Source organism: Streptomyces sp. NPDC002446, assembly GCF_053595675.1.
Map to the genome: position 1 here is coordinate 56,923 of NZ_JBSFYC010000017.1, position 57,671 is coordinate 114,593.

Annotated in this window: 47 protein-coding genes (1 of these 47 running past the window's edge); 15 read left to right on the forward strand and 32 right to left on the reverse strand. The window is 72.9% G+C overall.

Annotated features, from left to right (window positions below; translation table 11 throughout):
- Positions 1-605 precede the first annotated feature (605 nt).
- The 5 genes from ACWD6P_RS12895 to ACWD6P_RS12915 form a co-directional block, all read right to left on the reverse strand.
- Positions 606-854: a hypothetical protein gene (locus ACWD6P_RS12895; protein ID WP_451444099.1), complete on the reverse strand. Its 249-nt coding sequence runs from the start codon at positions 852-854 to the stop codon at positions 606-608.
- Complete coding sequence (locus ACWD6P_RS12900; protein ID WP_451444151.1) at positions 851-1,498, reverse strand: AAA family ATPase; 648 nt, start codon at positions 1,496-1,498, stop codon at positions 851-853. The genes ACWD6P_RS12895 and ACWD6P_RS12900 overlap by 4 nt, the downstream gene beginning before the upstream one ends.
- A 174-nt stretch (positions 1,499-1,672) precedes the next feature.
- Positions 1,673-2,095, reverse strand: a complete 423-nt coding sequence (locus ACWD6P_RS12905; RefSeq protein ID WP_451444100.1) for a YjbQ family protein — start codon at positions 2,093-2,095, stop codon at positions 1,673-1,675.
- A 10-nt stretch (positions 2,096-2,105) separates the two neighbouring features.
- The gene (locus ACWD6P_RS12910) at positions 2,106-3,578 is read right to left on the reverse strand and encodes a protein kinase domain-containing protein (RefSeq protein WP_451444101.1); all 1,473 of its coding nucleotides are present in this window, start codon (positions 3,576-3,578) and stop codon (positions 2,106-2,108) included.
- Positions 3,568-4,242: a DUF7019 family protein gene (locus tag ACWD6P_RS12915; RefSeq protein ID WP_451444102.1), complete on the reverse strand. Its 675-nt coding sequence runs from the start codon at positions 4,240-4,242 to the stop codon at positions 3,568-3,570. Before ACWD6P_RS12915 ends, ACWD6P_RS12910 begins: the two co-directional genes overlap by 11 nt.
- Positions 4,243-4,448: 206 nt before the next feature.
- Between ACWD6P_RS12915 and ACWD6P_RS12920 the strand changes: the two genes are divergently transcribed.
- On the forward strand, positions 4,449-5,336 hold the full coding sequence (locus ACWD6P_RS12920; protein WP_451444103.1) for a DUF4190 domain-containing protein: 888 nt from the start codon (positions 4,449-4,451) through the stop codon (positions 5,334-5,336).
- A gap of 36 nt (positions 5,337-5,372) precedes the next feature.
- Here the strand turns inward: ACWD6P_RS12920 and ACWD6P_RS12925 are convergent, their stop codons facing one another.
- The 11 genes from ACWD6P_RS12925 to ACWD6P_RS12975 all read right to left on the reverse strand — a co-directional run bounded on the left by ACWD6P_RS12925 (position 5,373) and on the right by ACWD6P_RS12975 (position 18,079).
- Positions 5,373-8,099: a fumarate reductase/succinate dehydrogenase flavoprotein subunit gene (locus ACWD6P_RS12925; protein WP_451444104.1), complete on the reverse strand. Its 2,727-nt coding sequence runs from the start codon at positions 8,097-8,099 to the stop codon at positions 5,373-5,375.
- Between the two features lie 16 nt (positions 8,100-8,115).
- The gene (locus tag ACWD6P_RS12930) at positions 8,116-8,910 is read right to left on the reverse strand and encodes an ABC transporter ATP-binding protein (protein WP_451444105.1); all 795 of its coding nucleotides are present in this window, start codon (positions 8,908-8,910) and stop codon (positions 8,116-8,118) included.
- A gap of 2 nt (positions 8,911-8,912) precedes the next feature.
- Entirely contained in the window at positions 8,913-9,725 is an 813-nt protein-coding gene (locus ACWD6P_RS12935) for an ABC transporter permease (protein ID WP_451444106.1), read from the reverse strand.
- Positions 9,722-11,116, reverse strand: a complete 1,395-nt coding sequence (locus ACWD6P_RS12940) for an ABC transporter substrate-binding protein (RefSeq protein ID WP_451444107.1) — start codon at positions 11,114-11,116, stop codon at positions 9,722-9,724. Before ACWD6P_RS12940 ends, ACWD6P_RS12935 begins: the two co-directional genes overlap by 4 nt.
- 14 nt (positions 11,117-11,130) lie before the next feature.
- Positions 11,131-11,358, reverse strand: a complete 228-nt coding sequence (locus ACWD6P_RS12945) for a 4Fe-4S dicluster domain-containing protein (RefSeq protein WP_451444108.1) — start codon at positions 11,356-11,358, stop codon at positions 11,131-11,133.
- A gap of 34 nt (positions 11,359-11,392) precedes the next feature.
- Positions 11,393-12,184: a GntR family transcriptional regulator gene (locus ACWD6P_RS12950; protein WP_451444109.1), complete on the reverse strand. Its 792-nt coding sequence runs from the start codon at positions 12,182-12,184 to the stop codon at positions 11,393-11,395.
- A gap of 197 nt (positions 12,185-12,381) precedes the next feature.
- The gene (locus ACWD6P_RS12955) at positions 12,382-13,404 is read right to left on the reverse strand and encodes an ABC transporter ATP-binding protein (RefSeq protein ID WP_451444110.1); all 1,023 of its coding nucleotides are present in this window, start codon (positions 13,402-13,404) and stop codon (positions 12,382-12,384) included.
- Positions 13,405-13,408: 4 nt separating this feature from the next.
- Positions 13,409-14,407 (reverse strand): ABC transporter ATP-binding protein, encoded by a 999-nt coding sequence (locus tag ACWD6P_RS12960; RefSeq protein ID WP_451444111.1) that lies wholly within the window; start codon positions 14,405-14,407, stop codon positions 13,409-13,411.
- Entirely contained in the window at positions 14,407-15,393 is a 987-nt protein-coding gene (locus ACWD6P_RS12965; protein WP_451444112.1) for an ABC transporter permease, read from the reverse strand. The genes ACWD6P_RS12960 and ACWD6P_RS12965 overlap by 1 nt, the downstream gene beginning before the upstream one ends.
- Entirely contained in the window at positions 15,390-16,331 is a 942-nt protein-coding gene (locus ACWD6P_RS12970; protein ID WP_451444113.1) for an ABC transporter permease, read from the reverse strand. The genes ACWD6P_RS12965 and ACWD6P_RS12970 overlap by 4 nt, the downstream gene beginning before the upstream one ends.
- Positions 16,331-18,079 carry an ABC transporter substrate-binding protein gene (locus tag ACWD6P_RS12975; protein ID WP_451444114.1) on the reverse strand — a complete coding sequence of 583 codons (1,749 nt, stop codon included), beginning with the start codon at positions 18,077-18,079 and terminating at the stop codon, positions 16,331-16,333. The genes ACWD6P_RS12970 and ACWD6P_RS12975 overlap by 1 nt, the downstream gene beginning before the upstream one ends.
- 128 nt (positions 18,080-18,207) lie before the next feature.
- Here ACWD6P_RS12975 and ACWD6P_RS12980 point away from each other — a divergent pair, with 128 nt between their 5' ends.
- From ACWD6P_RS12980 to ACWD6P_RS13025, 10 genes are all read left to right on the forward strand, one after another.
- On the forward strand, positions 18,208-19,581 hold the full coding sequence (locus ACWD6P_RS12980) for an aminopeptidase P family protein (RefSeq protein WP_451444115.1): 1,374 nt from the start codon (positions 18,208-18,210) through the stop codon (positions 19,579-19,581).
- A gap of 70 nt (positions 19,582-19,651) precedes the next feature.
- Entirely contained in the window at positions 19,652-20,806 is a 1,155-nt protein-coding gene (locus ACWD6P_RS12985; protein WP_451444116.1) for an NAD(P)/FAD-dependent oxidoreductase, read from the forward strand.
- Between the two features lie 37 nt (positions 20,807-20,843).
- Positions 20,844-21,158: a (2Fe-2S)-binding protein gene (locus tag ACWD6P_RS12990; RefSeq protein ID WP_451444117.1), complete on the forward strand. Its 315-nt coding sequence runs from the start codon at positions 20,844-20,846 to the stop codon at positions 21,156-21,158.
- Positions 21,139-22,659 (forward strand): FAD-dependent oxidoreductase, encoded by a 1,521-nt coding sequence (locus tag ACWD6P_RS12995; protein WP_451444118.1) that lies wholly within the window; start codon positions 21,139-21,141, stop codon positions 22,657-22,659. Before ACWD6P_RS12990 ends, ACWD6P_RS12995 begins: the two co-directional genes overlap by 20 nt.
- Positions 22,660-22,740: 81 nt before the next feature.
- The gene (locus ACWD6P_RS13000) at positions 22,741-23,646 is read left to right on the forward strand and encodes a dihydrodipicolinate synthase family protein (RefSeq protein WP_451444119.1); all 906 of its coding nucleotides are present in this window, start codon (positions 22,741-22,743) and stop codon (positions 23,644-23,646) included.
- Positions 23,647-23,663: 17 nt separating this feature from the next.
- Entirely contained in the window at positions 23,664-24,668 is a 1,005-nt protein-coding gene (locus ACWD6P_RS13005; RefSeq protein WP_451444120.1) for a proline racemase family protein, read from the forward strand.
- Complete coding sequence (locus ACWD6P_RS13010; protein WP_451444121.1) at positions 24,665-26,047, forward strand: aldehyde dehydrogenase family protein; 1,383 nt, start codon at positions 24,665-24,667, stop codon at positions 26,045-26,047. Before ACWD6P_RS13005 ends, ACWD6P_RS13010 begins: the two co-directional genes overlap by 4 nt.
- 47 nt (positions 26,048-26,094) lie before the next feature.
- Entirely contained in the window at positions 26,095-26,775 is a 681-nt protein-coding gene (locus ACWD6P_RS13015; RefSeq protein WP_451444122.1) for a GntR family transcriptional regulator, read from the forward strand.
- A gap of 39 nt (positions 26,776-26,814) precedes the next feature.
- Positions 26,815-28,080 (forward strand): alpha/beta fold hydrolase, encoded by a 1,266-nt coding sequence (locus ACWD6P_RS13020; protein ID WP_451444123.1) that lies wholly within the window; start codon positions 26,815-26,817, stop codon positions 28,078-28,080.
- 82 nt (positions 28,081-28,162) lie between these two features.
- Positions 28,163-29,356 carry a M6 family metalloprotease domain-containing protein gene (locus ACWD6P_RS13025; RefSeq protein ID WP_451444124.1) on the forward strand — a complete coding sequence of 398 codons (1,194 nt, stop codon included), beginning with the start codon at positions 28,163-28,165 and terminating at the stop codon, positions 29,354-29,356.
- Between the two features lie 66 nt (positions 29,357-29,422).
- Here ACWD6P_RS13025 and ACWD6P_RS13030 read toward each other — a convergent pair whose 3' ends face one another.
- The 4 genes from ACWD6P_RS13030 to ACWD6P_RS13045 all read right to left on the reverse strand — a co-directional run bounded on the left by ACWD6P_RS13030 (position 29,423) and on the right by ACWD6P_RS13045 (position 34,410).
- Entirely contained in the window at positions 29,423-30,391 is a 969-nt protein-coding gene (locus tag ACWD6P_RS13030) for an SAM-dependent methyltransferase (RefSeq protein WP_451444125.1), read from the reverse strand.
- Between the two features lie 57 nt (positions 30,392-30,448).
- Positions 30,449-31,597, reverse strand: a complete 1,149-nt coding sequence (locus ACWD6P_RS13035) for a baeRF2 domain-containing protein (RefSeq protein ID WP_451444126.1) — start codon at positions 31,595-31,597, stop codon at positions 30,449-30,451.
- 38 nt (positions 31,598-31,635) lie between these two features.
- Positions 31,636-33,372 (reverse strand): DNA polymerase/3'-5' exonuclease PolX, encoded by a 1,737-nt coding sequence (gene polX / locus ACWD6P_RS13040; protein WP_451444127.1) that lies wholly within the window; start codon positions 33,370-33,372, stop codon positions 31,636-31,638.
- 75 nt (positions 33,373-33,447) lie between these two features.
- Positions 33,448-34,410, reverse strand: a complete 963-nt coding sequence (locus ACWD6P_RS13045) for an esterase/lipase family protein (protein WP_451444128.1) — start codon at positions 34,408-34,410, stop codon at positions 33,448-33,450.
- 253 nt (positions 34,411-34,663) lie between these two features.
- Here ACWD6P_RS13045 and ACWD6P_RS13050 point away from each other — a divergent pair, with 253 nt between their 5' ends.
- Positions 34,664-35,881 (forward strand): helix-turn-helix domain-containing protein, encoded by a 1,218-nt coding sequence (locus tag ACWD6P_RS13050; protein WP_451444129.1) that lies wholly within the window; start codon positions 34,664-34,666, stop codon positions 35,879-35,881.
- 30 nt (positions 35,882-35,911) lie between these two features.
- Here ACWD6P_RS13050 and ACWD6P_RS13055 read toward each other — a convergent pair whose 3' ends face one another.
- Both ACWD6P_RS13055 and ACWD6P_RS13060 read right to left on the reverse strand, forming a co-directional pair.
- Positions 35,912-36,967 (reverse strand): chitinase, encoded by a 1,056-nt coding sequence (locus ACWD6P_RS13055; RefSeq protein WP_451444130.1) that lies wholly within the window; start codon positions 36,965-36,967, stop codon positions 35,912-35,914.
- Positions 36,968-37,099: 132 nt separating this feature from the next.
- Positions 37,100-40,849: an nSTAND1 domain-containing NTPase gene (locus ACWD6P_RS13060; protein WP_451444131.1), complete on the reverse strand. Its 3,750-nt coding sequence runs from the start codon at positions 40,847-40,849 to the stop codon at positions 37,100-37,102.
- Between the two features lie 256 nt (positions 40,850-41,105).
- Here ACWD6P_RS13060 and ACWD6P_RS13065 point away from each other — a divergent pair, with 256 nt between their 5' ends.
- Entirely contained in the window at positions 41,106-41,486 is a 381-nt protein-coding gene (locus ACWD6P_RS13065; protein WP_451444132.1) for a peptidase inhibitor family I36 protein, read from the forward strand.
- A 125-nt stretch (positions 41,487-41,611) separates the two neighbouring features.
- Entirely contained in the window at positions 41,612-42,478 is an 867-nt protein-coding gene (locus tag ACWD6P_RS13070; RefSeq protein ID WP_451444133.1) for a hypothetical protein, read from the forward strand.
- Positions 42,479-42,500: 22 nt separating this feature from the next.
- Here ACWD6P_RS13070 and ACWD6P_RS13075 read toward each other — a convergent pair whose 3' ends face one another.
- The 10 genes from ACWD6P_RS13075 to ACWD6P_RS13120 form a co-directional block, all read right to left on the reverse strand.
- Positions 42,501-42,800, reverse strand: coding sequence for a hypothetical protein (locus ACWD6P_RS13075; protein WP_451444134.1), 300 nt, complete (start codon positions 42,798-42,800; stop codon positions 42,501-42,503).
- A gap of 120 nt (positions 42,801-42,920) precedes the next feature.
- A complete protein-coding gene (locus tag ACWD6P_RS13080) occupies positions 42,921-43,877 on the reverse strand; it encodes a LysR family transcriptional regulator (RefSeq protein WP_451444135.1) in 957 nt (318 codons plus the stop codon).
- Positions 43,878-43,982: 105 nt separating this feature from the next.
- Entirely contained in the window at positions 43,983-44,678 is a 696-nt protein-coding gene (locus ACWD6P_RS13085; protein WP_451444136.1) for a type 1 glutamine amidotransferase domain-containing protein, read from the reverse strand.
- A 133-nt stretch (positions 44,679-44,811) separates the two neighbouring features.
- A complete protein-coding gene (locus tag ACWD6P_RS13090) occupies positions 44,812-46,404 on the reverse strand; it encodes an ABC transporter substrate-binding protein (protein WP_451444137.1) in 1,593 nt (530 codons plus the stop codon).
- A gap of 6 nt (positions 46,405-46,410) precedes the next feature.
- Positions 46,411-48,453: an ATP-binding protein gene (locus tag ACWD6P_RS13095; protein ID WP_451444138.1), complete on the reverse strand. Its 2,043-nt coding sequence runs from the start codon at positions 48,451-48,453 to the stop codon at positions 46,411-46,413.
- Positions 48,454-48,690: 237 nt separating this feature from the next.
- Positions 48,691-51,909, reverse strand: coding sequence for an NACHT domain-containing protein (locus ACWD6P_RS13100; RefSeq protein WP_451444139.1), 3,219 nt, complete (start codon positions 51,907-51,909; stop codon positions 48,691-48,693).
- Positions 51,910-52,100: 191 nt separating this feature from the next.
- Positions 52,101-54,872 carry a caspase, EACC1-associated type gene (locus tag ACWD6P_RS13105; protein ID WP_451444140.1) on the reverse strand — a complete coding sequence of 924 codons (2,772 nt, stop codon included), beginning with the start codon at positions 54,870-54,872 and terminating at the stop codon, positions 52,101-52,103.
- Positions 54,869-55,264, reverse strand: a complete 396-nt coding sequence (locus tag ACWD6P_RS13110; protein WP_451444141.1) for an effector-associated constant component EACC1 — start codon at positions 55,262-55,264, stop codon at positions 54,869-54,871. The genes ACWD6P_RS13105 and ACWD6P_RS13110 overlap by 4 nt, the downstream gene beginning before the upstream one ends.
- Positions 55,265-55,447: 183 nt before the next feature.
- Positions 55,448-55,729, reverse strand: a complete 282-nt coding sequence (locus tag ACWD6P_RS13115; RefSeq protein ID WP_451444142.1) for a hypothetical protein — start codon at positions 55,727-55,729, stop codon at positions 55,448-55,450.
- Positions 55,730-55,855: 126 nt separating this feature from the next.
- Complete coding sequence (locus ACWD6P_RS13120; RefSeq protein ID WP_451444143.1) at positions 55,856-57,364, reverse strand: PepSY-associated TM helix domain-containing protein; 1,509 nt, start codon at positions 57,362-57,364, stop codon at positions 55,856-55,858.
- Between the two features lie 180 nt (positions 57,365-57,544).
- On the opposite strand from ACWD6P_RS13120, the gene ACWD6P_RS13125 reads away from it, so the two are divergent.
- Positions 57,545-57,671: the start of a hypothetical protein gene (locus tag ACWD6P_RS13125; RefSeq protein WP_451444144.1), read on the forward strand. Its footprint extends 569 nt past the window's final position; 127 of the gene's 696 nt are visible here — the first part of the coding sequence; the start codon lies at positions 57,545-57,547; its stop codon lies beyond the right edge, outside the window.

The following is a 57,671-nucleotide window of genomic DNA, read 5'->3' on the forward strand; positions in this document are numbered from 1 at the left end:
CATCCAACGCAGTAGTCCATGCGGATGTCCGTTTCCTCCGGTCGCTGCCCCCGGCCCCCAAGTGGCGGCACCCTACTGGCGCGGCGATGTCCGGCCCACCCCGCCCCCTCGCCAGGCCCGAGCTGTACCGATGCGCCCCTGGTGCGGCACTACGCCCTGCCGACCCCCGGCTTGCCCGGTTGGTCGACAGCGAGAACGCGTCCCTTCGTGGCGCGGCCTGGTCGATTGGAGAGGGGACGCCGACCGGCCTCAGGCACACCTGCGCAGTGGCAGTAATGGCGGCAGACCCATGACCCACCGGCTTCGAGGCGGCGCGCTATGTCGGCAGGAACGAGGACGAGCGGCTGATCTACCGGTTGAAGGCCAACCGGGCAGTGGCCTACATCGCAGGTCCTGGCGTCAGCAGCCGCGATGACAGGTGGTGCAGGTGCAGGTGCCGGTCCAGCAGCTCAGCCGGGTCTGGAGGGCGTCAAGGGGCTGGTACGGCGCCCGACCAGGTCGGGGCGGCAGGCCCCGGACCCGATCCCCGCCGGGGCTATTGCCCGACGGCCCCGCGCGGCAATCGGCAGCGCGTCACCAACGCATGCAATGCGGGGCGAACCAACCTAGTCTCCGGGCCGCGACACCCTGCCCACGGTGGCGGCCAGGGTGCGCAGGACGCCCGTGCCGGCGAGCACTACCGAGGAGATCGGTCGTCCCACCCATCGCGCCAGATCGTCTTGGAGGTCGGGATCCACCTCGAGGGTCACCCGGATGTATCTGCTCTGAAGCGTGGTGACCTTGGTGGGCCGGGGGGCGGAGGCGTCCTGCCCGCGCTGCAATGCCGCGCGGTAGTTGTCTTTGCGCTGGCTCATGTCTCATCCTGACGCTTGATCAGTTCCTCCGCGAAGTCCATGTACGCCGAGCCCTTGGCCTGGACCGGGTTCCCGAATGACTGGGCGTACAGGTCGAGCCGCGCGATCTGGGTGGCCAGCACCTCGAAACCCCGCTCGGTGAGTGCCTCGCGAGCGTCGGCATCGGGCCCGGTGCGCGTGGCATCGGGACGGTTGGTGCGATTGAGCAGGACCGCCGAGCGGGCCGGCTCGGCTCGCAGGGACTGCACGTCCGCCATCTCGCCACGGATGGGTGCCATCCGGTCCAGTTCGATGGGGGCGGGGGTCACGGGCACGATCCACTCGCCGGCGTACCTCATGATGCTGCGGGCGATGCGGGGATGGTCCTCCAGCTGGGGCGCATCGAGCACGACGGCCTGCCGGTTGCCGAGGAAGTCGTTCACGCGACGGTGGACGTCCCCCACCGGCAGGGCGATCACCGGAAACGGAAAGCCGCTGGCCAGCTCGCTCCAGCGCAGCGCGGAAGCGGCCGGATCACCGTCGACCAGCAGGGGCGACATACCCCACTCATGAAGCGCGTGGGCCAGCCACACAGCACTCGTCGTCTTTCCGACGCCGGGCTTGAGATTCACAAACGCACAGCTCAAGGGCACGAGAAGTGACATTAACGGGCGCGATCGCCCAATTTCGGTCGGCACGAGGGCGTGGCCTCGTGGTTCACCCGCAAGCAGTGAGAAATGTCGGATACCCGGTTGTGGTCGCGGCCGGCCACCGTGTGCACCACCGGTTGCTCTTTCAAGTCTGAAGGGCGACGCCACGCCCCCTTGGACGTGCGCCCGCTAGCCCAGGAAGCTCAACCGAACCTGGCGGTTGACGTTATCGATATTGGTGTCCACCAGGACGACGGACTGCCACGTGCCCAGTTCCAGTGTTCCGCCGATCACCGGGAGGGTCGCGTGGGGCGGAACGATGGCGGGGAGGACATGGTCCCGGCCGTGCCCCGGGGAGCCGTGTCGATGCCGCCAGCGGTCGTCGGCCGGGAGGAGGTCGTGGAGCGCCGCGAGAAGGTCCTCGTCGCTGCCGGCGCCGGTCTCGATGACGGCCAGGCCCGCCGTTGCGTGGGGGGTGAAGACGTTGAGGAGCCCGTCCCGGCCATGGGCTGCCTTGCGGAGAAACGATGCGCAGGCGTCGGTCAGGTCGTGGACGGTCTCGCTGGAGCCGGTGGTCACGTGGATGGTCTGGGTGGTGAAGCTGTTGGCCATGGGGCCATCTTCACGCCTGGGGCCCCTCCCCGTGGACAGGGGGAGGAGGAGGGGGAGGGGGTGTCGGGTCCGTGCCCTGCTGCTCACCCGGAACGACGGCATGGACGGCATGGATGGCACGGACGGCATGGACGGTATGGACGGCACGGGCGGCACGGATGTCGCTGGTCTGGACCGGATGTCGCTCCCGGAGGGCTTCGGCCAGTTCGTGTGCCGTGTGGGCCGGGGCCGTGCCGTCCGCCGGTTCCGCCAGGACCCTGTCGATCAGGTCGGCGAGCGGGGCCGGCAGGTCGGGGGTGCGGTCGAGGAGGGGGACGGGCGGCTCGCGGAGGACGGTGGCGAGGGGGTCCGTCCCCGGAAGGAAGGTGCGCGGGGGCTCGCCGGTGAGCATCCAGTAGAGGCATGCCGTCGTCGCCCACAGGTCCACCTCTGGGCCCGCGTACTTGAAGTCGATCACCTGGCTGCGGGGCATGAACGCGATGCTGCCGCCCATCGCCCCGGTGCGGGTGTGCCCGGAGAGTCCTGCGGTGTCGAGCGCCTTGGCGAGGCCGAAGTCGGCGATCTTCACGGTGGGTGGGGAGGCATGGGGGGCGATGGGGCCGGACGGGCCGTCAGAGGTGAGCAGGAGGTTCCTGGGGGTGATGTCGCGGTGGACCAGGCCCGTCGCCGTCACGGTGCGGCCGTCGGCGCGCAGGGCCGGGAGCGTTGCGGCGTGGGCGTGGGCGAGGCCGTCGAGGGTCTGCAGGGTGAGGTTCACGGCCCGGTCCGCGGGCAGCCGGCCGCCGCTGCGGGCCACCAGGTCGGCGATGCTGCCGCCGGTGCAGTACTCGCTGGTGAAGAAGGGTGACCGGCCGCCCGTGCGGTGGGTGGCCGTGCCCTGCTCGCGGAAGCGGACGATGTTGCGGTGGTGCAGCGCGCCCAGGCAGCCGAGCTCCCGGAGGAAGCCCTGGTGCGCGCCCTCGTCCAGGTCGTCGTGGGTGAGCAGTGTCTTGAGCGCGACCAGGTCGCCGCTGGCCTCGTGGCGGGCCAGATGGACGACGCCGTGGCCGCCCCGGCCCAGCTCGTGCAGCAGCCGGTGGCCGGGGTAGCGGGCCCGCTCCCGTTCCGGGGCCGCGGGAAGGGCGACCCGAAGGCGGGTGTCGCCTATCCGGATGTCGTCGCCGTCCGCCAGCTCCCGGACGGGTGGATCGCCCACGAGCCGCCGCCCGTTGACGTAGGTGCCGTTGCGGCTGCCGAGGTCGCGCAGCCGCACCTGGGGCGGGGCGATGTCGAGCAGCAGATGCCGGCGGGAGACCCGGCGGTCGGCCGCGTCGATCCTGATGTCGCAGTCGGCGCCGCGGCCCACCAGGCAGGCGGCCGGCTCCGTGAAGACATGAACGTCCGGGGCGTCGGCGTCGGCGCGGGCGTCCGGGGGCGCGTACACGGCGACGGTCACCGGGGCGGGCGCCGGTCCCGCCGAGGCCGACGGGGTCTCAGTCGACAAGGGCGACATACAGCGGACTGCCCAGCAACACCCCGCGGCCGCCGTCGAGTTCGGGGTACGGGCTCGGGCCCGAGATCAGCCGTTTCGCCAGGAACTCCACCGTCTGGGCCGGGCCGCGCAGCGCCGCGCACGCCTGCCGGACGGTGGCCAGCGCGGCCTCCTCCCCGCCTGCCTCCCCGAGGGGCCCGTTCGCGTCGCCGTCGCCCTCGGCGGCGAGCCCGGCCAGGACGGCCGGCAGCACCGACCCCGCCAAGGCCACGCTCTGCTCCGCGGCGCCCGCCCCTCCCGCGCCCACGACATGGACGCCGGAGCCGCCGAGTCCGACCGTCGTCCGCTCGGTGCGGCCGGTGAAGAAGACGCCGGAGTGGCCGCTCCCGGACTCCCCGGACGGCAGGTGCCCCCACTGCATGGCGAGGTGGCCCCGGAAGAACGCGCCGGGCTCGTCGACCGTGCCCACATCGCCGAAGTCGTCCAGATGGCGCACCACATGGTCGAGCCGCTCGAACCTGCGCACCGGCGCCCGCTCGACCGTGCGCCGGGCGCTGAACGGCGGCAGCTGGACACCCCACTCCGTGGAGCTCTTGCGGTCGAACCCGGGGTCGAGCTGCGCGAGGAGCATGTCGACCTTGGTGTCACTGACGTAGAGGTAGTAACGGAACGCCACGTGTCCCCCTTCCCTCGCTCAGCGTACCCGTGGCCCCAGGAGGCGGGTGGGGTACGGGAGTTGTGCCGGTCGCCGCTCAGCGCGGGCAGCAGGGGGTCCGGAGGGTCGGGCCGCCGGGTGCGGTGGCCGCCACCGGAAGTAATGAATATGTAAAGCGCCTGGTATGGTCGGAAAATTCACCGAGTGACCTGGCTGAAGGATTCTGCATGACCACGCCCGTCTCTCCCGGCGGCACCGCGTCCGGGGAATCGCCGACGCCGGACCGCGACCCGTGGGCCCCGCCGTCCACTGAGGGTGCCGCGAACCCGGCGCCGTACCCGCCCCCGGTCTGGGCCCCGCAGCCCAGCAACGGCATGAGCATCACCGGCCTGGTACTCGGTCTCGTCGGCGTCGTCCTCGGCCTGCTCATCTTCCTGTTCTGGCTGTCCTGGCTGCCGGCCCTGCTGGCCGTGATCTTCGGCGGCATCGGGCTGAGCCAGGTACGCAACGGCCGGGCCACCAACAGGGCCATGGCGCTCAGCGGCGTCATCCTGGGCATCGCCGGTCTGCTGCTGGCCGCGGGCAGTGCGGTGTTCACCGTGGTGATGGTCAAGGGCGCGGTCGACGACGCCCGCGCGAAGGCCAGGCAGATCACCGACGATGCCCGTGCGAGGAACAAGGCGGCCAAGGAGTCGGCGGCCGCCGCCGAGAAGGCCCGGCATCTGACGTTCGGCAAGGCGTACACCTTCGGCAACGGTCTGAAGGTCACGGTCGCCAAGCCGGAGCCGTTCACCCCGGACGCGTTCGCCCACGGCCACGCCAAGGGCAACAAGGCCGTCCAGGTCACGGTCACCGTGGTCAACACCGGCAGCAAGCGGGTCTCCGTCGAGACCGGGCTGCCCAGCGTCAACGACGCCGACGGCGCGTCGACGGAGCTGGTGATCGACGGCAGCGGGCGGCAGAAGGTCATCACCGGCTATGTCCTGCCCGGCAGGAAAGCCGTGGGCAAGTACGCCTTCTCCCTGCCGCCCGATGCCGCCGACCGGATCGAGGTCGAGTTCAGCCCGGACGCGATGCGTTGGGACGACGCGTACTGGAGCGGTCCCAACTCCTGACGCAGCAGGTCACCCCGGCCGAGCGGCGACGCGGGCCTACTGTGTGGTGCCGGCCCGCCGGGCGTAGGCGCGTACGTCGGCGTCCGGGTCGTCGGTGACCGTCGCCAGAGCCTCGCCGGCGACGGGGTCCGCGTCCGTGTGCGCGAGGAGGGCGAGCACGGCCGCCCTGCGGACATCGGCGTGCGGATCGGCGAGGGCCTGCCGCAGGGCCGCCACGGCGCGGTGCGGGGCGGCGGCGGACAGCGCGGTGGCGGCCGCCTTGCGGACCTGCCAGAGCGGGTCGGTGAGGCGGTCGGCGGCGATCTCGTCGTAGGGGGGCGGGCACCCGGCCGGGGCGAGGGCGGTCAGGGCGGCGGCCCGTACGAGCGGGTCGGGGTCGGTCAATAGCGGTGCGAGTGCCGCAGCGCCGCCGACCGAGCCGAGGGCCTCGGCGATCGCCACCCGCACCTCGCGGGCCGGATCGCCGATGCCGTGCTCCAGGGCGTCCACCGCGCCGGCCGAGGTGAGCGCCCGGACGGCCTGCAGCCGCACCGCCGTGTCGGGGTCGGCCAGCGCCGGCTCGTAACTCCCGGCCCCGCCCAGCCGCAGCACCCGCAGCACTTCCAGCGCGGCCGCGCGGGCCCGCGGGTCGGGCAGGGCCAGGGCGGACAGCAGCGCGTCCCGCAGGGCGTCGTCAGGGGGAAGCACCTCCACCAGCTCGCGCAGGGAGGCGGCGGCAAAGGCCCGTACGGAGCCGTCGTCGTCGGCGAGGAGTCCGGCCAGTACGGGTCCGGCGCCCGGCGGTGCGCTCTCGGTGAGCGCGGCGACGGCGGCGCGGCGGACCGCGGGGTCGGGGTCGGTGAGGTAGGGCCGCAGCGCGTCGAGCCCGGGGTGCTCCTCGGCGAGGGCCAGGACGTGGAGGAGCCGGGGCGAGGGGGCCGGGCCGGCCGCCGCGGGTGTGGCGGCCGCGTCGTGCGCGCCGGCCGGCCGGTCCGGCGTGGCCGCGGACGGGACCGCTTCGCCGCTGCCCGCCGTGGCCACCTTCTCGGGTGTCACCTCCCCGATCCGCCGCGACGGGCCGCCGTGCGGCTCGAACCCCTCGACCGGCACCAGGTACGGCGCCACCGGCCGGGCGGTGAACTCCATCGTTCCCGAGGGCGACTTGCGCAGGTCGAGATGGTGCAGCCAGCGGGTGTCGTCCCGGTGCGGGTGGTCGGTGCGCTCGTGGTAGAGGCCCCAGCGGGACTCGGTGCGGGCGAGGGAGGAACGGGCGGCCATCTCCGCGCAGTCGCGGATGAAGCTCACCTCGGCGCACCGCATCAGCTCGTGCGGGGTACGGGCGCCCATGCCCGCGATCTCCTGTTCCATCCGGGCGAAGGCGCCGAGCGCGAGGGAGAGCCGGGCACCGCTCTTGGGCGGTGCGACATAGTCGTTGACGAAGCGCCGCAGCTTGTACTCGACCTGCGGCTGCGGCGGGCCGTCGGGGTGCCGCAGCGGGCGGTAGATCAGCTCGTGCGCGTCGGCCAACTGGTCCGGCGGGAGTTCGCCGGTGTAGCGCTCCAGGCTGGCGGCGTCGGCGCCCGCCAGGTCGCCGAAGACGAACGCCCCGATCATGTAGTTGTGCGGTACGCAGGCCAGATCGCCCGCCGCGTACAGCCCCGGCACGGTCGTCCGGGCCCGGTCGTCGACGCGGACGCCGGAGGCCGAGTGGCCGCCGCACAGGCCGATCTCGGAGATGTGCATCTCCACGTCGTGGGTGCGGTAGTCGTGCCCGCGGCCCGCGTGGAACGTGCCGCGGGTGGGGCGTTCCGTGGTGTGCAGGATCGACTCCAGCGCGGAGACGGTCTCCTCGGGCAGATGACTGACCTTCAGGTAGACCGGCCCGCGGGGGGAGGCGGTCTCCGCCGCGAACTCGGCCATCATCTGGCCCGACCAGTAGTCGGAGTCGACGAACCGCTCACCGTGCCGGTTGACCTGGTAGCCGCCGAAGGGGTTGGCGACGTAGGCGCAGGCCGGGCCGTTGTAGTCCTTGATGAGCGGGTTGATCTGGAAGCATTCGATGCCGGTGAGTTCGGCGCCCGCGTGGTAGGCCATGGCGTAGCCGTCGCCCGCGTTGGTGGGGTTCTCGTAGGTGCCGTAGAGGTACCCGGAGGCGGGCAGGCCGAGGCGGCCGCAGGCGCCGGTCGCGAGGATCACGGCCCCGGCCCGTACGGTGACGAAACGGCCGGTGCGGGTGTGGAAGCCGGCCGCGCCGACCGCCCGTCCACCGGAGGTGAGCACCCGGACCGGCATCACCCGGTTCTCGATCCGGATGCGTTCGCGCATCTCGCGCCGCCGCAGCTGCCGGTACAGCACCTTCTTGACGTCCTTGCCCTCCGGCATGGGCAGGACGTACGAGCCGGAGCGGTGGACCTGGCGGACCGCGTACGCGCCGTGCTCGTCCTTCTCGAACTTCACGCCGTACGACTCCAGCCGCCGCACCATGTCATGGCCCCGGGTCGCGGTCTGCCGGACGGTGGACTGGTCGACGATGCCGTCGTTGGCGCGGGTGATCTCGGCGACGTAGTCGTCGGGTTCGGCGCGGCCGGGGATGACCGCGTTGTTGACGCCGTCCATGCCCATCGCGAGCGCGCCCGAGTGCCGTACGTGCGCCTTCTCCAGCAGCAGTACGTCGGCGCCGCGCTCCGCCGCGGTGAGCGCGGCCATCGTCCCGGCGGTGCCGCCGCCGATCACCAGTACGTCGCAGTCGAACTCCTCGGCGTCGCGCGGGGAGGGGATGTCCATGAACACTCCAGGGTTGTCAGCCGCCGAGGGAGGCGAGGATCTCGCGGCGCAGCGCCACGGTGGCGGGGTCGTCGTGTGCCGCGCGCTTCCGTGGGTGCGGGATGTCGTAGAGCTGTGGTCCGCTGTCGTCGCCGCTGAGCAGCGCGACCCGGTCGCCCAGGAAGAGGGCCTCGTCCACGTCGTGGGTGACGAAGACGACGGTGGCGCGGGTGGCGGTCAGCGCGTCCACCAGCAACTGCTGCATCCCGGCCCGGGTCTGCGCGTCCAGCGCGCCGAACGGCTCGTCCATCAGCACCGCCCGGGGCGCCCCGGCCAGCGCCCGGGCGAGCTGGGCACGCTGCCGCTGGCCGCCGGAGACCCGGTGCGGCAGCGCCTCACCCAGGCTCGCCAGCCCCACCCGCGCCAGCCACAGACCGGCTCTCACCCGGCGCTCGGCGCGGGGTACGCCCCTTACGGCCAGGGGGAGTTCGACATTGCGGCGGAGGCTGCGCCAGGGCAGCAGGGCGTCGTCCTGGAAGACCAGCGCCCGGTCGCCGGACGGGCCGTCCAGCGGCACGCCGTCCTGGGCGACCTCGCCCGCCAGTGGCGGCAGCAGCCCGGCCAGGGTGCGCAGCAGGGTCGACTTGCCGCAGCCGGACGGGCCGACGACGGTGAGCAGTTCACCGGGGGAGACGCCCAACGAGACGTTCCGCAGCACGACCGCGCCCGGCCGGCCGAGGGTGGCGCCGGCCAGTCCCAGCCGTACGCCGGCCGGGGGTGCCTGGGTGTCCGGCGTCACCGCCGGGCCGCTGGTACTCGTACTTCCGCTCACCCTCACGCGCGCTCCCGTTCGATGCGTGGCAGCCAGCCGGTCAGCCGCCGGCCGAGGAGTTCGACAGCGGCCGAGGTGAGCCACCCCAGCAGTCCGATGGTGGCCATGCCGACCAGCACGCCGGGATAGTCGACGACGGTGTAGTCCTGCCAGGTGCGGTAGCCGACGCCGTACTCGCCGGAGATCATCTCGGCCGCGATCACACAGATCCACGCGACCCCGATCCCGACCGACAGCCCGCCGAAGACCCCCGGCAGCGCACCGGGCAGCACCACGGACCCCAGCACCCGCCACCGCCCGCCGCCCATGGTGAGCACGGCCTCCTCCCACACCGGGGTGAGCGCCCGTACCGCGTGCCGGGTGCTGACGACGACCGGGAAGAAGGCGGCGGCGAAGGTGATCGCCACGATGCCCTCCTCGTTGCTGGGGAAGAGCAGAATCGCCACCGGCACCAGCGCGATCGCCGGAATGGGCCGGACCACCTCCAGCAGCGGCCGCAGTACGTCGGAGGCCGTACGGGAACGGGCGAGCGCGACCCCCACCGCGATCCCGGCCACGGCGGCCAGCGCGAAGCCGGAGAGGATGCGGACCGTGCTGTCCGCCAGGTCCTGCCAGTACGCCCCTTCGGCCAGCCGGGAGCGGAACTTCCCGGCCACTTCCACGACGGTGGGGAACTGCGCGAAGCGCAGCCACAGCGTGACGTCCATGGAGGTCAGCAGCTGCCACAGCCCGAGCGCCGCGAGCAGTGAACCGGCCTGCAGCAGCCGTGACTTGAGGGCCCCGGGCACCCGGAGCCGGGGTGCGGAGGCACTCATCGCGCACGCTCCGCTTCCGCCCGCGCGGCCGCCTTCAGCGCCGCGGCGTAGCCGACGATGCGTGCCCCCGGGTGGTCGTGCAGCCAGTCGCGGGCGGTGGCCGGGGCCACGAAGGGGAGCAGTGCGTCACCGTCGCGCACCCACACGGCGCGGTCCGCGAACCAGCGGGTGCCGGTGACCGCGTCGGGCACATACGCCGCCCGCACCCGTCCCTCATGGGAGGCGACGAAGCGCAGCGCGGCGGCCGCGTCGGGGAAGGAGCGGGTGCGGTCCTCGCCCTTCAGCCACACCTCGCCGGTCCGCACCGGTCCGGCGGTCTTCTTCAGCTGGGCGCCGTACGCGGCGCCGTAGGCCTTGCGCAGCGGGCCGTCGTCGACGAAGGAGCGGACGTCCACCGGCCCGGTCAGCCCGGCCTTGCGCAGCAGCTCGGCGTCCTTCCGCAGCGCTGCGACGAGCTGCGGCTTGAGCGTCGGGTCGAAGGTGGCGGTGCCGTGCGGGCCGTTGTAGAGGTGCACGACCTCCGGGGGCAGACCGGTCGCGGCGGCCACCTTCCGCGAGGCGTCCAGCGGATGCGCGGCGAGGTAACGTCCGGCCTCGGCCTGCGCCTTGAGGAAGGCCCCCAGCACCTCGGGGCGCTCCGTGCCGAACGCCTGGCGCACCACGACGCCGTGGAAGGTCGGCACCCCCAGCTGCCCGCCGTCGTACAGGGCCTTCGCCTTTCCCTGGAAGGCCAGCAGCCCCGGCCAGGCCACGAACTGCGACAGCGCGTCCACGGTCTGGCCCTCCAGCGCGGAGGCGCCCACCGCGGGCTGCTGGTTGAGCTTGCGCACGCCGTCCTCGGGGTCGATGCCCGCCCGGCCCAGGGCCTGTACGAGGGTCCCGTCGCCGGCCGAGCCCACGCTCGCCGAGACCTTCTTCCCCTTCAGGTCCGCCACCGAGTCCAGGCGCGCATCACGCCGCACGACGATGGTGTTGAGCCCGCCCCGCAGGTTGTAGCCGGTGACCGAGACCAGCCTGGTCGGGGCGCCCAGCTGCTTCCCGCGAGCCGCGTTGATCAGCAGCGGGAAGTCCCCCATCGAGCCGATGTCCACCTTCCCGGCGGTCATCTGCGCGGTGATGGGCGCGCCGGTGGCGTAGTCCTGCCACCTCACCTCGTAGGTCCGCCCCTCCCGCTTGCCGAGCGCACGCAGCTCGCGTTCGAAGTAGCCGAGGGAGCGCAGCAGGGTCCCGGCGGTGGTGGTGTTGATGGTCTTGGACTGGTAGCCGATGGTGACGGTGGTGCGGGTGCCGTCGCTGCCCTCGGCGCTGCCGGCGCAGCCCGACAGTGCCAGGGGGAGCAGCAGCGCGGCGGTGGCGGCCGGGACGGTCGTACGGGTCGTGCGTGAGCGCATGGCGAGGGGACCTCTCAGCGGAGCAGATAGGGCATGTTGACCGTGACCGCACCGGTGGGACAGCGCGCGGCGCACGGCCCGCAGTACCAGCACTCGTCGACGTGCATATACGCCTTGTTGCTGCCGGGATCGATGGCGAGCGAGTCGAGCGGGCACATGTCGACGCAGAGCGTGCAGCCGTCGATGCACTTGGACTCGTCGATGGTCACGGGCACATCGGCCCGCTGCGGCACCAGTGCCATGGGGTACTCCTCGGGACGGGACGGATCGGGCGGATCAGGCGGAGCGGTGCAGCAGCCCGCGCATGGTGAGGCGGTCGCCGCGGAAGCGGATGAACTCGAGGTCGACGGGGCGGCCGTCGGCCAGATGCGTCAGCCGCTCCAGCATCAGCACCGCAGCGCCGCGCGGTGCCTGCAGTACGGCCGCGGAGTGGGCGTCGGCGTTGACCGCCTCCAGGGTGATCTCGGCGGTGCCGAGCCGCTGCCCGGTGAGCTCCTCCAGCAGCCGGAAGATGTCGGTGTTCTCCAGGTCGGCGCCGAGCAGCCGCATGCCGACGTCCAGGGGGAGGTACGTCAGGTCCAGCGACAGCGGCAGCCCGTCGAGCCGCCGCAGCCGCTCCACGTACAGCACCTCGCTGCCGTCCGGCACCCGCAGCCGCTGCGCCACACAGCCGGGCGCGACGACCGGCCCGACGGTGCGGACCTCGTTGCTGACCCTGCCGTGTCCGTGCAGCGTCTCGGCCAGGCCCTGCAGCCGGTCGAGGCCGTGCGGGTACTTCTGTGCGACCACCACCGTGCCCACCCCCGGCACCCGCTCCACCAGCCCTTCGGCGCGCAGCAGGTCGAGCGCCTGGCGGACGGTGTTGCGGCTGGTCCGGTAGTCGGCGCACAGGGCCGACTCGTGCGGCAGCGCGCCGTTGGGGAACGCACCGCCGAGCACCTGGTGGCGCAGCAGGTCGGCGAGCTGCCGCGCCTGGTCCGCGCGCAGCCGCCGGCGCCGTGCGGCGGCCGCGGTCGGGCTCGTCAGTTCGGCACCGGGCACTTCACGGAGGCGTGGGGCGGGAGGCATGGCAGGGACCATAACGGCGCTCGCCGGCCAGGTGTGTTGCTGGAGTATTGCGCCATCTCATGACGGCACGGCGGGGCTGTGACCTGCGTGGACGGGTGTCGCTGGGGGAGATCCGCCACCCCGGGGCACGGCGGGGAGGGACGGCGCCGCCCTCGTCGGACGGGGAGACCGGCCGGGGCGGCGCCGTGCCGGTCGGGTCAGCGCGCCGCCGGGAAGTGGCACGCCGCCCGGTGCGCCCCGTCCGGCACCGTGCTGCGCAGTGCGGGTCGCTCCGTGCCGCAGATCGCCTGGGCCCTGGGGCAGCGCGGACGGAAGGCGCAGCCGGGCGTCGGAGCAGCCGGGCGGCGGCCGAGGTATCCCCGGCCAGGGCGGGGCCGCGGGTCCGGGGAGGGGTCGCCGGGCAGGGTGATGCGTTCGCGGGCCCGTTCTGCGGCCGGGTCGGGCAGCGGTACGGCCGACAGCAGCGCATGCGTGTACGGGTGGGCCGGGGCGGCATAGACCTGTTCCCTGGGTCCGGTCTCGACGATCCGGCCCAGGTACATCACGGCGACCCGGTCGCAGACCCGCTTCACGACGGACAGGTCGTGGGAGATGAACAGGTAGGCCAGGCCCAGTTCGCGCTGCAGCCGCTCCATCAGGTTGACGATCTGGGCCTGGACCGAGACGTCGAGGGCGGAGACCGGTTCGTCGGCGACGACCAGCCGGGGGCCGGTGGCCAGGGCGCGGGCGATGCCGATGCGCTGGGCCTGGCCGCCGGAGAACTCGTGCGGATAGCGGTCGAGGTGCTCGGGGATGAGCCCGACCAGCTCCATCAGCTCGGCCGCCCGCTCCCGGGCGTGGGCCGCCGGACTTCCCTGCACGAGCAGGGGTTCGGAGATGATCCGGGCCACCGTCTGCCGGGGGTCGAGGGAGGAGTGCGGGTCCTGGAAGACCATCTGGAGTTCTTTGCGGAGCGGTTTGAGTGCGCGCTGGGAGAGGTGGCCGATCTCGCGTCCGTCGTAGGTGAGGGAGCCCGCGGTGGGTTCCAGCAGCCGGACGATCATGCGGCCGGTGGTGGACTTGCCGCAGCCGGACTCGCCGACCAGGCCCAGCGTCTCGCCGGCGGCCACCTGGAAGGTGATGCCGTCGACGGCCCTGACCGGCGCGGATCGCCGTCTTCCGGGGAACGTCATCGTCAGGTCCCGTACCGACAGCAGGGGCGGGGTGGCGGTGGAGGTCATGGGGTCAGGCCTTCGTGTGGGGGAACGCGGGGAAGTGGCAGGCGGCCGGGTGCCCGGCCGGGCCGTCGAGGACGGGGGGTTCCGTCTCGCAGCGGGCGTGCTCGTGGGTGGTGGCGCCGGCGAGCAGCGGGCAGCGGGGTGCGAAGGCGCAGCCGGGGGCCGGTGTGAGCAGGGACGGCGGGCTGCCGGGGATCGCCCGCAGCGGTGCGTCGTCGTCGAGGCGGGGCAGGGAGTCGAGCAGGCCGCGGGTGTAGGGGTGGGCCGGAGCGGCGAACAGGTCGTCCACATCGGCCCGTTCGACGGCCCGGCCGCCGTACATCACCAGGACCTCGTGGGCGACCCGGGCGACCACGCCCAGGTCGTGCGTGATCAGGACGACGGCCAGTCCCCGCTCCTGCTGGAGCCGCGCGAGGAGTTCCAGGATCTGCGCCTGGACGGTGACGTCCAGGGCGGTGGTCGGCTCGTCCGCGATGAGCAGCTCGGGTTCGCAGACCAGGGCCATCGCGATCATCACGCGCTGGCGCATACCGCCGGAGAACTGGTGCGGGTAGTCCCGGGCCCGCCGCCGCGGCTCGGGGATGCCGACCTCGGCCAGCGCCTCCACGGCGCGTTCCCGGGCGGCCCTTCGGCGGCTGCCGCAGTGCACCCGGTGGTGCTCGGCGATCTGTTCGCCCACGGTGTAGTACGGGTGGAGGCTGGAGAGCGGGTCCTGGAAGATCATCGCCATCCGGCTGCCGCGCAGCCGGTTCCGTTCGCGCTCCGGCAGGCCGGTCAGCTCCCGCCCGCCGAGGGTGATCGAGCCGGTGACCGCGGCGCCGGTGTGCAGCCCCATCACTGCCAGGGAGGTGACGGACTTGCCGGAGCCGGACTCGCCGACGATGCCGAGGGTCCGGCCGCCCCGCACCTCGAAGTCCAGGCCGTCCACGGCCCGTACCGGGCCGCGCGGAGTGCGGAAGGTGACCGTCAGGTCCCGTACGCGGAGTACCGGTTCCACAGCGCTCATCAGTACCTCACCCGGGGGTCGACGACGGCGTACAGCAGGTCGACGGCCAGGTTGGCGACGACGATGAAGGTGGCGGCCAGCAGTGTGACGCCGAGGATGACCGGCTGGTCGCCGGTGGTCAGGGCGCCGTAGAAGAGCCGTCCGATGCCGGGGATCCCGAACAGGGACTCGGTGATCACCGCGCCCGCGAGCAGCCCGCCCAGGTCCATCCCGAAGAGGGTGACCAGGGGCGTCATACCGGCCCGCAATCCGTGTTTGAGCACGACCGTCCGGCGCGGCAGCCCCTTGGCGCGGGCGGTGCGGATGTACGGCTCCGCCATCGTCTCGATCATCGAACTGCGGCTCTGGCGCGCGTACATGGCCGCGTACAGGATGGCCAGGGCCAGCCACGGCAGCAGCAGGTTCGAGGCCCAGTGCAGCGGGTCGGCGGTGAACTCCACGTACTTCGGGTAGGGGAGGAGCCCGGTCGTCCGGATCAGTCCGTAGATGAGCATCACCGAGGTGAAGTAGACGGGCAGGGAGGCGGCGGCGACCGCGCCGATCATCAGGGCGCGGTCGGTGAGGGTGTCCTTGCGGAGGGCGGCGGTGACTCCCGCGGTCAGGCCGAGGAGCAGCCAGATCGCCGAGGCGCCCAGGGCGAGCGAGGCGGAGACCGGCAGCCGGTCCATCAGCAGGTCCCACACGGGCTGGCTGTTCTCGTACGAGTAGCCCAGGCAGGGCACGTCGCAGTCGAGGGCGTACTGCCCGCTGCCCATGGTGCGGCCGGTGACGATGCCGGTGGTGAAGTCCGCGAACTGCCGCCACAGCGGCTGGTCCAGGCCCATGTGGGCGCGGATCGCGGCCAGGCGGTCGGCGCTGCACGACTTGCCGCAGGCCGCGGCGGCCGGGTCCGAGGGCAGTACGTAGAAGATGGTGAAGGTGACGGCGGCGATGGCGATCAGGACGCCGAGGACGCCGAGGAGGCGGCGGCCCAGGTAGAGGGTCATATGCGGCTTCCTCTCGGGTCGAGGACGTCGCGCAGCGCGTCGCCGAGCAGGGTGAAGGCGAGCACGGTGAGGAACAGACACATGCTCGGGACGACGAAGTACATGGGGTCGGTGTCGTAGAAGGCGACGCTCTCGGCGATCATCTGCCCCCAGGAGGGGGTCGGCGGGCGGACGCCGACACCCAGGTAGCTCAGGGCCGCCTCGGTGGCGATCATCCCGGGGATGATCAGGGTGGTGTACGCGATGACGGGTCCGGCGACGCCCGGGAGGACGGACCGGCCGATGATCCGCCAGGGGCCCGATCCGGCGACCCGCGCGGCGTCCACGTACTCGCGGTGCTTCAGCGAGAGGGTCTGGCCGCGCACGACGCGGGCGATGCCCGGCCAGCCGAACAGGCCGATCACGGCGGTCATCAGGAGGACCCGGTTGACGTCCCGGGCCACCGACATCATCGCGATCATGAAGATGAGCGAGGGGAAGGACATGGTGAGGTCCATCAGGCGGGAGAGCACGGCGTCGGTGCGGCCGCCGAAGTAGCCGGCCGCGATACCGGCGGCGGTGCCGGCGAGGACGACGACGGCGGTGGCGGCGAACGCGATGAACAGGGAGACCCGGGCGCCGTGCACGACGCGGGCGAACAGATCGCGTCCGGTGACCGGCTCGACGCCGAGCCAGTGCTCGGCCGAGACGCCGCCGAGCGGGCCGATGGGCTGACCGCCCAGGTAGGGGTCGACGGCGGACTTGTCGAAGGCATCGGGCGACCAGCCGCCCAGGGCGCTGAGCAGCGGGGCGGCCAGGGCCATGACCGCGAAGAGGGCGATCACGACGAGGGAGGTCCGCACGGCGGCGCGGCGGCGCAGCTCGGAGCGGGCGAGCTGCCAGGGGGTGCGGCCGGCGGGAGCGGAGGCGGAGGCGGCGGACATGGTGTGACGTGGCATCAGTTCTCGCTCCTGGCCGGGTCCTTGAGGCCGACCGTGGCGTAGTCGACCTGACCCCCGAAGGAGGTGTGGCCGAAGGCGCCCGCGATGTTGTCGCCGAGCAGCAGCGGCATCCGCTCGATCACCGCGGGTGCCGCGGGGGACTTGGCGAGGATCTGCCCGTCCAGCTCGCGCCATGCCCGGTTCGCCCGCCGGGCGTCGGCCATGGCGGCGATCTCGTCCATCCGCCGCATCGTCGCCCCGTCGCGGAAGAGCGAGTGGTTGCCGGAGTTGCCCTTCTCCTTGATGTAGCGGCCGTCGAAGACGAAGGGCAGGAAGGTGGAGCCGGAGGGGTAGTCCGGGCACCAGCCGGTGTAGACCAGGTCGGTGCGGTGCTCGGTGTCGCCGATGGTGTCGTAGAAGGCGGACGCGTCCACCGTCTCGATGGTGACCTTGATGCCGGCCCGGCCGAGGGACTGCTGGACCGCCTCGGCGACGCCCTTGTCGCCGTTGGAGACGGTGAGGCCGGTGGAGAATCCGTTCGGCTTGCCCGCCTCCTTCAGCAGTCGCTTCGCCGTCGCCACGTCTCCGGTCGCCGGGATCTTGAGGGTGTCGGGCTGCTTGCCGCCGAAGAGCGGGCCCGGCATATAGGCGGTGGCCACGTCGTTGAACGCGGGGCCGCCGGAAGCGGTCAGGACGGCCTCGCGGTCCAGGGCGTAGAGCACGGCCCGGCGCACCTTGACGTTGTCGAACGGCGCACGCCCGGTGTGCATCTGCACCATCTCGGTGCAGTTCTGGGACTCGGCGAGCAGCCGCTTGCGGACGTCTGCCCTGGGGAGCACCTTGGGGGCGCTCTCGGGGCGCAGCTTGCCCCAGGAGACCGCGGAGGCGTCGGGGCCCCGGCCGGCGATGAGCCGGTCGTCGATCTGGTTGGCCTTGAGCCCCATCACCACGACCACCTTGTCCGGATACGCCTTGCGCACGCCGTCCGTGCCCGGGTCCCAGTGGGGGTTGCGGACCAGTACGAGCTGCTTGTCGCGGTCGTAGGACTCGACCTTGTACGGCCCCGACGAGAACGGCCGGTTGTCGTAGCGGGGGCCGTTGTCCTTCGCCTTCGGCACCGGGGCGAAGGTGGGCAGGACCGTCGCGGAGCGGAACTCCGCGAAGGGCTTGCGCAGTTCGAAGACGAGGGTGCGGTCGTCGGGGGTCTTGATGGAGTCGAGGTGCTCGCCGTGGGCCGGGCCCTGGTAGCCCTCGGCGCCGGCGAGGTAGCGGGCCGCGTAGTCGGGGCCGCCGGGCAGGTCGGGGGAGAAGGACCGCTCGACGTTGTACTTGATGTCCCGGGCGGTGAGGGGTGAGCCGTCCTCGTACTTCAGGCCCTTCTTGAGCTTGAAGGTCCATCTTCTGGCGCCGTCGGAGGGGACGCCGAGGTCCTCGGCGAGGTCGGGGACCAGCTCGCCGCCCTTCGCGCCCGGTTGGGCCCGGTAGGTGACGAGGGTGCGGTAGAGCAGCCGGGTGGCGAAGTCCATGTCGCTCACCACCCAGTTACGGGCCGGGTCGAGGTGGGTGAAGTCCTGGTTGGACAGGACGGTGAGGGTGCCGCCCTTGTGCGGCGTACCGCCGACCACCCGGCCGTTGTTGGCCGTTGCGAGGTTCTTGCGGCCCCGGGTGTCGCCCGTTTTCTGGCCTCCGGTGCAGCCGGCCGTGCCGAGGGTGAGGGCCGCCACCACCAGTGCGGAGGAGAGGGCGGTACAGGTGCGCTTGTCCATGAGCGGTCACTCCGGGAAGCAGTCGGACAGCCAGAGCGGCTGGAATGTGACCGGTAACATAGTAATGTGAAATTGCACTGACAAGGCGTCGGTTACTTCGTTACCCACCCGTGCCCGAGGGGGCTGCCATGGATGACCCCACAACCATCCCGATCCGTACGGCAAGTCACGACCTGCCGGTCTCGCCCGAGCTCGCCGCGTTCCTGTCCGGCCAATGGGCCGCGGCACCGCTGCCCGACGGCATCCGCCTCCCGGCCGCGGAGCTGACCCCCGCCCGGCGTGCCCGTCTCTCCGCCCGCTTCCCGGGCGAGCGGCTGATCGTCCCGGCCGGCGAGCTCAAGGTCCGCTCCAACGACTGCGACTACCGCTTCCGGCCGCACAGTGCCTATGTGTGGCTGACCGGGCTGACGGGCGAGGAGCAGGCGGGTCACGTACTCGTCCTGGAGCCGGACGGGCCGCGCGGGCACGAGGCGGTGCTGTACCTCCGTCCCCGCTCGCCGCGCGACGGCGGCGACGAGTTCTACCGCGACCGCAGGTACGGGGAGTTCTGGGTCGGACGCCGCCCCGACCTCGCCGAGGCCGAGCGGATGACCGGCGTCCGGTGCGTGCACCTGGATGCGTACGGCACGCTGCCGCCGGGCCGCCACGCCGCGACCGACCCCGAACTCGCCGCGGCACTCAGTGAGTTGAGGCTGACCAAGGACGCCTGGGAGGTGGCGCAGCTGCAACTGGCCGTCCATCACACCGTGTCGGGCTTCGAGGACGTGGTGCGGGCGCTGCCGCAGGCACTCGCCCATCCCCGGGGCGAGCGCTGGATCGAGGGGATCTTCGGGCTGCGCGCCCGCGCCGAGGGCAACGGCACCGGCTACGAGACGATCGCCGCCTCCGGCGCCCATGCCTGTGTGCTCCACTGGATCCGCAACGACGGCCCCCTGGACCCCGGCCATCTGCTGCTGCTCGACGCGGGGGTGGAGACCGACACGCTCTACACCGCGGACATCACCCGCACGCTGCCGCTCTCCGGCCGCTTCTCGTCCGTCCAGCGCCAGGTGTACTCCCTCGTCCTCGCGGCGCAGGAGGCGGGCATCGCCGCGCTGAAGCCCGGCGCCCGCTTCCGCGACTTCCATCAGGCGTGCATGCGGGTGATCGCCGAAGGGCTCGCCGACTGGGGCGTGTTGCCGCACGCGAAGGGCGATCTGCACCGCCGCTACACCTTGTGCAGCAGCGGGCACATGCTCGGCCTGGACGTCCACGACTGCGCGCGGGCGCGCGCGGAGGCGTATCTCGACGGGGTGCTGGAGGAGGGCCAGGTGCTCACGGTCGAGCCCGGTCTCTACCTCCAGCCGGACGACGAGACGCTCCCCGCCGAACTGCGCGGCATCGGCGTACGCATCGAGGACGACCTGCTCGTCACGGCGGACGGTGCACGGCTGCTGTCGGGCGCACTGCCGCGCACGCCGGACGCGATCGAGGCGTGGATGGGGGAACTGGCCGGCGACTGACCTGAGGGGGGAGCGGCAATGTGCGGCACAGACTCTTGGCACGGGCAGTGCAATGTGAAATATTACTGACGTGCTCACAGGGAAATCCGTGGACGTCATCGTGGTCGGCGCCGGTGTGATCGGCGCGGCCTGTGCCTACTACTCCGCCCGGTCCGGCCTCCGCGTCGCCGTGGTCGACCGCGGCCCCGTGGCCGGCGGCACGACCGGAGCCGGCGAGGGCAACCTCCTGGTCTCCGACAAGGAGCCCGGACCCGAGCTCGAACTCGCCCTGCTGTCCACACAGTTGTGGCGGGAGCTGGCCGAAGAGCTCCCGCCGGGGATCGAGTACGAGCCCAAGGGCGGACTGGTCGTCGCCTCCGGCGAGGCCGCGACGGCGGCGCTGCGCGACTTCGCGGCGGGGCAGCGGAAGGCCGGTGTCACGGCCGACGAGGTCCCCGCCGACCGCCTGCACGACCTGGAGCCCCACCTCGCCCCCGGCCTGGCGGGCGGCGTCCACTACCCCCAGGACGCGCAGGTCATGCCGGCGCTCGCCGCGGCGCACCTGCTGCGCGCGGGCGGCGACCGGATCCGGCTGCGCCTCGGCGAGGAGGTCACCGGCCTGCTCACCGGGGCCGGCGGCGCGGTCCGGGGGGTGCGGACGTCGGCCGGGGAACTGCACGCCCCGTATGTCGTGAACGCCGCCGGTACCTGGGGCGCCGAGCTCGCCCGCCGTGCGGGGGTGGCCCTTCCGGTACGGCCGCGCCGGGGCTTCGTCCTGGTCACCGAGCCGCTGCCGCGCGTGGTGCGCCGCAAGGTGTACGCGGCCGACTATGTGGCCGACGTGGCCAGCGGCTCCGCCGCGCTGCAGAGTTCGGCGGTCGTCGAGGGCACCCCGGCGGGACCGGTCCTGATCGGTGCGAGCCGGGAGCGGGTCGGCTTCGACCGCACACTGTCCGTCGAGGTGCTGCGGCGGCTGGCGGCCCAGGCCACCGCGCTCTTCCCGGTCCTCGCCCAGGTCCGCGTGCTGCGCACCTACGTCGGCTTCCGCCCGTATCTGCCGGACCACCTGCCCGCCGTCGGCCCCGACCCGCGGGTCCCCGGTCTGCTGCACGCCTGCGGTCACGAGGGCGCGGGGATCGGGCTCGCCCCCGCCACCGGGCTGATCGTCGCCCGGTCGCTGACCGGCGGCGAACCGCCGCTCGACACCACCCCGTTCAGACCGGAACGCTTCGCCCCGGCCGCCTGAGCCCCCCGTCCGACCGCCCGCCCTGAGAGGAGGGCCCATGGCCCGTACCCCCGCCGACCTGGTCGGCGCCCAGCCCGGTCCGCCGTTCCGGATCACGTTCGACGGCCGCCCGGTGACCGCCCTGCCCGGCCAGTCCGTCGCCGCCGCGCTGTGGGCCGCCGGAATCCTGGCCTGGCGCACCACACGGAACGGCGGGCGCCCGCGGGGCGCGTTCTGCGGCATCGGGCAGTGCTACGACTGCCTGGCCACCATCAACGGAGCGCCCAACCGGCGGGCCTGCCTGGTCCCGGCCGGGCCGGGGGACGCCGTCACCACACAGGAAGGACACGGACGTGCCGGACTCGGCGTCTGAACCGTACGATCTCGCGGTCATCGGGGCGGGCCCCGCCGGTCTCGCCGGCGCCGTCACGGCCGCCGAACTCGGCCTGTCCGTCACCCTGTTGGATACCTCCGCGGACACCGGCGGGCAGTACTACCGCACCCCGGCGCCGGCCCTGGGCGCCGTCCGTCCCGAGGCGCTGCACCATGACTGGTCCGCCTACGCCGACCTGCGCCGGCGACTGGCGCGCAGCGAGGTCAGCCACCTTGCCGGACACCACGTGTGGAGCGTGACCCAGGACGGCGGGGCCGACGGCGGACCCTGGTCGGTGCACGCCGTCACCGGCGCGGACGGCGACGGGGAGCGCCCCGTGCGCGTACGGGCCCGCGCGGTCCTCCTGGCGACCGGCACGTACGAGCGCCAGCTCCCCTTCCCCGGCTGGACGTTGCCCGGGGTCGTGGGCGCCGGGGGAGCGCAGGCGATGCTGAAGTCCGGCCTCGTACTGCCCGGCCGCCGTGTCGTCGTGGCGGGCAGCGGTCCGCTGCTGCTCGCGGTCGCCGCCTCGCTGGCGGCCGCCGGTGCGAGGGTGCCGGCAGTCGTCGAGGCCTCCGGCTATCTGCGCTACGCCCGCCACCCCCGGGCGCTCGTCGCCAATCCGTACAAGGCGGCCGAGGCGCTGATCCACGGCGCCGGGCTGCTGCGGCACCGGGTACGGGTGCGCCAGCGCAGCGCTGTCACCGCGGTGCACGGCACCGATCGGGTGGAGGCCGTCACCGTCACCCGCCTCGACCGCGACTGGCGCCCCGTACGGGGGACGGGGCGGCGGATCGGCTGCGACGCGCTGGCCGTCGGGCACGGCCTCGTCCCCCAGATCGAACTTGCCACGGCCCTCGGCTGCGCCACCCGCGCGTCGGCCGACGGCACCAGCGCGCTGGCTCTGGACGGCCTGCAGGAGACCTCGGTGCACGGTCTGTGGGCGGCCGGTGAGACCGGGGGCGTCGGCGGTGCCCCACTCGCCCGCCTGGAAGGCGAACTGGCCGGGGTCGCCATCGCCGCCCGGGTGCGGGGGCGCCCCGCCCACCGCGGCCGGGTCCGGGAACTGCAGCGCCGCAGGGACCGGATGCGCGCCTTCGCCGAGGCGATGGCCGCCGCCCACGCGCCCGGCCCCGGATGGTCGCGCTGGCTCACGGACGACACCGATGTGTGCCGCTGCGAGGAGGTCACCGCGGGCCGGGTCCGGGAGGCGGTCGAGGACCTCGGCGCGCGGGACACCCGCACCGTCAAGCTGCTCACCCGGGCCGGTATGGGCTGGTGCCAGGGCCGGATGTGCGGTCCGGCGGTGGCCTGCCTGGCGGCCCGCGGCCAGACCCCCGAACCCCCGCCCGAACGCCGCCCGCTCGCCTCCCCCGTCCCGCTCTCGGCGCTCGCCGCGCTCGACGGACCCGCCGTGACCGACACCGTCACACCCGAGACCCAGGGCCGCACCGAGACCCCACGCACACCCGATACCGCCGGCCCCGGTGCCGACGGCTGACCGTGCGGCCGCTCCCGCGGGGGCGGCCGCACGGCCCGACCACAGCGAAGTGTCACCCACCGTAGAGAGGTATCCACCGGCATGACCCCCACCACCTGGAACAGCGCCCGCCCCTGGCGCGGCATCATGGTCGCCACCGCCCTGCCCCTGCGCGACGATCTCTCCGTCGACCACGACGCCTACGCCGAGCACGTCCGCTGGCTGCTCGACAACGGCTGCGACGGCGTGGTGCCGAACGGCTCGCTCGGCGAGTACCAGACCCTCACCGACCAGGAGCGGGCCCGCGTGGTGCGCACCGCGGTCGAAGTGGCGGGCGGCGCACGGGTCATGCCCGGCGTCTCCGCGTACGGCAGCGCCGAAGCCCGCCGCTGGGCGGAGCAGGCGGCCGAGGAGGGCTGCGGCTCGGTCCTCCTGCTGCCCCCGAACGCCTACCGGGCCGAGGAGCCGGGCGTGCGTGCCCACTACGCCGAGGCCGCCCGGGCCGGGGTGCCCGTGGTCGCGTACAACAACCCCATCGACACCAAGGTCGACCTCACCCCCGGCACGCTGGCCCGGCTGCACCAGGACGGCAGCATCGTCGCCGTGAAGGAGTTCACCGGTGACGTCCGCCGGGCGTACGAGATCGCCGAACTCGTCCCGGAGCTCGACCTGCTGATCGGCGCCGACGACGTGCTGCTGGAACTCGCCGTCGCCGGTGCCGTCGGCTGGATCGCCGGATACCCCAACGCTTTCCCCGCCACCTGCGCCGACCTGTACCACGCCGCCGTCGCCGGCGACCTGGCCACCGCCCTCCCGCTCTACAAGTCCCTGCACTCGCTGCTGCGCTGGGACTCCAAGACGGAGTTCGTCCAGTCCATCAAGCTGTCCATGGACATCGTCGGCCGGCGGGGCGGCCCCACCCGGCCGCCGCGCTCCCGGCTCACCGCGGAGACCGAGTCGGCCGTGCGGGCCGCCACCGAGAAGGCCGTCGCCGACGGCCACCGCTGACCCCGGGGAGGAGAGACATGCGCACGCGTCACGTCTTCCACGCCGTCGACTCCCACACCGAGGGCATGCCCACGCGCGTGATCACCGGTGGGGTCGGGGTCATCCCCGGCGCCACCATGGCCGAGCGGCGGACGTACTTCATCGAGCACCTGGACCACCTCCGGACGCTGTTGATGTACGAGCCGCGCGGCCATGCCGCCATGAGCGGCGCCATCCTCCAGCCGCCCACCCGCCCCGACGCCGACCACGGAGTCCTCTACATCGAGGTCTCCGGGCTGCTCCCGATGTGCGGGCACGGCACGATCGGGGTCGCCACCGTCCTGGTCGAGACGGGCATGGTGCCGGTCGTCGAACCGGTCACCACCGTCCGGCTCGACACTCCGGCCGGGCTGGTGACCGTCGACGTACGGGTGGCGGACGGCGCGGCCGAGTCGGTCACGCTCACCAACGTGCCGGCGTTCTGCGCCGCGCTGGACAGCAAGGTGACCGTGCCCGGCTACGGCACGGTCACCTACGACCTCGCCTTCGGCGGGAACTTCTACGCGTTCGTCGAACTCGACGCGCTGGGGCTGCCGTTCGACCGTGACCGCAAGGGCGATCTGCTGGCCGCCGGGCTCGCCATCATGGACGCGATCAACGCCTCGCCCGAGCGGCCCGTGCACCCAGAGCAGCCGGAGATCGCCGGGGTCAAACACGTCTACCTCGCCGCTCCCGGCTCCGGCGCCCGCCACTCACGGCACGCGATGGCCATCCACCCCGGCTGGTTCGACCGCTCGCCCTGCGGCACGGGCACCTCGGCCCGGATGGCCCAGCTGTACGCGCGCGGCCAACTGCCCCTCGGCCGTGACTTCGTCAACGAGTCCTTCATCGGCACCCGCTTCACCGGCCGCCTGATCGAGAAGACCACCGTCGGCTCGCTGCCCGCCGTCGTGCCGACCGTCACCGGTCGGGCCTGGATCACCGGCACCGCCCAGTACTTCCTCGACCCGGACGACCCCTTCCCCGGAGGTTTCCTCCTGTGACCGCCCCCGCATCCCTCATCACCTCGCGCAATCCGGCCGACCCCGCCGACGTACTGCTCCAGGTCCCGGCGCCCGGTGCCTTCGCGGTCGCCGACGCCGTGGAGCGGGCCCGCGCCGCACAGTACGACTGGCTGCACGACGGTGCGGCCGCCCGCTCGGCCGCCCTCGGCGCGGTCGCCACGGCCATCGAGGCCGCCGGTGCGGAACTGGCCGCACTCGCCGTACGCGAAGTGGGCAAGCCCGTCACCGAGGCCCGCGCCGAGGTCGCGCGCACCGTGGCGATCTGGCGCTACTACGCCCAGGCGCCGTACGAGCCGGCCGGTGCCGTCCACGAGACCGCCGCGGGCCCCGGCCTGCTGCTCACCCGCCGGCGCCCGTACGGCGTGGCCGGGCTGATCACGCCCTGGAACTTCCCCTTCGCCATCCCGAGCTGGAAGGCCGCCCCGGCGCTCGCGGCCGGCAACGCGGTCGTCCTCAAGCCCGCCCCCGAGGCGACCGCCTGTGCCGTGCGCCTGGCCGACATCGTCGAACGGGCGCTGCCGGCCGGGGTGTTCACCGTCCTGCCCGGAGGGGCGACGGAGGGCAACGCCCTCGTCTCCGCCGCCGACGTGGTCTCCTTCACCGGCTCGACCGCCGTGGGCCGGACCGTCGCGCGCGCCGCCACGGCCCGGGGCGTTCCGGTCCAGGCCGAGATGGGCGGCCTGAACGCGGCCATCGTCCTCCCGGACGCCGACATCGCACAGGCAGCGGCCCATATCGCCGCCTCCATCGCCGGGTACGCGGGCCAGAAGTGCACCGCCACCAGCCGTGTCATCGCGGTCGGCGCGGCGCTCGACCCGCTGCGCGAGGCGCTGGGCGAGGCGCTGCGGGCGGTACCGGTCGGCGACCCGGCCGATCCGGCGACCGTGAGCGGGCCGCTCATCAGCCGGCACGCGCGCGACCAGGTCAGCGACGCCTGGCACGGCCTGGACACGCCCGCCGGCGGCACCGTGCCCGACGGGCCCGGCTGGTACGCGACCCCCACGCTGGTGGCGAAGGCCCCCGCGGGGCACCGCCTGCTGTGTGAGGAGGTCTTCGGGCCGATCGCGGCACTGCTGCCCGCCGGCGACCTCGCCCACGCGGTACGGATCACCAACTCGGTGCCGTACGGCCTGGTCACCTCGGTGCACACGGCCGATCTGAACGCGGCGCTGGGCGGACTCGACGGGCTCGACACCGGCATGATCCGGATCAACGCCCCGTCCACCGGTGTCGACTTCCATCTGCCGTTCGGCGGCGCCAAGGCATCCGGCCACGGGCCACGCGAACAGGGCCGGGCGGCGCTGGAGTTCTACACCTCCAGCCGGACGTACACCCTGTCACCGGCCGGAACAACGTGACATTGTACGGTGGTGGTCCATACCAGACCGAAGGGATCACGACCGCCATGGGGCACCTGAAGCACCGCGACCTCAACGCCGGCCGGGAACGGCTGCGCGACCAGGTGAGCAACGCCCTGCGGGCCGCCCTGATCTCCGGCGAGCTGCGTCCGGGCGTGGTGTATTCGGCGCCCACCCTCGCCGAGGACTTCGGTATCTCCGCCACCCCCGTGCGCGAGGCGATGCTCGACCTGGCCCGCGAGGGCCTCGTCGAGCCGGTCCGCAACAAGGGCTTCCGGGTCACCGAGGTCAGCGAACGCGACCTCGACCAGTACACCGAGATCCGCGCCCTGATCGAGATCCCCATGGTCGGCCGGATCACCCGCAGCGCCACCCGCGAGGAACTGGAGGCGCTGCGCCCGGTCGCCGAGGAGATCGTCCGGGCCGCCCGCGATCACGACCTCATCGGCTACCTGGAGGCCGACCGTCAGTTCCACCTCTCCCTCCTCGCGCTCTCCGGCAACGACCGCCTCGTCGAGACCGTCGGCGACCTGCGCAAGCGTTCCCGCCTGTACGGGCTCACCGCCCTGGACGAGCGCGGCGAACTGATCCCCTCCGCCGAGGAACATCTGGAGTTGCTCGGCCTGATGCTCGCGGGGGACGCGAAGGGGGCACAGAGGTGCATGGCCGAGCACCTGGGCCATGTCCGCTCCCTGTGGGCCAGCAGCGGCGGCTCCCCGGCCCCGTAACGCACGCCCACGCCGTTCCTCGTGCCGTGAAAGGAACCCATGGACCCCGCGTACGCCACCACCGATCACTTCTTCACCGTCCCGCTGGACCACTCGCGTCCGGGCGGCCCGGCCATCCAGGTGTTCGCCCGCGAGGTGGCCGACCCGGCCCGCGCGGACGACCGGCTGCCCTGGCTGCTCTACCTGCAGGGCGGCCCCGGCGGCAAGGCACCCCGCCCGTCGGCGGGTTCGCCCGCCTGGCTGCCCCATGCGCTGAAGACCCACCGGGTGCTGCTCCTCGACCAGCGCGGCACCGGCCGCTCCACCCCGCTCACCGCCCGCGCCGCCGCCCGCTTCGCCTCCCCCGCCCAACTGGCCGCGCATCTGGCCCACTTCCGCGCGGACGCGATCGTCGCCGACGCGGAACTGATACGCCGTCACATATGCGGTGACGAGCCCTGGGAGACACTCGGCCAGAGCTACGGCGGCTTCCTCACCCTCACCTACCTCTCCCGGGCCCCCGAGGGCCTGCGGGCCTGCTACGTCACCGGAGGTCTGCCCGGCCTCACCGCGACCGCGGACGAGGTGTACGCCCGCACCTACCCGCGCGTCCGGGACCGCGTCCTCGACTTCTACGCCCGCTACCCGGAGGACGCCCCCCGCCTTCGCGACATCGCCGGCCTCCTCGCGGCCCGCGACGTCCGGCTGCCCGGTGGCGACCGTCTGACGACCCGCCGCCTGCGCACCCTCGGCCTGGCCCTCGGCATGGGCGCCGGCTTCGAACGGCTCCACTGGCTGCTCGACGAATCCCTGGACGCGGACGGCGAGTTGACGGACACCTTCCTGCACCAGGTGGAGGCCCTGACCGGCTTCACCGACAACCCGCTGTACGCCGTCATGCAGGAGACGCTGTACGGACAAGGGGCCGGCCCGACCGGCTGGGCGGCCTCCCGGGCACTCGCCGACTTCCCCCAGTTCGCCGAGCAGACGGACCCCCTCCTGCTCACCGGGGAAATGATCTACCCCTGGATGTTCCAGGAGATCAAGGGCCTGCGCCCCTTCGCGGAGGCCGCGGACCTCCTGGCCCGACGCACCGACTGGCCCCCGCTCTACGACCCGCAGCGGCTGGCCGCCAACCAGGTCCCGCTCGCCGCGATCGTCTACCACGACGACATGTACGTCGACGCGGAGCTCTCCCTGCGCACCGCCCGCGAAGTCGGCGCCACCCGCGTATGGGTCACCAACGAATGGGAACACGACGGCGTCACCGCCTCAGGCGACCGTGTCCTCGCCCGCCTGATGGACCTGGCCGCCGGCCGCGCATGAGCCGGCGGCCCCGCCGCCTCCCCGCCCTTCGCTCCTCCCCTTGCCGCTCGTTGCCGCGCCACCGCCTCCGACGGGAGCCGAGATGCCCGCCCTGCCGCCCCGCCTGCGCACCTGTGCCGCAGCCCTCGCCCTCACCTCGTCCCTCGCCGCCGCCACCACGGCGGACGCGACCGCCCCGCCCCCGGCCCCCCGCTCCTCGCCGCCCGCCGGCGCCTGCGCACTTCCCGGCAGGACCGGATGGACCGACGAGGGCCACGACACCGACCGCACCCAGTTCCAGCCCGCCACCGGGACCCGGCGCGTCCTGACGTTGTTCGTCGACTTCCCCGACGCCGAGGCCACCGGCACAACGGACGCGTACGCGGCGCAACTCGCCCCGGCCGCCCCGTGGATGCGCACGGCGAGCCACGGCCGCCTGCGCCTCGCCTTCACCCCCGTGCACCGCTGGATCCGCATGCCCGCGGACTCGGCCTCGTACGGCTTCGAGCGCGGCCTGACGTTCGAGGCCCACGAGAAGTACGTGCGCGATGCGGTCACCGCCGCCGACCCGTACGCGGACTTCTCCCGTTACGACATGGTGTACATCGTCCCCACCAGGGCGGCATCCGCGATCTCCTTCTCGCCGACCTACCTCTACGACCCCGCCGGGACCGGCGTCACCGCCGACGGCACCCGCATCAAGTGGGCCGTGAGCTTCGGCCAGGACCTGTGGCGCTGGGGCCCCAAGGTCGCCGCCCACGAGACCGGCCACACCTTCGGGCTGCCCGACCTGTACGCCTTCACCGGCGCCACCCACCGGTACACCGGCGGCTGGGACGTCATGGGCAATATCGCCGGCCCCGCCCCGCAGTACCTGGGCTGGCACTCCTGGAAGCTCGGCTGGATCCGCGACGGCCAGGTCGGCTGCCTGGCCGCACCCGGCCGGCGCACCGTGCGCCTGACCCCGGTGGAACGCCGCGGCGGCACCAAGATCGCCGTGGTGCGCACCGGCGAGACGACGGCGTATGTCGCCGAGTCCCGCCGCGCCGAGGGCCACGACCGCGACGCATGCTCGGCCGGAGTCCTCATCTACCGGGTCGACTCCGCGACCCCGACCGGCGAGGGACCGGTCCGGGTCATGAACGGCAACCCGTCCGCCCGTCCGCCCGCCGGCTGCACCGGGCTCGACCGGGCGGCGTACACGCCCGGCCAGACCTTCGAGGACCCGGACAGCGGCGCCCGCATCGAGGTCCTGAAGAGCGGCCGGGCGGGAGATGTGGTGCGGCTCGGCCGGTGACAACGGCATCATGCTGCCCGCGGGTTTCACCAGCCGGGTGATCGCCCGCTCGGCCGCCGAGCCGCCTCACGTCTTCTCGAAGACCATGCGCAGGACGGTGAAACGGCCCTCGCGCAGGAACCTGAGCGCGGTGCGCTGCTCCCTGATGATGTCGGACACCGCGCCCTCGCCGATGAGTTCCGCTCCCCGTACGCGGTTGGCCTCCGCCGTCTCCAGCCAGCTGCGTACCGTGGCCACGCCGTCCTCAGGGTCGCTGCGCGCCTCCACGACGCGGAACAGGCCGCGGGCGGACTCGATCAGTTCGTCCCGGGTCGGCAGAAAGCACTCGGGGTACACCTTGCGTGACGCGTGCAGGCCCTCGCGTATGTTCGTGACGCCGCTCAGGATGTCCTTGAGGGCGGGGCGTTCACGGGCGGCGCCGTCCTGCTGCGGGGCCAGTCTGCCGGGAGGCAGTACGAGGGAGGCGAGCCAGCCCCGCTCGTTCCAGGCGTTGGCCTGCAGGGACAGCCGGCCGGCCGGGCGCAGCCAGGAGTGGCAGTGCTGGAAGAACTCCCGGTAGCGGCCGATGCGCCGGGCCCGCCACATGGTGTTCCCGGCGCAGTGCTCGATCACCTCGATCGCGATGACGGCGTCGTACGGTCCGTCCGGTTCATGGTCGAACCAGTTCTCGGTCCGGACCTCGCAGCCCGGCCAGTGCTGGTCACGGGCCCATGCGGCCTGGCCAGGGCTCATGGTGATGCCCACCGCGTGCCGGACGTGGTGGGTCTGCACCAGCCGGTGCAGGAGGCTGCCGTATCCGCAGCCGATGTCGAGCACCCGGTCCGCGCCCGCGGCGTGGGCCGCCCCGGCGTGGTGGTCCAGCTTGCGGAGCTGCGCCGATGCGAGGGTGTCGCCCTCCTCCCACATGCCGTAAGAGAAGACCAGCTCGGGGCCCAGCAGCAGCCGGTAGAAGTCACCCGGGGAGTCGTACTGACGAAGGATCGCCTTCGACGAGGTGCCCTTGTACGAGGATTTCCGTTTCGTATCGTGTGCCACCGCACCCACCAGTCCCTTCCGGCCGCGCAGGCCGGACGCTGTCCGTGGCCCCGCGCCTCAGGCGCTCCAGCGCAGCACCGCGCCGAGTCCGCCCGCCGGGCCCTGCATGGTCTCGGGGACCAGCAGTACCTCCGCGTCGCCCGCCGCGGCGGACCGCAGCACGGCGTCGTCCGCGCGCGCCCGCTCGGGCTTGCTGACGCCCATCGCCTGCGCCTGGCCGCGCTGCACCGCGACCTGGTCGACACCGGGCCCGATCCACACGTCGCGGCCCGCGTCGGAGGCGTCCTGCCCGATCAGCAGCGTGCCCACCTGGTGGCTGCGGGCCGCCTCCACGACCGCCGGCACGCCTTCCGCCGCGTCTCCGGGGTTGCTGTCGGCCCCGAGCGCACCGTGCTCGCCGGGGCGGCCGCGGCCGGCGTGGAAGCGGCCGAGGGCCTCTTCCAGGCGGGCCCGGACGTACTGCGAGCGGGCCTCGGCGATCTGCTGGTCGAGCACGCTCCTGGAGGCGCCCGTGGACCTGCTGCCGTTCCTCGCCTCGACGGTGACGGCCCGGATCCGCTCCGGCAACCGGTTGTGCACGGCCCGGCGCTCACGGGAGTCGCCGGTCAGTACGAGGAGCCGGGCGCCGCTCTCCGGCCACTGCCGGGCGAGCTCGCCCGCGATGATGTCGGCGGTCTCGCTCCAGCTGTTCTCGACCTTGTTCCGGTAGTGCCACTCGTACCGGTCCGTGGGGATGCTGCGGTGCCCTCGGCCCCGCCACTCCCTGCCGTGCGCCGTGGCCACGGCCCGGCTGCGCTGGGCGTCGCGCAGCTCCAGATCGGCGCCGGTGCGGTCGATGTACGCGACCAGGCACGCCGGCTCCTCGCCGATCAGGCCGGGAAGCGGGGCGACGTGCGGCAGCAGCGACCAGGTCGCCTCGGTGCGGACCGGGGTCACGCTGAGTGGGATGTCGAGCACGATCTCGGCACCCGCGGCGAACAGGGCCCGTCCGGGAGGCGCCCCGGAGACCGGCTCGTGGGCCAGCCGGTCCGTCACCGCCCGGCACGTGTACGGGTCGGCTCCCGCGTCGATGAGCTGCGAGGCGACGGCGCGCTCGCGGAGCTTCTGCTGCCGCGGCGCGTCCTCCGTCGCGCGCGTGGTGTCGATGTACACCGAGGCCCATGGGCCCAGACGCTCGAAGAGCGGCTTGAGAAAACCGAGTTCCATGATCTCCCCCCGGGTCGGGGACAGTGGGTACTACCAGGTTAGGACGATGTGCGCGCGCCCTCCTTGTGGAGGAAGCGGCGCAGTCGCGCCAGGGGCCAGGTGTTGATCACATCCTCCGCGGTCAGCCAGCCCCGCTGCGCGGTGCCCACGCCGTAGCGCAGGTACTCCAGGTGGAGCGGGGCGTGGGCGTCGGTGTTGACGGCGAACTTCACGCCGTACCGCCTGGCGCGCAGGATGTGCTCGTCGGACAGGTCGAGCCGGTCGGGGTGGGCGTTGATCTCCAGCGCGGTCCCGGTGCGGGCGCACGCGGCGAACACCGCGTCGAGGTCCATGTCGAGGCCCGGCCGCTTGCCGATGATCCGGGTGGTCGGGTGCCCGATGATGTTGACCTCCGGGTTCTCGCAGGCCGCCACGAGCCGGCGGGTCAGCGCCTCGCGTCCCTGGTTGAAGTGCGAGTGCACCGACGCCACACAGAGGTCGAAGTCCCGCAGGAACTCCTGCGGCCAGTCCACCGTGCCGTCCGGGTCGATGTTGAGCTCGGTGCCGTGCAGCAGGCGCATCTTCCGGTGCCTGCCGTCGAGTTCGCGGACCCGCTCCCGCTGGGCCAGCACCTTCTCGTCGGTCATCCGCTGCATGTACAGGTTCGGGGCGTGGTCGGTGATCGCGTAGTAGCGCAGGCCCCGCCGGGCGGCGGCCTGCACCATCTCGTCCAGCGGGGCGAGGCCGTCGGTGAGGTCGGTGTGGGTGTGCAGATCGCCGCGGATGTCCGCCTCCGTGACGAGCTCCGGCAGCTCGCCGCGCAGCCCGGCCGCGACCTCGCCGCGGTCCTCGCGCAGCGTCGGCGGGATCCAGGGCAGACCGAGCCGGGCGTAGACCTCCTCCTCGGTCTGCGAGACGATCTTCTTTCCGCTCTTGGCGTGGAACAGGCCGTACTCGGAGAGCTTCAGCTTGTGGTGCACGGCCATCTCGCGGGTGCGGATGTTGTGTGCCTTGGAACCGGTGAAGTACTGCAGCCCCGCGCCCCAGGAGTCCGGCGGTACGACACGCAGGTCGACCTGGAGGCCCTTGGTGGTGCGGATGGAGGTCTTCTTCGTGCCGTGGGCGATCACCTCGGCCGTGCCCGGCAGCCGTGTGAACGTGTCCATGAACGGGCCGGAGCGGCCCGCCGCCACAAGGATGTCCACGTCCCCGATGGTCTCCCGCATCCGGCGCAGCGACCCGGCGTACGCACAGCTCTCGCAGCCGGGCAGGGCGGACAGCTCGGCGGTGATCTCCTCGGCGATGTCCATGGCGGCGTTGATCGGCACCCGGTCGCCCGCGGCCTGCATCAGGCCGATGCCGTGCAGGATGTTCTCCTCGGTCTTCGGGCCGAAGCCCTTGAGGTCGCGCAGCCGCTCCTCATGGATGGCGTCGAGGAGTTCGGGCACCGAGGCGATGTGCAGGTCCTCGTAGAGCTTCATGGCCTTTCTGGGGCCGAGCGTGGGGATGGCCATCAGCTGGCGCACCCCCGCGGGGATCTTCGCCCTGACGTCCTCCACGGCGGGCATCCGGCCGGTCCGCAGATACTCGATCACCTTGTCGGCGATGGACCTGCCGACGTTCGGGATCTCCCGCAGGCCCTCGGCGTCCAGCTTCGACACATCCGCGTGGTGGCCGCCGATGGCACGTGCGGCCTTCTCGTAGGCGCGGGCCTTGAACGCGTCTCCGCCGGTGATCAGGACGAGGTCCGCGTACTCCTGGAGCAGCGCCTCGACCTCCTCATTGGGCCGGACCACAGGGCCATTTTAGTGCGGGCCCGTGCCGCGGGCCGGTTCTGCCGTTCCGTGGCACGGGCCGGGGACGTACCGCTGTCAGCAGGCCGGGCGCCGGGCGTGGGCGGGATCGAGGGCGTTGCGGACGAGGGTGGTGGCCAGGTTGCTGTAGCTGATGGTGACGTGTTCGCTGAACTCGGCGGCACAGAAGTCCTGGAGCCGGTGGTGGGTGACGTTCGGGGCGGCGGCGAGGTAGGCCGAGGAGCTCGGGGTGACGACCTCGTCGTACCGGCTCATGATCACCGTGTACGTGACGTCCGGATGCGTCTCGCCGCCCGCGTTCAGGTCGTCGAGGAAGTCCGAGCCGGTGGTCTGCTGGCTGCAGGCCGGACAGGCGGTCCGGACGGTCTCCTCGCCGCCGGGGAAGAGGCGGGCGAGGAGGCCGAGGCCCCACAGCGACGTGCCGTGGTTGGTCGGGGAGAGGGCGATGAGCTTGTCCACCTCGGCCGCGCCGCCCAGGTTCTTGAGGTAGTACCGCGGCATCAGGCCGCCCTGGGAGTGCCCCACCAGGTCGACCTTCGCGGCACCGGTGGCGGCCCGGACCCGGCCGACGAAGGCCGCCAGCTGACGTGCCGACGCGGGGATGTCGCCGGTGCCCATCAGCGGCCCTGAGTTTCCGCCGTAGTTGAGGGCGTAGACGCAGTACCCGGCTTCCTTGAGGCGGGGCGCCAGCCCGGCCCAGTTGGCGTACCGGTTCTCGAAGGTGCCGTGGACGAGCACGACGGGACGCGGACGGGCGGCGCTGGGGCGGCAGTTCCAGTCGTTGGCGCCGGTGGGCACGGCCGTGGGGTGGCGCAGGGAGTAGGCGAAGGCGGACAGGAAGTCCTTCTGGGGCGGGCCGACCGGGTCGGCCGTCGTGGTCGGCGCGGGGTCGTGCGCGGCCGGCGTCGCCTGGGTCGTGGCGGCGCCGACGAGGCCGAGACACGCGGCGCCGGCGAGCCCGGTCAGGGCGGAGGTCAAAAGCCGCAGGCGTGGCGCGCGCCGGGATCCGGAGGTGCGCATGGGTGGTCTCCTCTGCCTTGCTCTCGGAAGGGGCGCGGCAGCGGGTCCGTGAATCTTCGTCACAAGGGCGAGACACGGAAGCTACCGGCGCGTAACGTCGGATCCACACTGGTGCCGCGCGCGGAAGCCGTACCAGGAAGAGCCGGCGCGGAGCCGGGAAGGTGTCATCGGCGTGACACGTTTCTCCGGCTCCGCCTCACCACCCGCAGCCCCTCGCGCACCACCGCCCACCGCCCGAGACGGAGTCACCGCGATGGCGTCACCGGTCGAGACGTTCCGGCGTGAGCCCTGGCACGAGCTGCCGCCGGCGCTGGCCGCCCTGATCCGCCCCCGGATCGACGGCATCGTCACCGACATGACCGAGGCGATCCGTGCCGAGGTCTGCGCGTACCGCCGTCCGCTCGACTCCGCCGTCGGCCGCGACCTCACCGAGTCCGTCCGCCGGGCCCTGCGGCAGTTCGCGGAGCTGACCGAGCACCCCGACAGCCCGCAGGACCAGCACATCCGCCACTTCCGGCACCTGGGCCGCATCGAGTTCCTCAACGGCCGTACGACGGACGGCCTCCAGGCCGCCTTCCGGGTCGGCGCGCGGGTCGGCAGCCGGCGGTACGCCGAGATCGTGCACGAGGCATCGCTCCCGGCCGAGATCGTCCTGCCGCTGCACGAAGCGGTGCTGATCCATATCAGCGCCCTGTCCAACGAGTCGGTGAAGGGCTTCCTCGCGGCGCAGCTGCGCTCGGAGGGCGAGGTGAAGCGGGCCCGCCGCACCCTGGCGGACCGGCTTCTGGAGCAGCCCAGAGGGCCGGAGCGGGCACCGCTCGGGCCGCTGGCCGAACGTGCCCGCTGGGCGCTGCCCCGTACGGTCGCCTGCGTGGTGGTCCGGTCGGCGGGCCGGATCTCCGTCGCGGGCGCGGACGACGAACTGCTCCACGCCCACCGGGGGAGTGACGCGGTGCTGATCGTTCCCGAGCCGGAGACGAGCGGACTGGTCGACCGGGTGCGCGGCGCCGCCCGGGGCCGGATGGCCGCCGTGGGCCCGGCCGTCGCCGCACACGAGGCATGGCTCTCGCTGCAGTGCGCCCGCCTCGCCCTCGACCGCCGTGCGGAACTGCCGGCCGCGGCGGAGTCCGGCGGTGAGGTGTTCCTGCACGCCGGTGACGAGCTGGCGGAACTCCACCTGGTCCGGGGCGCGCACATCGGGCACCTGCTCGGCCGGCGGGTGCTGGCGGCGTTCGCGGACATGCCCCGGGGCCGGGCCGTCCGGCTCGCCGAGACCCTGGACGCCCTCCTGATGTCCTGGGGGCGTACCGCACCGGAGGTGGCCCAGGCCCTGGGCATCCATCCGCAGACGGCCCGAAAGCGCCTGCGCCGGCTCGACGAGCTCTTCGGCGACCGGCTCGCCGATCCCCGCTTCCGCTTCGAGGCCCTGCTGGCGCTGCGGACGCACGCGCTGCGCCGGCACGACGGGTGACGGCCGCGGGACGGGTGCCCGGGCGGCGCCTCACCGTCCCTGTGCGGCCCTGACGTTGTCGCCGAAGGTCCAGCCCTTCGAGCCGTCCCAGTTCAGCGACCAGGTCATCAGGCCCTTCAGGCCGTTGTGGTACGTGTTCCAGGCCCGCGTCACCAGGTTCGGCGGCATATGGCCGCCGCCGGCGCCGGGCTGCGCGGGCAGGCCCGGGACCTGCTTGTCGTAGGGCACCCGGATCGTGGTGCCCTGGACGGTCAGGCCCCTGTCGAGGCAGTCGGTCTGCGCGGTGAAGCCCTCGACCGTGCCGGCGGGGTACGAGTCGCCCGCGCAGCCGTACATGCTGCCGTTGTAGTACTGCATGTTCAGCCACCACAGGCGGCCGTTGTCCGCGTACTTCTTCACCACGGGCAGGTAGGCGCCCCAGATCGAGCCGTAGGTCACGCTGCCGCCGGTGACATAGGCCGTCTCGGGGGCCATCGTCAGGCCGAACTCCGGGGGCATCCGGTCGAGTACGCCGTCGATGATGCGGATGAGGTTGGCCTGTGAGGCGGAGAGCCGGTTGATGTCGCCGCTGCCGGTGAGCCCGGTCTCGATGTCGATGTCGATGCCGTCGAAGTGGTACTCCTTCAGGATCGGCACGATCGTTTCGACGAACCGGTCGGCGACGGCGGGGGAGTTGAGGTCGATACCGGCCGACGCTCCGCCGATGGACATCAGGACCGTGAGGCCGTCGGCCTTGGCCCGGCACATTTCGGCCGGCGTCGGCACCTTCACCGTGGCGTCCATCCCGTCCTCCCACAGGACCGTGCCGTCCGCGCGGATGACCGGGAACGCGGTGTTGAGGACGTTGTACCCGTGCTCACGGATACGGGGGTCGGTGACCGGCGTCCAGCCGAAGGGCGGGTGGACGCCGTTCGCCGCACCGTCCCAGTTCTCCCAGTACCCCTGGAGGACCTTGCCCGAGGGCCTCGGCCTGCCCGCGCACGGGTCGTTCCGGGGCGCGCCCGGTGCCGCGGCGGACAGCATCGGCAGGACGCACGCCGTCACCAGGACGGCTCTCAGCAGACGCGAGGGGCGACGACCGGTCATACGGTGCTCCCTTCGAGGGGGCTTCGGTGCGCACGGCGGAGGGCGGTGCGCCCCCTCGTAAGTTGGTCCATACCTGACTGATCGTCAAGAGGTATGGACCAACGGGGAGTTCGCCGGGACGAGCGGCTCGGCTCAGCAGGTGGTGCGGTAGTCGATGTCGGGAAGGTAGGAGCGCCATTCCGAGGGGGAGAGGCCGCCGTCGGCCCGGTCGCAGAGGGTGCGGGTGGCGCGGGCCGGGGCGAGGGGGTGGGTCTGTACGGGGGTGTGGCGGGCGGCGGTGCGCAGGGCTCTGCCGTCCGGGGTGAAGGCCAGGGCGAGGACCGGATCGTCGGGGGCGGTGGGCAGCGGGCCGCCCAGGGGCTGGTGGGAGGCGGTGTCCCACAGCCGCACGGTGCCCTGGTCCCCGGCGGTGGCCAGGGTCTTCCCGTCCGGTGAGAAGGCGAGCGCGGTCACTGCTTCCGGGCCGCCGGACGGGGTGTCGCCGTCGGCTGCGGGCAGTTGGCCCAGCTGACGGCGGGCCCGGCCGTCCCAGACGGTGACCCGGCCCGCGGTGTCCCCGGCGGCCAGGAGACGGCCGTCGGGGCTGAAGGCGACCGCCGTGGCGCCCTCGGCGGTCAGGGGGTGCGGCAGGAGCCGGCGGGTGCGCAGATCGACGAGGCGGGCGGGGTCCGCCGACCCCGCGACGACGGCGACATGGCGGCCGTCGGGGTGGGCCGCCAGCAGTCTGCCGGTGATCCGGCGAATGGTGCGTACGGTGTTCCCGCGGAGGTTCCAGACCCTGATGCTGGTGTCGGTCCGGTCGGCGACCAGCACGGAGTCGCCGTTCGCGGAGAACAGGCCGCTGAGGACGCTGGGTCCGCTGTCGCCCTGCACGGCGCGCGGGATCCGGATCCGGCGGTGTGCGCGCGCGTCCCACAGGTGGAGAGGTCCGCCCGCGGTCAGCGGGGCTCCGTAGGCGAGGCGGCGTCCGTCGGGCCCGAAGGCGAGGAAGGGATCCGGGTCACACCCGGAGCCTTCCCCCTCCGGGTCCGGTCCGGGCTCCGGCGGTGCGCAGCGCACCGCGGGCGGCTCGGCCGACAGGCTGCCGTCGCGGACGTTCAGCAACCGGAAACGGGTGGTGCCCTTGTCGTCGTGGGCCGTGGCCAGATGGCCGGCGTCAGGGCTGAACTGCGCTGCCTGCAAGAGCGCCGAGTCCCGGCCCGCGGGGATGGGGTGGGCGAAGGACAGGGTGCGGATCGCGCCCCCGCCCAGGTAGCGGATGACGCGGTGTCCGGTGTCGATCCGCAGTTGCTGTACGTCCTCGTTGGAGATCGGGTAGCGCAGGACGGGGGAGTCGGGCCGGTCGGTTCGCCAGACGAGGATCTCGTCGCTGTCCTGGCCGGCCAGCACCGTGCCGTCACCGCTCAGCACGGTCCCGGTGAGGCCGGCATGCTTGATCCGCCACCGTGTACGGCCCGAGGCGATGTCCCGTACCTCGGCCTCCCGCCCGTCCTGCCGGAACAGCAGGCCCCGCCCGTCCGGGGCGAACTCCAGGGACTCCGACTGGCACAGGTGCCGCCGCGACAGCGCACGGGGCAGCGGCGCACGTCGTTTCCCGGCCACGTCCCACATCGCCAGGGGGAAGTGCGGCGAACAGACCGCCACATAGCGGTCGTCGGGGCTCACCGCCATCGCGAACATCTCCCCGTCCCGCTGCGGCAGGGTGCGCCGGAAGAGCAGCCGCCGGTGCCGCCAGTCCCACAGCCGGACGGTGTCGTCCCCGTTCAGCAAGGTCTTCCCGGAAGCGCTGAACACCGACGCGGCGGACGCCGACGGGACACGCACCTCGCCCCTCCCGCCGGCACCGCCGTGCACCCGCACGGTCTCGCCGTCCGTCGTCGCCGTCGTCCTGCCGTCCCGCGTGACCGCATCGAGCGTCAGCACCGGGGTGCGCGCGGGGGAGGCCGGGTGCGCCGGAAGTTCCCGGTGCGAGGGGACGTCCCAGCGGCGCAGACGGCCCTTGACGAGGGACACCAGTGTGCGTCCGTCGCCGCTGAGCTGCGTCTCCGCGGCCTCGACACCGTCGGGCAGGGGCATGGCGTCCCGCTCGCGCTGGGAGAGCGCCGCCAGCACCGCGCCGCGGGTCTCGGGCGTCTCGGCGAGCCGCCAGGCGGCCACGCTCAGACGCATGGCGCGTACGGGGTCGGTGGCGCGCAGGCTCGCGGCCACGGAGGCGATACGGCGCGCCTCGGCCTCGCTGTGCTGATCGTCGCGGTCGCGGTGCTGCTGCCAGGCGACGAGACCGGCCATCACGGCGAGTACGCACAGGATGGGAAGCGCCGTCGAGAGGCGGTGCGCGCGGCGGGCGGCGCGGGCCGCCTGATCGTATTCGGCCTGCCGGGCGGCGATCCCGGCGTCGAGAAAGGCCTGCTCCAGGGGGTTGAGCGCGCTGCGCTCCGCGGCGTCGAAGGCCTCCTCGGCCCGCGTCAGCCGGGTGCCCCGGTAGAGGGATCCGGGGCACCCGTCGAGTTCCCGCCATGCGGTGGCGTCGTGGGTCAGCTGCCGGTGCAGACGCAGACGTTCGCGGTCCTCGTCGATCCAGCGGTGCAGCCGTGGCCACGCGGTGAGCAGCGCTTCGTGGGCGAGGGAGACGGTCTCGTCGTCCAGGGTGAGCAGACGGGCCCGGGCCAGCCGGTTGAGGACGGCCTCGCCGTCGGCGCCCGCGGTGGTGCCGGCCGTCTCGAACTCGGTGCGCGGGGTGGGGTGGTGGGTGTCCTGGGTGCCGTTTCCCGGGGCGACCAGGCGCAGCAGGATGCGCCGCGCGAGGGTGGCCTGGGCGGGGGTGAGCTGCTGGTAGGCCTCCTCGGCGGTGCGGGCGATGGCGCCGCGCAGACCACCGGCGGCCTCGTACGCCTGGATGGTCAGCGCCCGCCCTTTGCGGCGGCGCCAGGTCTCCATCAGGGCGTGGGACATCAGCGGCAGGGCGCCGGGTTCGTCCTCGACCTCTTCGATGATGCGGGCGGTCAGTTCCCGTTCGACGATCAGTCCGTGGGCCGTGGCCGGCCGTACGATCGCCGCTCTGAGCTGGTCGCCGCCCATGGGGCCGACCAGCAGGGTGGCCTCCTTCAGGGCCGCGGCCAGGGCGCCGTGTTCGGCGCAGCGGGCGAAGAAGTCGGCACGTACGGCCAGCACCACGCGCAGCCGTCGGCTCTCGTCACGGGCGGTCAGCAGCCGCTGGAGGAAGGCGGCCCGTTCCCCGGGGTCGGCGCAGAGCGTGAACAGCTCCTCGAACTGGTCGACCAGCAGCCAGGTGTCTCCCGGGCCGGGGGCCGGCTCCAGGCGCTCGGCATGGGCGAGGGGGCGCGGGCCGGGAGTGAGGATCCGCACCGCGGCGGGCGCCCGGCCCCCCTGGTCGCCCGGCTCGCGCAGCCGGGGGATGAGGCCCGCGCGCAGCAGCGAGGACTTGCCGCTGCCGGAGGCCCCCACCAACGCGCTGACGCGGTGGCCCCGGGCCAGCTCCGCCAGCTGGGACACCATCTCGTCGCGTCCGAAGAACAGCTCCGCATCGCCCGGTTCGAACCGGGCCAGTCCGCGGTACGGCGGGTCGGTGTCGTCCTGTTCGGGCCGCGGGATACGGGCGAGCTCCCGGTCGGCCTCCTCCCAGCGGTGCTGCCAGTCGTCGGTGTCGCCGTCGCAGGCGCGTACGTACGCCAGGAGCACCGGCAGGGTCGGCAGGCGTTCGCCGGCCGCGGCCTGGGACAGCGTCGCCGCCGAGTAGCCGGCCTGCCGGGCCATCACCCGGTAGGCGGGCGCACCGGCTTCGTCGCGGAGTGTGCGCAATTCATGGGCGAACCGCTGGACGGGACCGTCCTGCGGATCGATCGGATTCTCCGGACGTCCCACTCGCCTTTTCCTCCCCCGACTTCCTCATCTGTCCCCGCCGTCACGATAAGCACCAGGTCAGCGGGCCGCAACGTCGGTCGTACGCCGGCCGGTCACCTCCGAGTCGGCCAAGCCGAATTGATTAGTGCAGCTCAGGCGGGGTGCCAAACAACTCCGCGGCGGTTGAACTTGATCTCGCCGGGCCGCACTCGCCCCGACTCCGGGGCTCGGACGGGCCGGTGCACTTCACCTGATAACTAGTCACAAAGGACACATCATGCGTATACGCAACATCGTCGCCGCCGGCACCGCCGCGGCCGCCCTCTCGCTCGGCGTCGCGCTGCCGGCCTTCGCCGACAGCCACGCCACGGTTGCCGCCCCCCAGGCGGCCGCCCCGCGGCAGAAGGTCGTGGTCTACCAGGACGCCAACTTCAGTAACCGGAGCACGACCTTCACCAAGGACGTTGCGAAGCTGTCGAAGTACGGCTGGAACGACACCATCAGCTCCGCCAGGAACAAGGGCCAGCGCAAGGTCACGTTCTACCAGCACAAGAACCACATGGGTTCCAGCTTCTACCTGGAGCGAGGCCAGTCGGAGGCCCACTTCGGCGACCACCACAACATGAGCGACGCGACCAGCTCCATCAAGTTCGGCTGACAGCAGGTTCCGTCAGCAACCAACTGCTGACGGGCGGGGTGCGGCGCCAGTCGCCGCACCCCGCCCCCTGCCTGCCGCCGCACCCCGCTCCACACGCACCGCGCATCGCACGACGAGAGGCCACCATGTCGCCCTCCCGCGCCCGGGCCACCACGGCGCTCGCACTGCTGCTCCTGGCCACCACCGCCTGCACAGCCGTGGAAAACGAGCCCGCGCCCGCCCCGCACTCCCCGCCTGTGCCCCGGCAGGCCCACCAGCTCCGGCTGCCACTGGACGCCTATGCATCGACCGATGCCGAGACCCACACCGTGGAAGACGCACAGGACATCCTCATGCGCCGGTGCATGAAGGACCTGGGCATGGAGTGGAAGGCCCTGCCCCCGGTGGACGCGCAGGACACCGAGCCGCCGAACCTCCGGCGATACGGAGCCGTCGAGGCGGAAGCCGTCCGCTACGGATACCACCCGCGCCCCGACCCGCCGTCGGTGGCGCGGCGCAACCGGGCCTGGGACGAGCGCGAGGCGCTCCCCGCCGAGGTGCTCCGCGCGGCCTACGGGACCTCCGGAAAGGGCGGCTGCCTCAAGACCGCCCAGCGCCAGCTCGTCGGCGACACCGCCCCACCCGACTACCACGCCTTCAACCAGCTGACCGGCACCGCGCTGGAAACCGCCCGACGGACCCCCGAAGTACGCGGCGCCCTGCGCACATGGCACGCATGCATGGCGAAGGCGGGCTTCGACTACCCGGACCCCTTTGCCGCCGCCGGCAGCGAGCGCTGGGAGACGAACGAGCCCACCGCGACCGAATTCGCCGTAGCCCGCAGAGACGTGTCCTGCCAGAAGTCGGCGAAGCTGGTGAAGATATGGGCGGCGGCCGAGACCCGCATCCAGCGCCGTCTGATACGGCAGCAGGAGAACGCGGGCAGGCTGAAGGAGGCCAAGGCCCGCAAGGACCGCTGGCTGGCGGCCGCACGCCGCGTCCTGAAGCCGTGACGGGCGCCGGCCGGGAGCCCGCTCAGCGATGCACGGGGAGGGTCAGTTCGCCGCCCCGGTAGAAACCTTCCCGTTCCTCGACGACGAAGGGGGCCATGGCCGTGCGCCGGCGCTGCTCCTCGTCGGAGGCACGCCAGGCGTCGCACGCTTCCTTGGAGTCCCAGAACGAGACACCGGTGATCTCGTGCCCGTCCTCCGACCAGTACGCGTAGGCGCGGCGCAGGGCTTTCGGATAGGGATGCGGGCGCCAGGCCCGCTCGAAGTCCTGCAACGTGCCCGGCTTGATGCGACGCGTAGTCACCCAGACGAAGTGCTGCTCCATCGCCGCCTCCTGGTGAACGCTGTTCCGGCGTGCCGGTGCCCTTGCACGCCGCTGGTGCTTCCTCACACCACCGTAGGTCCGGTGCGCCGGTTCCGCCTTCGTTCCCGGCCGGGCGGCAGGTCACCAGGTGGGGCCGAGGCCGAGCAAGTGGTCCCGGACCTGGGTGACGTGCGGGTTCCTGGGCGTACCGGGGCGCTGGACGAGGTAGCCGGTGTTGACGGGCGGGTCGTCGGTCTCGTGGAGGAGGACGAGGGTGCCGGCGGCGAGCGCGTCGAGGCACAGGTAGCGGGGGAGCACCGTGAAGCCGGCGCCCGCGGTGACGGCGGCGAGGACGCCGCGCAGGTCGGGCACGGTGACGGCGGCCCGGCAGTTCAGCCGCTGCTGGAAGACATGGCGCCAGTAGCGGCGGACGATGGGCAGGTCCTCCGCGTAGGTGACCAGTGGCACGCCGTGCAGGGCTACGGGCCCCTCGGCGGCCAGCCGCCCCTGGAGCCGTTCGGCCCAGGCGGGGGCGGCGACCAGGACGAACTCCTCGTCGAGCAGCGGCACGGCGGCCAGCGTCCGGCCGCGCGGCCGGGTGGTGGCGATGACCAGGTCATACCGCCCGGCCCGCAGCTCGGCGAGCAGCGGATCCGTCAGACCCAGGGCGATCCGCAGCTGTATGCCGCCGTCGACGAGCGGTGCCAGGGCCGGCAGCACACGGACGCACAGCAGCTCCGCCGGTCCGGCCAGGTGGACCGGGGCGGGCGGCGGGGCCTGCGCGGCATCGTGTCCGGCGGCCGCCATGAGCGCGTCGAGGGGCCCGGCGACGCGGGCCGCGAGGTCGTGCGCGACCTGCGTCGGGGAGACCCCGCGCGGCAGCCGCTCGAAGAGCTCCCGGTCCGTCTGCCGCTCCAGGGCGCGGATCTGCGTCGTCACCGTCGGCTGGGACAGGCCCAGCACCTGCGCGGCGGCGGTGAAGGAGCCGGAGCGGTAGACGGCGAGGAAGGTGCGCAGCAGGTTCAGATCCGCCGGCTCCGGCCCCGCGGGGGCCGCCTGCGGTGTCACCGCCGTGCCATCGGGATCCTGATGCCTCACGAAGGGAACCCTCCTCATGCGCCCGGCCCTGACCCGTCGGACAGGCCCTGGCGGTGGTCGGCGGCCGTTCGGGTGGCCGGGCGGCCCGTAATGCGCCCTGCGGTGTCAGGCCAGCTTCCCCAGCAGTTCGGCCGCGAGCGGGGCCGCGGAGGCCGGGTTCTGGCCGGTGACCAGGTTGCGGTCGACGACGACCTTCGGGGCCCACGGCTCGCCCTCCCGCACCGCCACGCCGGCCTGCGTCAGCCGGTCCTGGAGCAGCCACTTCGCCTTGTCGGCGAAGCCGGCCTGGGTCTCCTCGGCGTTGGTGAAGGCGGCCACCGCGTAACCGGCGAACGCGTTCGTCCCGTCCTGCCGCTCGGCGGCCAGCAGGGCGGCCGGGCCGTGGCAGACCACGCCCAGCGGCTTGCCGGAGTCCAGGGCGTCGATGAGCAGCCGGCCGGAGACGGGGCTGACGGCCAGGTCCTCCATGGGGCCGTGGCCACCCGGGTAGAAGACGGCCGCGTAGTCGTCCAGGTCCACCGCGTCCAGCGCGATCGGGCGCCGGAGCCCGGTGAACGAGGCCAGGGCGCCCGTGATCTTGTCGGCGCCCTCCTGGCCGCCGTTCACCTCGGGGGCGAGGCTGGCCTCGTCCACGGTGGGGACGGTGCCGCCGGGGGTGGCGACGACGACCTCGTGACCGGCGGCCGTGAACGCCTCGTACGGGGCGACGGCCTCCTCGGCCCAGAAGCCGGTGGGGTGCTTCGTTCCGTCGGCCAGCGTCCAGTGCTCCGCGCCGGTCAGTACGAAAAGGATCTTCGACATGGTGAGTGACTCCCGAGGGTGCGGGCCGGGGGCCGGCCCCGGCGATGCCTCGACGGTAGACCGGTCAGCGATAGGTATCCAATGAGGAATCCCATGCCTGGTATCGGGATTCCAATGGCTCGGCCGCCGGGTCTCAGAGGGCCGGGCAGGTGTCCTTCGCGCCGTCGCGGTAGGTGCGGTAGAGGGGCGGCGGGCTCTGGTCGCCGGTGCGGGCCGGCGCCGGGTACTCCACGACGGGGACGGGTTTGCACACGGCCCACTGGTCGTTCTTCCCCGGCCCCTCGAACCCGTAGGTGCCCGCGGCACCGACCAGACAGGAGCTGCAGCTGTCGCCGGCGATGGTCGGAATGATGAGGGTGTTGTAGACGTCGTCCTTGGTGGGGATGCGCACGGCCTCCGGGGTCTGTGTGCCGCCCTCGTTGATCTCGGCGAAGGTGCGGTCCACGGCGTCGGCGAGCAGCGTGAAGGCGTCGTGGTACATCACGGCGTAGCCGTCGTCGAGCGGCTTGGTGCCCAGCTCGTACTGCTCGTCGAGCTCCTCGAACCGGTCGAGGAAGCGCCCGAGCGCCTTCGCGGGCTTGCTCGTCCCGCCCCACCAGGCCGGATCGACGGAGGAGGCGTCGACGAGGGTGGCCTGCGCCTCGTTCAGCCAGCGCGTGGGCGCGTCCGCGGTGAGGGTGGGCTCCAGGCCGATGCCGACCTTCAGGATGCGCAGCTTCGTGGTGCGCCCGCAGCCGCCCTCCTGCGCCAGGCGCTCGATGAACGCGGGCAGATCCTGGTCGCGGCCGGCGAAGAAGACGGTGTCGGACTTCTCGGTGCAGATCTTCTGCACGGCATCGGTGAACCGCTGCGGAATGCCCTTGTCGGTGCCCGACGAGCCGGTGAAGTTCGAATGGTGGTTGGCCAGGTCGTACGCCGTGCCGAAGTGCTTCTCGAAGACGGCGCGCAGATTCTTCGAGTACACGTCCTCCTCGCGGTTGTCCCAGACCACGAACCCCTTGTGCTTGCCGGGCTTCGTCTTCAGATACAGCGCGAGGGCACGGGCGAACTGGTCGTTGTTCGGCGAGGTCTTGAAGAAGTACCGGGAGTTCATGGTGGCCGCGGTGATCACCGGCCCGACGGTCGGGATACGGCGCGCGCTCAGAGCGGCGATCGTCGCCCGCGTCTCCGGCGTACTGCTCGGGATGCCGGTCACCCCGACCAGCGGCGCCCGGGCATCCCCGGCCAGTTCGGCGAGCCGGTCGACGACGGGCCGCCACGCGTCGAGGTTCCGGCCGTCGGGCGCGAGCAGCAGCTGGTAGTGCGGTCCGCCGAGCCGGTTGGCCTGCCGCTGCGCGGCCAGCGCACCGGCCAGCCCGCGGCGGATCATGTCCGTCGTCATCGCACTGTGGTCGTCCGCGGTGAAGGGCATCATCAGCGCGATCCGCACATACGGGATCCTCGGACCGCTCCGGGGGGACTCCCAGCCCTGCCGCACCCGGGCGTTCTCGTCCGCCACCGCCTCGATCAGCCCGGCGAGGGCCGGGTCCGCCTCGAAGGCGCCCGCGGTGACGCCCACACAGTCTCCGCCGACGTCCTGGAGATCGGCACCGCACCGTCCCGGACCCCGCACCATGCGGACGCCGAGGACGATCACCAGGGTGGTCAGCACACCGATGCCGAAGGCGGCCAGCCACTCGACCGGCCCCCACTCACGGGGATGACGTCGGAACAGACGGACCAGCATGCTTCCTCACTGACCGGGGAGGGGGAAGGGGCGCTTCTTCCGGGCAGCCGCAGGCCAGCTGCGGGCGGCCTGGCCGAGGACGGCGTGCCAGGACGGGTGCCGCGGCGAGAGGTACGCCAGCTCCTCGCCGACCGCCTTGCACATATCGGGGTCCGGCTCGGCGTGCGGCTCGGACACCTGCCACAGGGCGTGCAGCAGCCGGTTGACGCAGCGCTCGACCGGTTCCGCGTACCGGGCGTCGTGCGCGCCGAGCGCGATCTGCATGCGGACGTCGGACCACTCGCCGGCGGGCGGGGTGGGCGCGGTGGCGGCGTACTGCAGACACCGCAGCCAGTGCGCGGCCGCCTGCTCGTCCTGCTCCGACTGGAACTCCTCGGCCAGCGTCGCCACCACCATCTCGGCGTTCCCGGCCGCGAGCGTGTGCCGCAGCGCATCCGCCTCCCCGCTCTCACCGCGCTGGGTGTGGTGCATCCGCAGGAAGCGGTGGATCTCCTGCCAGCCGCGGACGTCATCGGCCCCGCGCGAGGTGCGGCGCGCCTCGTGCACCAGCAGCGTCTGCAGCAGGGCGTCGGTGACCAACGGCCGGTCCGGGCGGGTCAGTTGCTGCCACTGCTGCTCTTCGAGGTAGTCGGTGGCGGAGTTGGCGGGCAGCTGATCGGGGCCCTGCAGCCGCAGATGGGCGGCGAGCGCCTCGGCCGCCGTGGCGTCGCGGGCGAGCGAGAGCAGGGTCAGCCGGTCGCGCTGGCGGCGGTCCGGGAGCAGCCGCTCCAGGAGCGCTTCGGTGACGGGGCGGCCGTCCGGCGTGGTCAGTTCGAGGAGGTCGCGCGGTGCCACGCTGCCGCCCTGCTCCGTCGCGTCCAGGACTGCCGCGCACAGCACGGTGGTCGCCGCGGGGTGCCCGCCGGTCAGGGAGTGCACGGCGGAGGCCAGATACGGGTGGAGCGGCCGGGCGGGCCGCTGCGGCACCAGAAGGGGCAGGATGTCGTCCCGGCTCAGCGGGGTGAGCGGGACGGCGAGCAGTCCGGCGGACGGGGCGAGTCCCCGGCGCTCCCAGCCGGAGGACTTCACCAGGTCGGGCAGGCTCCGGCGGACCGCGTCGGTCGCGTTCTCCGGTAACGCGCCGAGCCGGGTGGCCACGACGACGAGCTCCTCGCGGTCGGGGCGGCCGGGCCGCGCGCGGTGTTCCAGGAGCAGTTCGAGAAAGTTCTGGCCCGCGGCGCAGTGCGCGTCGTCCAGCAGGACGAGCGGCCAGGGTTCACGGTTCCAGCGCTGCAGCCTGCCGTACGAGGCGGCGACATCGTGCAGGAAGGCGGCCATCAGGCTCTGCTCGGCCGCGTGCCGGTAGTCGCCGCCCTGCTGGAACCACTCCCCGAGGAGCACCAGCGGATTCTGGCCCTCCGCGCCCTGCGGAAAGCGCCGCCGGTACCACTCCGCCGCCGCCGTCGGCCGGTACCGGTCGGTGTACTCCGCCACCACGGCGGCGGTGACCGCGGCGTGGCTCTCCACCGCGTCGACGGCGTCCTCCAGGCGTCCTTCGACGGCGGTCGCCCAGGCCTGCCGCAGCACGTTCTCGTTGCCGGTGGCGAGATGGCAGGCGCGCAGCAGCCGGGCGTGGCGCAGGCAGGCCGCGTCCCGCTGCTCTTCGTTGCCGTGCCGCCACCCGGAGACCGCGAACAGCCCGGGCGCCAGCACGGGGAAGCGCCGGCGCAGCTCCGGTGCGAGCCCGCACACCAGCTCCGTGAGGATCTCGACGAACGTCGAGGCGACGGCCGTCCCGCCCTCCCGGACGGGCCGCGGAGCGGCGGATTCCGCGGGGACCGCCCGGACGTGGGCGACCGGCAGCCGGCCCTCGTAGCGGGCCGCCAGTTCCCGCAGGGCGGCGCTGCGGCCCATGCCGTGGTGTCCCGTCAGCAGTACCACCGGCAGATCGCCCGGGTGCTCCCGGGGCGCACGGGACCTCTCGTCGTACGCCAGGCCCGTGAGCCGGGGGATGAGCGAGCGCAGCAGCGGGTCCCGGCCATAGAGGGGTGACCCTTCCGAAATGCGCATCTGGCTGCGTCCCGCCTCCGTCGTCCGTCGCCGCCCGGCAGCCGCAACCTCGGAGGCGGGCGGCACCGTTCCCCCGAGAATTTCAGCCGCTTGACATCCGTACCAACTACGCCTGGAGTCATAGAACTTACAGGCGCCGCAAACCTCCCGCCAGGCGAATGCCACACTGTGTCACCCGCTTGTGACCGGCGGGCCCGGGGGCGCACGCGGGGCGGGATGTGCCGCCGCTGTGCCGCGTCAGGGGTGCGGGTAGATGTCGAGCTCGACGCTCTCGGGCAGCGCGTCCGCCCCGCGGACCTCACCGGGGTAGGCGAGCCGGACCCGGCGCAGCCGGCGCAGGCCGGCCAGGGAAGCGAGATCCAGCTCCGCGACCTGCGACAGATGGATCTCCTCCAGTCCCGGAAGGCGCAGCGCGATCCGCCGCAGCGGTACCGCCGAACCGGCCCTGGCCCGCACGTCCAGGTGGGTGACCTGGGGGATCTGGGTGCGCGGGGCGAACAGCAGCATGCTCAGCTGCTGCGGGGAGAGGGTCAGCTTGCGCAGATTCGGCAACTCCCCGATGAGCGAGCCCCATTCGTCGGGCGTCAGGCGCTCGCTCGCGTCCTGCAGCCGCAGCTCCTCAAGCCCCCGGCACGCCACGATGCCCCCCATCTGGGCCGCCGCCGGCGGCAGGGACAGCAGACGCAGCTCGGCGGCGCGCGGCAGGTCGGGCAGACCGCGCCAGGGCACCTCCGGCCCCACGAGGAGTCCCTCCAGCCGCGGGCAGTCCGCCAGCTTCAGCAGCGGCTCGAACTGGGGGAGATCCCGCAGCTCCAGTCGTTGCAGCCGCGGCAGCCGGGTCAGCGGCCCGGGGTCCTTCACATTCCGGCAGCCCTGCAGGACGAGCGTTTCGAGCCCGGGGTAGGCCAGGAGCAGATCGAGATCCTCCAGCTGCAGGGTGTTGCGCAGCCGCAGCTCGCGCAGCCGGCGCGGATCGAGCGCGGCGCGGATCTCCTCGGGGCTGAAGTCGCCGTGGACGCCCACCCGCTGGTACCCCGACATGGTGCGCAGGGCGTCCAGCTCGGCGCGGGAGCGCACCGTGACCGCCTCTTCCGGGGCGGCTTCGAGGAGGGGGCGCACGATCTCCTCGGCGTACACATCCGTGTCGAACCGGTCCCAGTGGCCCAGGAGCTGAGCGCGTACGGCGGGCTGGTCGGTCCTCAGGAACTCCCGGAGCCTCGGGATGGCGGCGTCCCCGCCGATCTGGCATATCGCGTGGACGGTGGCCAGCTCCTCGTCGCCCGCCAGATCCTTCGCCCGGGGCAGCAGGCCCAGCAGGAGCGGGCCGGTGCGCGCCAGCGACCTGGCCTCGCGCAGACTGCGCGGCGGGACCAGCCGCGCGGCCCGGTCCTCGATGGCCTCGCGCACCGTCGGCTCCAGGCGGGTGGCCTGCTCCAGCGAAGCGAGCGCGAGGAGCCGCAGCCTGGCCTGCACCGCGGCGTCCTTCTCCCGGTCGCCCCGCTCACGCAGACGGGTCAGCAGGTCGGCGCGCTCTTGGTGCCGGGCCTGTGCGACGGCCATTTGCACCACGTCCTCCCACTGGTCCAAATGTGCGTTGTTCACCAGCATGCCCATATCGCGTTCCTCCAGCACGGCCTTGGCGCCCAGAAAGTCCTGGAAGGTCCGGTGGATGAAGTCCACCGCGCCGGTGGCGGGTTCGCGCAGCAGTCCGGACCGCTCCAAGAGGAGCTGCAGCGTCTCCTCCGCCGTCCCGACCTCGGCGAGGCGCGGCACCGAGGGCTGCAGCCGCCGCACCACGTCCACCGCGTCCGGCCAGTCCAGCTGCGTACGCTCGTTGCGGATCAGCCAGTAGGCGAGCTTCTGGAGCGGCTCGGTGGCCGCCTTCTCGTCCAGCGCCGGCTTGCGGCGTCCGTACACCTCGCGCTCCAGGTCGCGGCGTTCCAGCAGCATGGAGAGCGCCGCCTCGTAGAGGGAGGCGCGGCCCTGGGGCAGAAAGCCGCGGCGTTCGCGGTGCAGTGCGCAGATCAGGCCGCACATCAGCGGGTTGGTCGCCAGCCGGCTCAGCTCGGGGCTGCTGCGCAGCGACAGCGTGAGCGATTCGCCGAGCTCCGCCGAGGCCCCCGCGGCCGTGTGCCAGCGCCGGATGAACTGCTTCATGTCGGCGGGCCGCATCGCGGTCAGCGCGAACTCCCGGAAGCCCTCGCGCCCCAGCCAGTTCCGTTCCAGGGCCGACGGCCGGGAGGTGAGCAGCCACAGATTGCCGGGGAAGACCGCCAGCAGCTTCCTGATCCAGGCCCGCGCCCGCGTCCGGTCGTCCTTGGGGATCTCGTCGGCGCCGTCGATCAGCAGCACACCGCGGCCGTGCTGCAGCACCCGCGCCGCCCACCCCTCGGGCTGGGTGCCCACCAGCGGACAGCCGATCCACCGCAGGAAGTCCTCGGGCATCGGCAGCTCGGCGTCCTTGCGCGCCAGGGTGCGCAGCGGCAGCACGAAGGGGACGCGTCCCAGCAGCTGCGACAGGCGGCCGGGCACCCGCTCCTGCTGCGCCGTGGTGAGCGCCAGCCACTGCACCAGGGTCGTCTTGCCGGTGCCCGCGACCCCGCGCAGCAGCACCCGGTCGTGGCTGGTGAGCACCGCGTCGGCGGGGCCCGCGGCCCGCTCGGCCTCCGCGTCCCGGTCGGTGCCCGGCTCGCCGTTCGCCACCGGAATCGGCTCGGACCCGGCGCGGTACGGCATGGCCTCCAGGCTCAGATACGCGGCCTCCAACGGCCAGTCCTGGCCGTCGGGTTCGCGTAAGTCGACGCCGTAGATCGTGAGCCGGCCGTGGCACTCGACGATGTAGCGCGCGTACTCCTCCTCGAACTGCGCGTCCTGCCGGCTGATGTCCGGCAGCCGCTGCAGAATTCGGTCCAGCTTCTCGCTCTGCTCGCGGATCTCGCGGCTCTGCTCGATCTGCGAGCGGGCCGCGAACCCTGGCTGCTGGCTGAAGAAGCGCACCAGATGGACGCAGGCCGTCTCCAGGAGCCGGTCGTGGAAGCGGGCGGCGTCGTCGCTCAGGAGCCGTCGCGTGCTGGGGCCCGCGCTCCGGGACAGCTCCGCGGCCAGCCGCTCCGGGCCGAGCGCGAAGGCCTGGACGTCGTCCATGTCGAGGTCGCCCAGCGCGTGCAGGGTGCGGGTCAGCGCCTGCCCGACGGCGTCGTGCTCGTCGGCGCCGACCGGCGGGTCGTGCGGCCCGGCGGCCCGCACGGCGCGGCGGACCAGCTCGCGGGCGAGCTTGTGCAGATCGTCCTCGGTGAGGGTGCGGTGCTCCTTGGCGAACGACACCAGCCGCCGGATCGGAATCGGACGGTCGCCGAACTCCGCCCCCGGCACCTTCGAGGGCGGCAGCAGCAGTCGCTTGAGCAGCGGTACGACCACCGACGACGCGATCCGCAGCCCCACCGTGCCGCCGTCCACAGCAGCCCTCCCTCACCAGCGCCGCGCACCCGAGCCGGGTCCGCGGCCCCCCGAACCGTCCTTCACCTTATCGGCGCACGCCCGTCTCGCGTCAGGGCGCGCGCACCGCCGCCGCGCTGCGCCCAGCGCCGCCGCACCTGTACTACGCCGGCCGTGCCGCGCCCGGTTCCCCCTGAGACCCACGCGAGGGTCTATTTTTCCTTCTGCTTCTCCTCGACGCCCAGCGAGATGAAGTCGTAGTCGCCGTATACGGCGGAGGTGTAGACGTTGGTCAGCCCGGGGCTGCGCCAGGTGACCTTCTTCGTGTAGACGAAGGGCAGGTAGTAGGCCGCCTTGGCGACTTGCTGGTTCACCCGCTTGTAGGAGGCGCCGGACGATTCCGGGTGGGTGAGGGCCGCGTCGAGGGCCTTGTCGACAACGGGATCGTCGACCTCGGCGACATTGACGTTGCCGCTCCGCCTGAGGGCGCGGCTGTCGGCCAGCGGCTGCCAGAACGTCTGCCCGGTGGGGAAGTCGGCGCCCCAGCGCCCGATGACGATGCCGTAGCCCTTCTGCTTCACGACGTTCGGCGAGCCGGTGATGTCGAGGATGCGCGCCCCGTCGACTTGATCGACCGTGGCCGTGATACCGGCCCTTTCCAGCGATTCCTGCAGGGACGTGGCGGCGTCCACCTCTGCCGGCACGTTGTTGCGCACCGCGATCTTCGTGGTGAATCCGTACGGCCGCCCGCAGTCCTTCAACTCCTTCTGCGCCTTGGTGATATCCGCCTTGCCGCCGTTCTCGCGCACGCCGTACGGGTCGAACGCGGCGTCCGAGCCCTGGAGTCCCGGCGGAGACAGATTCGGCGCGAGGTCACCGGCCGCGGGACCTCCGAGGGCGCTCTGCAGCGCCTTGCGGTCGGCCGCGTAGACGACGGCCTTGCGGCAGTGGACGTTGTCCATCGGTGCGACCGACTGCGGAAAGGCCGCGTAACGGACGGAGCCGGTAAGGGGATTGTCGAGGTTCTGCTTCTGTGCGGCAGTGCGCATCGCTTTGGCGCTGTTCGGCGGGCCGAGGCCTCCGGTGCCGAGGGCCAGGTGGTACTGGCCGGCAAGCAGGGCGGCGTCCGCGGCGTTCGCATCACTGAAGAAACTGACCGTGATCTTGTCCGGAAGCGCGGTGCGCAGGGGATCGGAGGGTTTCTTCCACTGCGTGTTGCGGACCAGCTCCAGCGATTTCTTCGGCGTGTAGGAACGGAACCGGTACGGACCGCTGGAGAACGGGAGGAGGCCGTACTTCGCTCTGGTGTCCTTCTCCCGCTTCACCGGCGAGGCCGCGACCATGGCCAGCAACTGCTCGAATTCGCCGTTGGGCCTGGGCAGTCGGAAGACGATGGTCCGCGGGTCGGGTGTCCGGATCGTCTTCAGCCCCGTTTCGTCCCGGGACTCGTCCTCGTACGGACCCTTGTAGGCGTGCTGCGGGTCGAGCGCCTGCTGGAGGTAGACCGGGCCACCGGGCAGGACGTCCTGCGCCCAGATCCGCTCGATGCCGTACTTGACGTCCTGGGACGTGAGGGGGGAGCCGTCCTCCCAGGTGACCCCCTTGCGCAGGGTGTAGGTGTAGGTCCGGCCGCCGTCGGAGACCTTGGCCCTGTCGGTCGCCAGATCCGGTGTGAGCGCGGTGCCCTTGGTTCCCGGCTTGGCCGCGTACGTCACCAGCTGGCGGGTGTAGTAGCGGGCGAAGTTCCATGCGGATCCGGTGTAGCTGCGCTGCGGATCCCAGGAGTCGGTGTCCGTGCCGGCGAACCTGAGCGTTCCGCCGGCGGCGGTCGATGCGTTGACCACGCCTTTGGTCGCGGCGTTGTACGTGGCGGCGCCGGTGCCGCCGCCGGTGCCGTCGGGCTCGTCCGGCAGCCAGTTGAGGACGGCCGGGACGCCCGCCACCAGCAGCACCGCCAGCGACGCCACCCCGATCGTGATCCGGGGCGAGCGGGCCCTGCGGAGGTACGGGGAGGAGGCCGTTGCGGGCCGCGGGTCCCCGGTGCCGGGCACGGGCCGCGGGGCCACGGCGGGCGGCGGCAGGACGGGGGCCCGGACGGGCTCCTCCTCCGCCGGGGCGGGAGGAGGCTCCGCCGCCGGGGCGGGACGAGGCTCCGGTGGGGCGGGACGAGGCTCCGGCGGGGCGGGAGGAGGGTCCGGCGGAGGCGGCGGTGCCTCGTGGTCCTGCGCGTCCCGTCCCCCGGGCAGGTGCGCGCGGTTGCGGACCAGCGCGATCAACCCGCCCGTGTTGCGGTTGCGCTGCTGGGGGAGCGGTCTGCCCTTGGCGGCCAGCGTGCCGTGCAGATGCCGGAACAGGGTGTGCATGTCCAGCAGCGGCGGACCGTCCTCGATGCCCTCGGACAGCAGCGTGATCAACTCGCCGGTGAAGGCGGTGAACTCCTCACCGGGAGGGGACAGCGCCGTGCGGGTCTCCGCGGAGGCCGCCATCAGGCAGGTGCCCTCGATGAGAGCGCGGTCGGCGACCTGATCGGTGCCGGACATCCCGCCCAGCAGCGCCCGGCCGCTGTAACAGCAGTCCAGAATCACCACCTTGCGCCGGGCCCTGATCCGCGGATCGAGCATCGCCCGGCGCACCCACTCGTACGGCAAGGCGCTGTAGAGCCGCCTCTGGTCCGAACCGGGCAGCGCCAGATACAGCTCGTCGCTGTACGGGTCGGTGAGACCGTGGCCCGCGTAGTAGACGACCAGGGTGTCCGTGGTCTGCAGGGCGACGCCGTGCAGGGTGTCGAGCACCGCCGCGGCGCTCGTCGGCTGGGACAGCAGGACGCAGTGCGCATCCGGCAGGCCCCACAGCGCCGCATCGGTGAACGCCCGCTTGAGCCCGGCCAGATTGCGTGCGACGGCGGGCAGGTCCGTCAGCTGCTCGTAATCGTGGACGCCGATCAGCAGCGCCCGCGAGGAGGCGGGGTCGGGCAGGGCCGTCACCGCTGCTGATCCGTCCCGGCTCCGCCGGCCGGTGCCTGCGGTTCGCCCAGGGCGTCGACGATGCGGCGTACGGTCTCCGGAGAGCCGTCCTCGACGGTGACCGTGACCCCGTCGCGTTCGATCCGTACGGCGGGAGCCGAGGGGCGGGCCGCCCGCCAGGTGGCGCACGCCACCGCCAGGCTGCCGAGGGCGATGCCGTGGGTGACCACCGCATTGATCACCTCGAAGGCGCCGCCCATCGCACCGGGCCGGGCCGGCCCCGTCCCCAGCGAGACCTCGGCCTGCTGTGCCACATCCGGATCCTGGATCAGCCAGCGGTACAACGACGCCAGGGAACCCGTCGCCGGCGTGAGCTCCGCGCCGTCCCCGTCCACGATGATCTCGACCCGCACCCTTGCGCCCTCCCCCGGGCCCGCAGCTCGCACGGGACCCCCAACAGGAGTGCCCATGCTAGCCAGTTGGCCAGGAGCGAGCAGCGTTTCTCCTGGGGCGGGCCGGGCCTGCCGGACCTGTCCGACGGTGCCGCCACCCGCCCCTGCGAGCCGGGCCGTTCGGGCCGTTGTGCCGTTCCCCGGCTACGGGATCAGGGAGTTGTACACCTCGGCCACCGTGGAGTCGAACGGCGGGGCCCCGAGTTCCTGGGCGGCGGGGTGGACCGACTGCTCCAGGAAGCGCCGGAACTGCTCCTCCGACTGCCATACCTCGATGACCTGCCAGCCGGTCGTCCGGCCGGGTGCCGCGACATGGGCGATGAGGCCGGCGGGCGGATTCGTACGGTCCGGGACCACCAGGTCGAAGGTCATCTGGTAGAGCGCCTGGCTCCAGTCCGCCCCCTCGTGGTGTACCAGCACTGCCATCTCGGTGCCTCTCTTCGGGTGTGCCCGTGGTCATGAGCGAAGGCGGCCTGCGCGTGAGGCTATCTCCGCGTGCGGGCGCCGGCGAGCGGTGGCGAGGGCTGCTGGGCCGTCCGGGGGAACGGGCGCTCACGCATCCGTCGGGGCGGCCGCGCGACGCCGGCGCGCCACCTGGCCCAGGACGAGGTCCACGGCCAGGAACCCCAGCAGGGAGCTGCCGAGCAGCGGCACCGCCCAGCCCACCGCCGCCACGACCAGCGCGAGCGGAACCAGCACGGGCAGCGGCACCTGCCGCCACGCCCCGCGCGGAACGGGACGTCCCAGGGAAAGGGCGCGGTCGCGGGTGGGGCGGCGCTGCCACCACATCCGGTATCCGCAGACGATCAGAAAGATCAGCGCGAGGGCGAGCAGGGCCAGGGCGATCTGGTTGGCGAGGCCGAACAGGGTGCCGCTGTGCAGGTCGATGCCGTAGCGGGTGAGTTTGGCCAGGAGCGGGTAGTCGGCGAATCGCGAGACGTCGGTGACCTCCCCCGTGGCCGGGGCCACGGCGACCGCGTCCTGCTTCTCGGGCCAGCTGCGCTGGACCTGCTTGACGACGTAGGCCGGGGCCTCGTCCGTCGGCAGCACGATCTCGACGGGGTCGGACAGCCCCTCGGCGCGGGCCGCCGCGAGCACCTTGTCGACGCCCACGTCCGAAGCCGCGGCAGCGCCCGGCTTCCCGCCCTCCGCGCCGTCCGTCCCCGGCATGCCGTGCGTCCCTGCCGCGCCGTGCCCGGCGTGGTCCGCGGCCACGGCCGTCGAGACGGTCGGGGTCGCCTGCCCCAGCGCCTCCCGGAACGCGTCGATGTGCCCACCGGCGTACGCGGACCAGGTCAGACCGGTGGCGGAGAGGAAGAACAGGCCGGTCGCCGCCCATACGCCGACCGCGCCGTGCCAGGTGAGCGTCTTGCGGCGCCCGGTGGCGGTACGGTCCGGCAGCGTGAGGGCCCGCAGCTTGCGCCGCGTACGCAGCGCCGCCCCCGTGCGGCCGATCCACAGCGCGAGGCCGCCCCCGGCGACCACCCACAGCCAGCTGGCGGCCAGTTCGCTGTAGAGCCGGCCGTTCTCGCCCAGATGAAGATCGCGGTGGAGACCGTCGAGCCAGGTGCGCAGCGGCAGCGCCCCGCCGGCGCCGTATGTCGCCAGTGCACCCCGGACGTCGCCGGTGTACGGGTCGACGAAGACGGCGAGCTGGCGGTCGTCGGGCATGCCCGGTACGCCGGAGAGCAGGACCCGGGTCGTCTCCCCGGGACGCGGGGCCGGGCGTACGGCGGCGAGCGTGCCGTCCGGGTGCGCCTCGCGGGCTTTGGCGACCTGTTGTGACAGCGGCAGCTCGCCGGTGCCGACGGGAACGCTCAACTCATGTGCGTAGACGAGCTTCTCCGCCTGGAACGAGGCGGCGTACAGCAGCCCGGTGAGAGCGCTGACGAGGAGGAACGGCGCGATGAGCACACCGGCGTAGAAGTGCAGGCGCAGCACCAGCGGGCGGAGGGCCGCCCATCCGGTCCGCCGGGCCGGCGTCCGCTGCTCGCCGGGGTCGACGACGGTGTCCGGGGCCTCGCCGGCCTCGTCTGTTGCCAGGGGTTCTTCCGTGGGCACGCGGGTGTCCCTCCGTTCGGCGTGGTCTCGAAGGTGACGCGGCACCGGCCCGCTGCCGTGCCGTTCAGGCAGTCGGACGCGGTGAGTGATGAGTTCCGGAAGCGGCATGTGATCTGAGTCACATCTGCGTTCGCCGGGGCGCATGGCGGCGCAAATGCGCCCTGCGCTCACCCTCCCGGAGTGTCCGAAGGGGATGGCACGATGTCCGCCATGACGCCCGGGTCGGTTTTACGCGCCGTACGCACCGCGGTGTTCGCGGTCGTGTGCGTGACGACCGCGGCCCTGGGGCACGCCCTGATGTCCGCGC

Bases quoted from the DNA above. Each gene is read 5' to 3' on its own strand.
- ACWD6P_RS13035 (WP_451444126.1), bottom strand. From the start codon at position 31,597: ATGGAACTCGGTTTTCTCAAGCCGCTCTTCGAGCGTCTGGGCCCATGG.
- ACWD6P_RS13085 (WP_451444136.1), bottom strand. From the start codon at position 44,678: ATGTCGAAGATCCTTTTCGTACTGACCGGCGCGGAGCACTGGACGCTG.
- ACWD6P_RS13070 (WP_451444133.1), top strand. From the start codon at position 41,612: ATGTCGCCCTCCCGCGCCCGGGCCACCACGGCGCTCGCACTGCTGCTC.
- ACWD6P_RS12990 (WP_451444117.1), top strand. From the start codon at position 20,844: ATGGCCCGTACCCCCGCCGACCTGGTCGGCGCCCAGCCCGGTCCGCCG.
- ACWD6P_RS13000 (WP_451444119.1), top strand. From the start codon at position 22,741: ATGACCCCCACCACCTGGAACAGCGCCCGCCCCTGGCGCGGCATCATG.
- ACWD6P_RS12975 (WP_451444114.1), bottom strand. From the start codon at position 18,079: ATGGACAAGCGCACCTGTACCGCCCTCTCCTCCGCACTGGTGGTGGCG.
- ACWD6P_RS12905 (WP_451444100.1), bottom strand. From the start codon at position 2,095: ATGGCCAACAGCTTCACCACCCAGACCATCCACGTGACCACCGGCTCC.
- ACWD6P_RS12895 (WP_451444099.1), bottom strand. From the start codon at position 854: ATGAGCCAGCGCAAAGACAACTACCGCGCGGCATTGCAGCGCGGGCAG.
- ACWD6P_RS12935 (WP_451444106.1), bottom strand. From the start codon at position 9,725: ATGAGTGCCTCCGCACCCCGGCTCCGGGTGCCCGGGGCCCTCAAGTCA.
- ACWD6P_RS12900 (WP_451444151.1), bottom strand. From the start codon at position 1,498: ATGTCACTTCTCGTGCCCTTGAGCTGTGCGTTTGTGAATCTCAAGCCC.
- ACWD6P_RS12925 (WP_451444104.1), bottom strand. From the start codon at position 8,099: ATGGACATCCCCTCCCCGCGCGACGCCGAGGAGTTCGACTGCGACGTA.
- ACWD6P_RS13020 (WP_451444123.1), top strand. From the start codon at position 26,815: ATGGACCCCGCGTACGCCACCACCGATCACTTCTTCACCGTCCCGCTG.
- ACWD6P_RS13065 (WP_451444132.1), top strand. From the start codon at position 41,106: ATGCGTATACGCAACATCGTCGCCGCCGGCACCGCCGCGGCCGCCCTC.
- ACWD6P_RS13050 (WP_451444129.1), top strand. From the start codon at position 34,664: ATGGCGTCACCGGTCGAGACGTTCCGGCGTGAGCCCTGGCACGAGCTG.
- ACWD6P_RS13115 (WP_451444142.1), bottom strand. From the start codon at position 55,729: ATGGCAGTGCTGGTACACCACGAGGGGGCGGACTGGAGCCAGGCGCTC.
- ACWD6P_RS12920 (WP_451444103.1), top strand. From the start codon at position 4,449: ATGACCACGCCCGTCTCTCCCGGCGGCACCGCGTCCGGGGAATCGCCG.
- ACWD6P_RS12950 (WP_451444109.1), bottom strand. From the start codon at position 12,184: ATGCCTCCCGCCCCACGCCTCCGTGAAGTGCCCGGTGCCGAACTGACG.
- ACWD6P_RS12960 (WP_451444111.1), bottom strand. From the start codon at position 14,407: ATGAGCGCTGTGGAACCGGTACTCCGCGTACGGGACCTGACGGTCACC.
- ACWD6P_RS12970 (WP_451444113.1), bottom strand. From the start codon at position 16,331: ATGCCACGTCACACCATGTCCGCCGCCTCCGCCTCCGCTCCCGCCGGC.
- ACWD6P_RS13075 (WP_451444134.1), bottom strand. From the start codon at position 42,800: ATGGAGCAGCACTTCGTCTGGGTGACTACGCGTCGCATCAAGCCGGGC.
- ACWD6P_RS13055 (WP_451444130.1), bottom strand. From the start codon at position 36,967: ATGACCGGTCGTCGCCCCTCGCGTCTGCTGAGAGCCGTCCTGGTGACG.
- ACWD6P_RS13015 (WP_451444122.1), top strand. From the start codon at position 26,095: ATGGGGCACCTGAAGCACCGCGACCTCAACGCCGGCCGGGAACGGCTG.
- ACWD6P_RS13005 (WP_451444120.1), top strand. From the start codon at position 23,664: ATGCGCACGCGTCACGTCTTCCACGCCGTCGACTCCCACACCGAGGGC.
- ACWD6P_RS12940 (WP_451444107.1), bottom strand. From the start codon at position 11,116: ATGCGCTCACGCACGACCCGTACGACCGTCCCGGCCGCCACCGCCGCG.
- ACWD6P_RS12980 (WP_451444115.1), top strand. From the start codon at position 18,208: ATGGATGACCCCACAACCATCCCGATCCGTACGGCAAGTCACGACCTG.
- ACWD6P_RS13045 (WP_451444128.1), bottom strand. From the start codon at position 34,410: ATGCGCACCTCCGGATCCCGGCGCGCGCCACGCCTGCGGCTTTTGACC.
- ACWD6P_RS12945 (WP_451444108.1), bottom strand. From the start codon at position 11,358: ATGGCACTGGTGCCGCAGCGGGCCGATGTGCCCGTGACCATCGACGAG.
- ACWD6P_RS12955 (WP_451444110.1), bottom strand. From the start codon at position 13,404: ATGACCTCCACCGCCACCCCGCCCCTGCTGTCGGTACGGGACCTGACG.
- ACWD6P_RS13025 (WP_451444124.1), top strand. From the start codon at position 28,163: ATGCCCGCCCTGCCGCCCCGCCTGCGCACCTGTGCCGCAGCCCTCGCC.
- ACWD6P_RS13095 (WP_451444138.1), bottom strand. From the start codon at position 48,453: ATGCGCATTTCGGAAGGGTCACCCCTCTATGGCCGGGACCCGCTGCTG.
- ACWD6P_RS12965 (WP_451444112.1), bottom strand. From the start codon at position 15,393: ATGACCCTCTACCTGGGCCGCCGCCTCCTCGGCGTCCTCGGCGTCCTG.
- ACWD6P_RS13090 (WP_451444137.1), bottom strand. From the start codon at position 46,404: ATGCTGGTCCGTCTGTTCCGACGTCATCCCCGTGAGTGGGGGCCGGTC.